Source organism: Microbispora sp. NPDC088329 (genome assembly GCF_040685655.1).
Lineage (GTDB): Bacteria > Actinomycetota > Actinomycetes > Streptosporangiales > Streptosporangiaceae > Microbispora.
The window spans coordinates 1-56,994 of the sequence record NZ_JBFBIP010000006.1 but is presented as its reverse complement, the minus strand read 5'-3'; the positions used below and the strand labels follow the sequence as shown (position 1 = coordinate 56,994).

Here is a 56,994-nt window from a genome sequence, read left to right as displayed (position 1 = left end):
AAAGCCGGGCGGGCAGCAGGGCGGGAAGCAGGGAAAGGTCCATACGACCGGCGAGCACGGCGTCGCGCAACGGCTCGGCCAGACCGGCGTCGGGCACGGTGACCAGGGCGGCGCCGTCCAGCGTCACGACGCCCGTCCACCCCGGCGGGCATGTCCACGACTCCGGTGAGACCACCACGGTCACGCTCCCTGGCCCGGGAAACGTGACAGGGACACGGGTCAGCCCCGCCCACAGCCGGCGGGCCCGATCCGGCGAGTTCCGCGACACCCGCTTATGATCCGCGCCGCACCGCCCCGGCGGAAGCACGATCGGCGCGGCCGAGGTCAGGGCAGGCGCGGCGGCAGCCGCGGAACAAGCACAGGCGCGGCGGCAGCCGCGGAACAAGCACGGGCGCGGCGGCCGCGGAACAAACAGGACCGGCGGCAGCCGCGAATCAAGCAGGGCGCGGCGTTGGCCGCGCATGAGGTCGGCGGGCCCCGAAGCTAAGGAAGAGGGCGGCGGCCGGGGAAGCCGAGGTCGCTGCGGTGATACCAGCCCAGGGCGGTCTCCCCCTCCAGCCAGCACAGCCGTACGGACACGCCGCCGAGCACGGCGGGGAAGTCGACGAGCAGCGGGGCCACGCCCTTGACCTCGATGTCCTCGGCGTCGAACCAGCTCAGGATCTCGTCCATCCGCGCCTCCAGGCCCTTGGCCTCCGGCAGGCCGCCGAGGGGTGAGGCGCCCGCCTGCCGCAGGTCGTGGGTCAGCTCGGCCAGGTCGGCGCGTACGGCGACGAACGCGCGGGCGTGCTCGAGCACCGCCGGCATCAGCGACCTGGCCTCGTCGACCGTGAAGATCCTCGCCACCCTCCGGACGCTACCGCATCGGCCCGCGCGAGGCTCACAGGCGGCGGCGCAGCAGGCAGAACTCGTTGCCCTCCGGGTCGGCCAGCACGTGCCAGTCCTCCTCACCGGTCTGGCCCACGTCGGCCGGCACGGCGCCGAGCTTCAGCAGGCGCTCCAGCTCGGCCTCCTGATCGCGGTCGGTGGGGTTGACGTCGATGTGCAGGCGCAGCTTGTCCCGCTTGGGCTCGGGCACCGACTGGAAGATGAGCGTCGGCTGGAGACCGCCGAAACCGATGCCCGGCGGGCCGATCTCCACCCAGTCGTCCTTGCGCTCGATCACCTCGAAACCCAGCACCTCGCACCAGAAGGCGGCGAGCCGCTCGGGATCGTGGCAGTCGACGACGAGTTCACTGATACGACAGGCCATGACCGCGCCTTTACCCGCCGACGGGGTCGCCATGCAGCGGGCAGTGGGCGACCTCCGGATGGACCGCCAGCCATTCGATCCGCTGCCTGCTCTCGTCGTCCATGGGCGTGTAGACGACGACGCGGGTCTCCGGCGGCGCCGCCAGCGCCATGCTGGTGGACGTCAGGCGGATCAGGCCCACCGACGAGTGCTTGAACAGCTTCATCCGGACGCCCGGCCTGGCCACCTCGTGCATCGCCCACATCCGGGCGAACTCCGGGCTCGCCGCCGACAGCCGGGTGACGAAGCCCGTCCACGCCGGCTCTCCCACGTGCCTGCCGAAGGCCGCCCGCAGCGTCGCGACCATCTGCGGGAGTTCCTCGTCCTTGTTCACCAGCGGGCAGCAGCAGTCCGGCATGGTGAACACCCGCCACAGGACGTTGCGCTCGAGCCGTGGCCGGTCGACCACGGACGCGAAGATCGTGCCGTACGCGGCGTTCCAGGCGAGCAGGTCGTAACGCCCGCTGTAGACGCACGCGGGCAGCGGGCCGAGCTGGCGCAGGATCGTGTGCACCTCGGCGTCGAGACCCTCTTCGTCGCCCGCCGGATCGGCGATCTCCGGCAGGTCCGCCAGCCGGTAGAGGTGCTCCCGCTCGGCCGCGTCCAGCCGGAGCGTGCGGGCGATGGCGTCGAGCACCTGCACCGAGGCGTTGATGGGGCGGCCCTGTTCCAGCCAGGTGTACCAGGTCACGCCCACGCCCGCGAGCTGGGCGACCTCCTCCCGCCGCAGGCCCGGCGTACGGCGGCGCAGGCCGGGCGGCAGCCCGACGTCCTCGGGCCTGATCCGCTCGCGTCTGCTGCGCAGGAAGGCCGCGAGCTCCTCACGCCTGGTCTGCCTGGTGCGAATCCCCGTCGTCACCTTTCCATCTTGGCGAGCGCGCGAGCGCGTTGCCAGGTGGTGTCGGTACCAGTATCGGCAGGCTCTCGTTACCGGTATCGCGACAGCCGCATCGTAGCCGCCATGACCACTGTCACCACCCGCGCGCCGGCCGCGCGGCGAACCTCGCCGGCCCTGCTGCTCACCGTCATCCTGGCGGGGCAGTTCATGGCCATCCTCGACGCCACCATCGTCAACGTCGCCGCGCCCACGATGCGCACCGACCTCGGCGCCACCGGTTCGGGGCTGCAACTCGTCATCTCCGGCTACACCGTGGCGTACGCGATGCTGCTGATCACCGGGGCACGCCTTGGAGGGCTGCTCGGCTACCGGCGGCTGTTCCTCACCGGGCTCGCGGTGTTCACGGCCGCGTCGCTGATGTGCGGGCTCGCGCCGTCGATCGGCGTGCTGATCGCCTTCCGGCTGCTGCAGGGCGCGGGAGCCGCCCTGATGGTGCCCCAAGTGCTCAGCCTGATCCAGGTCACCTTCGACGGGGCCTCGCGGGGGCGGGCGCTCGGCGTCTACGCCACGGTCATCTCGGCGGGCGCGGTCGTCGGGCAGGTGCTCGGCGGGCTGCTCGTGACCGCCGACCTGTTCGGCACGGCCTGGCGGCCGGTGTTCCTGGTCAACGTGCCGATCGGGCTCGCGCTGCTGGCCGTCGGCGCCCGGACGCTGCCCGCCGTGCACGTGCGGCGTGAGCAGGGGCTCGACGTGCCCGGCCTGGTCACCCTGTCGCTGGCCGTCTGCCTGCTGGTCGTGCCGCTCGTGCTCGGGCACGAGGAGGACTGGCCGCTGTGGGGGTGGATCGCGATGGGAGCGTCGGTTCTCGCGTTCTGCGCGTTCCTGCTGGTGGAACGGCGGGCCGCGCATCCGCTCGTCCCCGGCCGCCTGCTGCGCGCCCCCGGAGTGGCCGTCGCCGGGTCCGGCATCTTCCTCGTCATGGCGGCGTACGGCGGCTGGCTGTTCGCCATGGCCCTCCACCTGCAGGGCGGCCTCGGCGACAGCGCGTTGCGGGCGGGCTGCCTGTTCATCCCCGCGGCCGCGGCCTTCGGGCTCACCAGCCTCAACTGGAAGCGGCTGCCCGCGCGGCTGCACCGGCCGACGATCGTCGCGTCCGCCGTCGTCACCGCCGCCGGTGAGCTGGCCCTGGCGGCGGCGCTGGCCGGCGGCGGCCACGGCGAGCCGCTGCTGGAGATCAGCTTCGCGGCCATCGGAGCCGGCATGGCGGGCACGTTCAGCCCGCTCATGGCGGTGGCGCTGGCCCGGGTCGCGCCCGCCGACGCGGCGGACGCCAGCGGCCTGCTGGCGATGATGCTCCAGCTCGGCCAGGTCGTCGGGGTGGCCGTCTTCGGCACGCTGTTCCTCAGCCTCACCCCGTCCGCGCACGCCGCCACGGTGACGTCGCTGTCGCTGGCCGCGGTCTCGCTGGCCGCCGGCGGGTGCGCACTGCCACTCCTGCGCACCCGCCGGGTCAGCCGTTGAGCGTTCGGTGGGCGCTCAGATGAGGCCGAGGGCGAGCATGGCGTCCGCCACCCGCCTGAAGCCGTCGATGTTGGCGCCGGCCACATAGTCGCCCGGCATGCCGTACGCGTCGGCCGTCTCCAGGCAGCGGGCGTGGATGTCGCTCATGATCTCCTGGAGCTTCCGCTCCGAGAACTCGAACGACCACGAGTCGCGGCTGGCGTTCTGCTGCATCTCCAGGGCGCTGGTGGCCACGCCACCCGCGTTCGCGGCCTTGCCGGGGCCGAAGGCCACCCCGGCCTCCCGGAACACCCGGATGCCCTCGGGCATGGTCGGCATGTTGGCGCCCTCGCCGACCGCGATGCAGCCGCCACGCACGAGCGCCTCGGCGTCCTTGCCGGTGATCTCGTTCTGCGTGGCCGACGGGAGCGCCACCTCGCAGGGCACCTCCCACACGCTTCGCCCGGCCACGTACTTCGCCTCGGCGCCGCGGCGGTCGGCGTAGTCGCTGAGGCGGCGCCGCTCGACCTCCTTGACCTGCTTGAGGAGGTCGAGGTCGATGCCCTTCTCGTCCACCACGTAGCCCGAGGAGTCGGAGCAGGCCACGACGACGCCGCCCATCTCGCGTACCTTCTCGATGGCGTAGATGGCCACGTTGCCGGAGCCGGAGACGACCACACGCTTGCCGTCGAACGACGTGCCCCGCGCCTTGAGCATCTCCTCGACGAAGAACGCGCAGCCGTAGCCGGTGGCCTCGGTGCGCACCTGGGCGCCGCCGTAGGTGAGGCCCTTGCCGGTGATGACGCCGGACTCGTACCGGTTGGTGATGCGCTTGTACTGGCCGAACAGGTAGCCGATCTCCCGGCCCCCGACGCCGATGTCCCCCGCGGGCACGTCGGTGTGCTCGCCGATGTGCCGGTACAGCTCGGTCATGAAGCTCTGGCAGAAGCGCATGATCTCCCGGTCGGAACGGCCCTTCGGGTCGAAGTCCGCGCCGCCCTTGCCCGCGCCGATCGGCAGGCCGGTCAGGCTGTTCTTGAAGATCTGCTCCACGGCCAGGAACTTGATGATGCCGAGGTAGACCGAGGGGTGGAAGCGCAGCCCGCCCTTGTACGGCCCGAGCGCGCTGTTGAACTCGACTCGGAAGCCGCGGTTGATGTGCACCTCGCCCCGGTCGTCCTCCCAGGGCACACGGAAGATGATCTGCCGTTCCGGCTCGAAGATCCGCTCGATGATCTTCTGCTCCGCGTACTCGGGGTGCTTGCCCAGGACCGGGCCGATGCTCTCCAGCACCTCGCGTACGGCCTGGTGGAACTCGGTCTCGCCCGCGTTGCGGCGCAGGACGTTGTCGTAGACCGCCTCGAGCCTCTCGTGCAGCATCAACTCTCCTTGCTGTCCGTTTTCTCCCTATCTCACAGTAGAGGCATCCTGGTTGTGAGCAACGCGGTCTCAAGATCCGGGACGAACGAGGGCCCGCCAAACGTCGATCACGAGCACGGGGCGCATGCCGACCGACCGGTACAGGCCGAGCGCCGGAGTCGTGTTGTTGCTGTCCACGTGCAGGATCGTGCCCACCCGCCCGCGCCGCTCGTCGGCCTCGAAGGCCCGTGTGAGCAGCAGCCGGCCGAGGCCGCGCCCCCGGAAGGCGGGCCGCACCGCCAGCGTGCGGACGTAGCCGCAGTTCTCGTCCGGCACGAAATGGTCGGTGCCCAGCAGCATGGCCGCGGGCTCGCCGTGGACGCGGGCCAGCAGCAGTTGCGTCCAGTCGTTCGCGCTGGACGCCTCCATCTCCTCGGCCCACTCCTCGAACGTCTTCGGCACGAATCCGAAGTGCTCGGCGAAACCCTCCTGCTGGACGGCGTGCGCCGCGCGCAGCACCTCCTTCCCGTCGGGCGAGCCCGCCTCGACCGTGACCCCGGGCAGGAAGACCGGCCGTACGCCGGCGTGGTCGGCCCGCATGCGGTGGAAGCTGGTGGCGGGAGCGAAGCCGCGCTCCTTGGCGGCCTCACGCATCGCGGTGTCCTGCTCGTAGACGCTGACGTCGACGATGGCGTGGTCGTGCCCGGCCTCGCGTGCGAGCTCGCCGGCCCGGCCGAGCACGAGGTCCCACAGCAGGGCGGCCGCGCCGGGCTCCCGCGCCTGCACGTCGGCGTCCACGTTGTCGCTGACGCCCTTGCGCCTGGCATGGCCCCAGCCCAGAAGCCGCCCGCCCGCGTGGACCACCCAGCTGTCGTGCTCCAGGTCCAGCTCGCCGAGGGTGTCGGCGATGTCGGCGAGCGTCCAGTCGGGTTTGCCGGTCACTTCGATGTCGTGCTCGGTGACCAGTTCGTGGATGGCCACCGCGTCGGCGGGAGTCGGCCGCCGGAGGTCGTAGTCGTTCATGTCACTGTTTGTAGGCATCGGGACTTGTGGGCGGCTTGCCAAGGAGTTGGCGGCGTCTGTGCGAGCCGGCCAGGCCGATCCGGAGTGGTCACGCCGCGAGCGGCCGACGGCGGCGGGTTCGGACAGGACCCGGGTTCGCAGGTGCGCTCGGGCCGGTCGCCGCCGTCGGCGACCGCTGACCGGCGGCCCACGCGCCTGGCGCCGGGTTGTGAAAGTTTCCCGCGCACGGGCGCGGGCGGCGGCGTACGCGCAGGTCGGCGAGCGCGTGCCCGCCCGGCGATTGCCGCGGGGGCGGCTCGCGCTTTCGATGGTGACGAGCCGGTAGCCCCCCGTCCCGCCCCGGGAGCGCGTGATGCCCAAGCGACTGTCCGCAGCACTTTCGACCATCGTCTGCGCCGTGATCGCCGCCACGGCGCTCGTCGTCACCCGGCCCGCCGCCGCGGGCGCGGTGACGGGCGGGTTCGACTTCGCCCATGTGCAGGTCGTCGCGTCGGGGTTGCAGGTGCCCTGGGGCATGGCGTTCCTCCCCGACGGCAGCGCCCTCGTCTCCGAACGCGACACCGCGGCCATCGTGCGGGTGCGTCCCGGCTCTTCGCCCGTACAGGTGGCCAAGGTCCCGAACGTCTATCCCTCGGGTGAGGGAGGCCTGCTCGGCATCGCGCTCTCCCCCACGTTCGCGCAGGACCAGTGGGTCTACGCGTACATCGGCTCCGCCTCCGACAACCGGGTGGTCCGGTTCCGGCTCAGCGCTCCGCAGACCCAGCAGGTCATCCTCGCCGGCATCCCCCGGGGCCAGCTCCGCAACGGCGGGCGCATCGCGTTCGGCCCCGACGGCATGCTGTACGTGTCCACGGGCGACACCGGCTACCCCGGGTACGCCCAGAGCACGAACCTCGCCGGCAAGATCCTGCGCATCACGAGCAACGGCACGGTCCCTTCGGACAACCCGTTCTCCGGCTCGCCGGTCTACAGCTACGGCCACAGCAACGTTCAGGGGCTCGCCTGGGACGAGGCCGGCCGGCTGTACGCCACGGAGTTCGGCCAGAACACCACGGACGAGATCAACTACATCCGGCCCGGCGGCAACTACGGCTGGCCCGTCTGCGAGGGCATGTGCAACAGCCAGAGCGCCACGAACCCCCTGGTGACCTGGGACGACGACGAGGCGTCGCCCAGCGGCCTGGCGTACGCCAACAGCACGCTCTTCGCCGCGGCCCTCGGCGGTAAGCGTCTGTGGACGGTGCCGGTCAGCGGCGGCAACAGGGCTGGCGCTCCGGTGGCCGAGCTGCAGGGGATGTTGGGCCGGCTGCGCACCGTGGCGGTCGGCCCTGACGGCTGGCTCTGGGTGGCGACGAGCAACCGCGACGGCAGAGGGGCCGCCAAGCCCCAGGACGACATGGTCGTCCGGATCCCGCCCGCCGGCACGTGGCCGTCATCAGGCTCGTCGCCCTCGCCGTCGGCCGGTCCCTCGCTCTCGCCGTCGCCCTCGTCGCCGGGCGGCTCCTCGCCGTGCCCCTCCCCTGCGTCCAGCCCGTCGCCGTCGCCGTCGCCCAGCCCGTCACCGTCTCCCAGCCCGTCGGCGTCCGCCGACCCCTCCTCCTCACCCAGTCCTTCACCATCACCCAGTCCCTCGCCGTCCCCCAGCCCGTCGGCGTCCCCCAGCCCCTCGCCCTCCCCCAGCGCCTCGCCGTGCCCCTCGCCAACGCCCAGTCCGTCACCGTCACCCAGCCCCTCACCATCACCCAGTCCCTCGCCGTCCCCCAGCCCGTCGGCGTCTCCCAGCCCCTCGCCGTCCCCCAGCCCGTCCTTCGTGGTCACCCGCTCCTGTGAAGCGACGATCAAGCTCCACCTCACATGGGCGGTACCCGCTTGGGGCGATCTGACGGTGCGCAACACGGGAACGGTGCCCATCAACTCGTGGACCGTGACCTTCAAGGTCCCCAACGGCCTGCAATACGTACAGTGGAACGGCAACAACCCGCCGGGATCCACAGTGACCATCACGCAGAACGTCGTGATGCCGCCGGGCAGTTCGGTGACGCTGAAATTCGCGATCGGCTGGAACGGCGGTCCCGTCGAGGACCCGTCGCCCGTCACCTGCACAGCCCGATGACGCCTCGGTCACGGCATCAGGCCCTTCCGGCTCGACGAGGAGGGACTGATGCCGTGACACCTACGGTGCGCTCCGTCGCCGGGTATCGGCCGAGGGGGACGCGCTGAAACCGCAGGCGTCGCGGGCGGCCGGTCCTGATCGCGCGGCCGGTACGACGGGGAAACCGAGTAGGAGAAGGTGAACCGACGCTCCCACCTCAACGTGACTCGCGCGGACATGGTGCTCCCGGGCCTCGGCCTGGCGACTCCATGGGGAATCATCACCATAAATGCATAAATGTCCAAAAAGTGAGCTTTAGTCAATGGATGCGTTGACTCGTGGTTGATTAAAGCTGAAACACATGGTTCGAGAGTGACTGTCTGTTCTTAGTCGTGGACATGGTGCTACGGTATGTGCCTGTTCACGCTCTGCTGTGAAGCGGCACCGCATGGCCGTCCCGTCTCACAGGGAGAACAGCAGGTTCGACGCGGCCTTGTCATGCTGTGCCGCCACCCCGAGGACGCCGATGTCAGTAGATGTACCCCACCGGGCACGGAGAAGGTTTTCACCGAGAGAACTGGTGGTCCTCGCCTTTCTCGGCACCATGATCATAGCGGCCTGCGCGTGGTTGTGGACGATGTCCGCCGCCCCTTATGAGGCCAGAGAGCTGATGGCGCTCGTCGGCGGGGTCTCGGCCGTACTCCTGTCCGGCGCCGTCGCGGCCGTCGTCCACTATTCCGGCACCGGTCGCCGGCTGCGTGAGCAGGCCGAGTGGGCCGCCGCGCGGTTCACCTGGCTGGAGCGGGAAACGCTGCGAATGGCCGAGGAGTCGCTGCCCTCGCTGGGACGTCAGGTGCGGGACGGCGCCTCGGTCGCCGACGCGCTCTCCCGGATACCGCAGCCTCCGGACGGCCCGCTGCGGCACCTGCTCACAGCGGCCGGGCACGAGCTCGAACTGCTCGAACGCGAGCGCGCCGTCGCCCAGGTGTCCCGCGATGCGACCGAGGGCGAGATCTCCCGGCTGATCGACGACACGCTGCCGGAGCTGTTCCGGCGAATCCAGACGGACCGGATGTCGGTGAGCGCCGCACTGGCCGAGATACGCCAGCCGGCGCAGGAGCCGCTACGCGACCTGCTGCGCGAGACGGCGCGGCAGCTCTCCGAGAGCGAGCGCAGGGGCACCGCCGTGATGGCGGCGTGCGCCGGGGCCGCGGCCCGGGTGCAGGCGCAGGCCACCAGCCTGCTCGCCCGGCTGCGCGAACTGGAGGAGCAGTACGGCGAGCATGAGGAGGTATTCGCCGACCTGCTGGACCTGGACCACCGCGTCTCCCAGATGAGCCGGCTGGCGGACAACATCGCGCTGCTGAGCGGCGGCCGTTCCGGGCGGCGGTGGACCCGGCCGATCGTCATGGAGAGCGTCCTGCGCGGCGCGATGGGCCGCATCAGCGCCTACCGGCGCGTCCGGCTGCACTCCACCAGCACCGCCGCCGTCGCGGGGTACGCGGCCGAAGGCGTGATGCACGCGCTGGCCGAATTGATGGACAACGCCGCCACGTTCTCGGCGCACGGCACCGAGGTCCACGTGTACGTGGACGAGGAGGACGCCGGCGTCGTGATCACTGTCGAGGACAGTGGCCTGGGGATGCGCCCGCGCGAGCGGCAGCACGCCACCAGGCTCGTGTCCGAGCCGCTGGACCTGCGGACGCTGTCCGGTACCCGGCTGGGCCTGGCGGTCGTGGGACGCCTGGTCGACAAGTACGGCCTGACGGTCAGCTTCCGGTCGTCCGCCCGGGGTGGCACGGGGGTCGTGATGCTGATCCCGCGCCTGCTGATCACGCAGCCCCTGCCGGCCACCGTGCCGCCCGACGCCGAGACGTCGGTCCGCCGGCCCGTGCAGGCACCGGCCGTACCCGCGCAGGAGGGGCCGGCCGAGGAGCCCGAAGATCTGCTGCCCAGGCGGCGTCGGGGGCAGACGCTGGCCGAGGCGACCAGGGCGCGGCAGGCATCGCCGGCCAAGCCCGCGCGCGAGGGATCCGACTCGGCTGCGAGGTTCGCCGCGTTCCGCCAGGCCGGCGGCCGTGGGCGTACTTCCTCTTCGGCCCCTCCCCCGGCCCCGGGCGACTCTTGACACGCGTCCGCCGACCACCGGACATCTTTGGATCCACAGATGAGGAGGCAGGGGGCGTCCCTCCCGCGCCGAAGGGGCACCCCGTCGTTTCTATGAGCACAACCGACGCTTCGCACACCACCGATCGTGACTTCGACTGGCTACTGGAGAACCTCAAGGAGAAGACCCCGGGGATCAGGCATGTGCTGGTGCTGACCAGGGACGGCCTGAAGATGAGCTTCACCGCCGACCTCGGCCTGGACGCCGCCGACCAGCTCGCCGCTCTGGCCGCCGGGATCCAGAGCCTCTCGCTGAGCGCCTCCGCCGAGTTCGGGGACGGCATCGGCGCGGGGCAGGCGATGGTGGAGTTCGCCGGCGGACTGCTGCTCATCGTGCCGGCCGGGGACGGCGCCCATCTGGCCGTGGTGGCCGAGGAGGACGGCGAGGTGGGGCTTATCGCGCACAACATGAACGAACTGGTGGAGCAGATCGGGGTGTACCTCACCGCGGCACCGCGGCAGACGGAGAACAGCGACGTCCGCGGATGACACGGCGAGCCATCGACCAAGAAGACCCTGACCGGCTCTACACGGTCACCGGCGGGCGTACCAGCGCCGATGAGAAGACCTTCGACTCCGTCTCCCTCATCGTCAGCGAGTGCGCCCCCACCCCCGGTATGCAGTCCGAGCACATCAAGATCCTGCAGATGGCCCAGCGGCCGACGGCGGTGGTGGAGATCTCGGCGGAACTGCGGCTGCCGGTCAGCGTGGTGAAGATCCTGCTGTGCGACCTGCTGGACACCGGTCGCATCACCGTCCGTCATCCGTCGATCGCCGCACACGCCGGACGACCGGATCCCGAAATCCTGAGGCAGGTGCTCGTTGCGCTCCACAACCTCTGACCAGACGGCGGCCACCACGCGAACGCCGCTACGCACGACCGCCGCGGACGCGCTGAAAATCGTGATCGTCGGCGGGTTCGGGGCGGGAAAGACGACCATGGTCGGCTCGGTGAGCGAGATCCGCCCCCTGAGCACCGAGGAGCTCATGACCCAGGCGAGCGTGGGCATCGACGACGCCAGCCGGGTACGGACCAAGACGACCACCACGGTGGCCTTCGACTTCGGCCGGATCACGCTGAACGAGAGCAAGGTGCTCTACCTGTTCGGCGCGCCCGGTCAGCAGCGGTTCTGGTTCGTGTGGGACCAGTTGTTCGCCGGCAGCCTGGGCGCGGTCGTCCTGGTGGACGCCCGCCGCCTGGAGGATTCCTGGTACTCCATCGACCGGCTGGAGCACCATCGGACCCCGTTCGTCGTCGCGGTCAACCGCTTCACCGACGGGCCCACCCTGGATTCGGTGCGCGAGGCGCTTGCACTGTCGCCGGAGGTCCCGCTCATCGACTGCGACGCGAGAGAGCGGTCCTCGTCCAAGCACGTGCTGATCACGCTCATCGAGCACCTCACCCGCACCTACGACCAGTTGCCCGCCCGAGAGAGCATGCTGTGACGAACTCCCCTCCCCTGCCCGACTCCACAGACCCGTTCGCCGCCTCGCCCGCATCGCAGCATCCCGAGCGGAGACGGGAGCCGCTGGAGGGATACGCCGACCACGCCGATGCCGTGCGACTGCACGCGTCGCTGATCGGCGACGACCCGGCCGCGCTGTTCCAGGAGATGCGCCGCGAGCACGGCCCCGTCGTCCCCGTTCTCCTCGACGGCATGCCCGTCTGGTACGTGATCGGTTATCGCGAGCTGCACCATGTCACCAGCCAGCCGCGGTTGTTCAGCCGCGACCCCAGGCGCTGGAACCTGCAGGACCACCTCCCCCCCGACTGGCCGACGCGGCCGTACGTGACATGGCAACCGTCCGTGATGTTCACCGAGGGGGCCGAGCACCAGCGGCGAATCGGCGCCATCAGCGACGCGCTGGACAGCGTCGACCGCACCGAGCTCGCCGTGATCTGCGAGCAGATCGCCGACCGCGCGATCGACGAGTTCTCCGGGAACGGCCAGACCGACCTGATCTCCCGGTACGCCGACCGGATTCCGGCTCAGGTCATCACCCGGCTGTTCGGGCTGGCGGAGACCGACCTGCCGGAGCTGGTCGAGGACGTCAACCACGTGCTGAGCGGGGGCGAGGAGTCCCCCTCGGCGGTTCTCCGGATTCTGGACAAACTCAGCCGGCTCATCGCCGACAAGCGCGCCCTGCCGGGCCACGACCTCACCTCACGCATGCTGGCACATCATGCGCGGATCACCGACGAGGAGATCGTCCAGGACCTGATCATGACGATGATCTCCTCCCATGACAACTGCCGCAACTGGATCGGCAGCACCCTGCGGCTGATGCTGATGGACGACCACTTCTCGATGAGCCTGCAAGGCGGCCGCAGCAGCGTCGGCGAGGCGCTGAACGATGTGCTGTGGAAGGACCCGCCCACGCCGAACATGCCCAATCGCTGGGCCGTGCAGGACTGCGAGCTGGCCGGGCGGCGCATCCGCCGGGGCGACATGCTGGTGCTCGGTGTCGCCGCGGCCAACGCCGATCCGCAGGTGCAACCGGCCGCCCATGCCGGCTCCGGCGCCAACCGGGCGCACCTGGCCTTCGGCCACGGCGAGTACGGTTGTCCCTTCCCCGCGCCCGAGCTCGGCGGGATCATCGCCAAGACGGCCGTGGAGGTCCTCCTCGACCGGCTGCCCGACGTCTACCTCGCCGTGAAACCTGACGCGCTGCGTTGGCGCCCTTCGCTGTGGGTTCGCAGCCTGGAGGCCCTGCCCGTACGGTTCAGCCCGACCGTGCCGACCGGCCAGGGCCGTCGTTGATCTTCTGATGCCGTTCGGGACGGGAGGTGAATAGGGTGCTGCCATGGATTACAGACGACTTGGCACCACCGGTATGAAGGTCAGCAGGATATGCCTCGGCATGATGAGCTACGGCGAACCGGCCAAGTGGGGCGGCTGGGTCCTGGACGAGGAGCACGCCGAACCCATCGTGCGCAAGGCGGCCGAGGGCGGGGTCGACTTCTTCGACACCGCCGACGTCTATTCGGGAGGCGTCAGCGAGGAGGTCACCGGGCGGCTGCTGCGCAAGATCTTCCCCCGGCGCGACGACTACGTGCTGGCCACGAAGGTCTACTTCCCGATGGGCGAGGGCAGGAACGACTACGGCCTGTCCCGCAAGCACGTCATGTCGGCCATCGACGCCTCCCTGACCCGTCTCGGCACCGACTACGTCGACCTCTACCAGATCCACCGGTGGGACGCCGAGACGCCTATCGAGGAGACCATGGAGGCCCTCCACGACATCGTCCGGGCCGGCAAGGCCCGCTACATCGGCGCCTCCAGCATGTGGGCGTGGCAGTTCGCCAAGGCCCAGCACACCGCGGACAAGCACGGCTGGACCCGGTTCGTCTCCATGCAGGACCACTACAACCTGCTCCACCGTGAGGAGGAGCGGGAGATGATCCCGCAGTGCCTCGACCAGGGCGTGGGGCTCATCCCCTGGAGCCCCCTCGCGCGCGGCCTGCTCGCCCGCGCCGGCAAGCCGGCCGACACGACGCGGCAGGTCGGCGACGGCGCCCGGCAGGAGCAGCTGTACGGCGGACCGGCCGAGGAGGCGATCCTGGAGCGGGTGGCCCGCACCGCCGCCGAGCGCGGCGTCTCCCCCGCGACCGTCGCCCTCGCGTGGCTGCTGGCCAAGCCCGCGGTCGTGGCTCCCATCGTCGGCGCCACCAAGGAACACCACGTGGACGACGCGCTCGCCGCCGTGGACCTCGCGCTCACCGACAAGGAGATCGCCTACCTGGAGGAGCCGTACCAGACCCGGCCGCAGCAGTTCTGAACCGCTGCCCGCGCGGGCTCTGGTAGGGCTCGCGCGGGCGCGGCGTCAGAGGTCGGTCGTACGGCGCCGCCGGGCGCGGCGCGGGTAGGCCTTGGCCGTCTCGGCCAGCCGCGCCGCGTGCTCGGCCTGCTTGCGCCAGTGCCCGTAGGCGTCGCCGCGCTGGGCGAGCCGGTCCAGCTCGCGCATCGTGTCCAGCGGAATGAACGCGGGCTCGGCGTCCCGCCACGGCGTGCCGGGCAGCGGCATGAACGTGTGGGTGTGGATGCGCGCGCCGAGATCGGCGAGGTCGGCGGCGAGCCGCAGGGACGCGTCCTGGTCCTCGGCCGACTCGCCCGGCAGCCCGAAGATGAAGTCGACGTTGGGGCGGAAGCCGTGTTCCACGGCGATCCGCACGGCGTCGCGGACCGGTTCGCTGCCGTGGCCGCGACCGGCCGCGGCCAGCACCCGGTCGGAGCCCGACTGCGCTCCGATGATGATGTTGTCGTTCGCCACGTATCGCTTGAGCAGCCGCATCGCCTCCGGCGACACGTGCTCGGGACGGATCTCCGAGGGGAAGCTGCCGAAGAACACCCGCCCGTTCGCGGGCAGCTCCTCCTTCACACCCGCCAGCAGTTCCTCCACGGCGTCCAGCACGGGCTCGGGCCCCTGCGTGCCGTACGAGAGGGAGGTGGGGGTGATGAAGCGGACGTCGCGCAGGCCGTGGGCGGCCATCCGGCGGACGTGCTCGCGCACGCTCGCGACGCTGCGGTGCCGGAACCTGCCACCGAACATGAAGGGCGTCTGGCAGAAGCGGCACGTGTAGGCGCAGCCCCGTGTGATCTCGATGGGCCCGAAGTGGCGGCGCCGGTCGGGAAAGGACGGGAAGGCGTCGAGCGGCAGTTGCGGCGCGGGCGGCGTGCGCAGCGCCGCCCCGTCGTCGTCGCGCACCGCCAGCCCCGGCACGGTGGTGAGCGGCCGGTCCGCGCGCAGCGCCTCGACCAGGGCGACGATCGTCGGCTCCCCCTCGCCGATCGCGGCGAGGTCCCAGCCGGCGTCGACGACCTGCTGCGGCTCGGCGGTGGCGTGCACCCCACCGGCGATGTGCAGGACGCGGGCGTCGTCGGCGAGGGCCCGTACGGCGGCCAGTTCGGCGGCCATCGCCTCGGCGTCCGGCGAGTAGAACGACCACAGGACCAGGACGCGGTCCGCGGAACTCGCCGCGATGTGCGCCGCGGTCTCCTCGGGGGTGGTCCCGAGCCGCACGTCGCACTCCGCCTTCGCGGTCTCCAGCGCGCCGAGCAGCGCGTTCACGCCGTACGTCACGGCCTTGCGATAACGGACCACCACGGACACATCCAGCCTCACCCTGGCAGGGTAGTGCCGGCGGCCACCTCCCCCGCACCGGCGCATGGTGACGGGGATCTCCGCCACCGCGCGTCCCGGGCGCGGCTTCCGGCCCTTTCCCCTGCGTCGGCCGGTATCGGCGCCATCGGCAGCGGGCCGGGCGGCGCAGGCATGGGCGTCACCCGCTTCTTCTGCACGACTCACGGCGATTCGTGCACGCGCCTTGCCCGCCGAGACACAACTTGTGCAAGCTAAGTTAGCATTGCTAAGTTACTATGCGGGGAAGGTGCGAGGGCGAGTGACGACGATTCTGGAGTGGAGCAGCGAAGATCTGGCTGCCCGAGACCGGTTCCCCTCCTGGTGCGACACCATGTCACGGGCGCATGTGCACGCCTGGCTGGCCACAGATCACCCCGCCCGCTTCGCCGCGTCGGCGCGGGTCTTCGACCTCGGCGGGTTGCAGCTCTCGGTGGTGAGCCACAGCATGCTGCGGGCGAGCCGGCCCGCGAAGCTCATCCGGCAGTCGGATCCGGAGGTTTTTCAATTGCATCTCCTCCGCGGCGGCACCGGCGGCATAAGTCAGGCGGGGCGGGACGCGACGGTCCAGGCCGGACAGTTTCTCCTCGTCGATTCCTCCCGCCCGTGCCACGGGTGGCGGGGAGCCGACGACGGTCCGGCCACGTCGCTGATCGTCCAGTTTCCCCGGGCGGCGCTCGGCCTGCGGTCCGACATGGTCGGCCGGCTCGCCGCCGCGCCGTTCACCGTCCGGCACGGCATCACCCGCGTCCTCGCCGGACATCTCGGGCACCTGGCGGAGAACGACGAAGGTCTCACAACCCGCGACGCGCAGGCGGTGGCCGCTGTCACCCTCGACCTGATCTCGGCCACCTGCGCCGACCGGGTCGAGGCCACCGCCCTGCTGTCACCCGAATCGCGGCGTCAGGCCCTGCTGTCGTCGATCCACGACTTCATCCGGCAGCGGCTCCGCGACCCCGGCCTGACCCCGGCGACGATCGCCGCGGCACACCAGATCTCCGTCCGGCACCTGTACAAGCTCTTCGAGGAGCAGGGCGTCACCGTGGCGGCCTGGATCCGCCGTTGCCGATTGGAACAGTGCCACCGCGATCTCGCCGATCCCCGGCAGCGTTCCCGTTCCATCCACGCCATCGCCACCCGCTGGGGCTTCACCGATGCGACGACCTTCGGCCGCGCCTTCCGCACCGCCTACAGGATGTCACCACGCGATCACCGCGATATGGCGGCGGGCGGCGGCCCGCTCGAACGGGCCTCCGCGCAGCTCTCCCGGCCGGGACAGGAGGGGAGCTCCGCCCTCCGCGCGGGATGACACCACGGTCCTCGGCGGGCGCACGTTGCCGAAAGGTGAGCCGGGGCGGCAGGCTGGCCGGATGCTGATCCGACGGGAGAACCCCGACGATGTCGAAGCCGTCCGCGCGGTCGTCGCCGCCGCCTTCGCCCCCTACCATGCGGCCCGCGACCCCGGCCGGCCGGACGGGCCCCCGGTCGAGGTCGGGTTGCTCGACGAGCTGCGCGCCGACCCCGGCTGGCTGCCGGAGCTGTCGCTCGTCGCACCGGCGCCGGACGGCGGGATCGCGGGCCACGTCGTCTGCACGAGGGCCCACGTGGGGAGCGTGCCCGTGCTCGGGCTCGGCCCCCTGGCCGTGCACCCCGCACATCAGCGGCGGGGCGTGGGCTCGGCGCTCGTGCACGCCGTGCTCGGGGCCGCCGAGGCGCTCGGCGAGCCGCTGGTCGCGCTGCTCGGCGACCCGGCGTACTACTCGCGCTTCGGCTTCGAGCACTCGGAGACGCACGGCGTGACAGCACCGGAGCCGAAGTGGGGGACGTTCTTCCAGGTCCGGGTCTTCGAGCGACCGGTCCCGCCGCCTGAGGGGCTTTTCGCCTACGCGAAACCCTTCTCCGGGGTTGACGGCGGGTGATCGATATGACATCCAGCCTCTCGTGAAGAAGATTCTGGCGTGTCTCGTGCTCGTCGTCACGGTGACCGGCTGCCAGGGCGCCGCCGAGTCCGCGGTGCCGCCGCCCGTCCGTTCCGCGGCCGCGATCGTCTCTCAGGAGGCCGTGGACGGGCGGACGGACCACCTCGAGATCGACTCCCCGGCCGCGGGCGGGCGGCGCTCCGTGTGGGTGGTGAAGCCCGCCGGCTGGAAACCGGGTTCCACCGGCTGGCGCGCGCTGTACCTACTGCACGGCTGCTGTGCCGGCGGCGCCCGGGACTGGCTCAGAACAGGTGAGGTGGCCCGGCTGACCGCCCGCCTCGGCGCCGTCGTCATCGTCCCCGAGGGCGGTTCGATGGGCTGGTACGCCGACTGGCGCGACGGCCCCGGCTGGGAGACGTTCCACATGACCGAGGTGCCCCGCCTGGTCGAGCCGCGGTACGGCGTCGGCACGCGCCGCGCGGTGGCCGGTTTCTCCATGGGCGGTCACGGCGCGTTCGTCTACGCCGCCCGCCATCCGGGGATGTTCGAGGCCGCGGCGTCGTTCTCGGGGGTGCTCGACACTCGCGACGACGTCCCCGGCTATAGGACGTTCATGGCGGACAACGGCGTGGACACCGAGGACCTGTGGGGCGACCCGAGCGCCTGGCCCGAGCACAATCCCGCCGATCTCATCGGGCGGCTGAAGGGCGTGCGCCTCTACGCGTCCTCCGGCGACGGCGAGCCCGGTCCGCTGGACCCGCGGCACGGGTCGGCCACGGAACGGGGTGACGGACCGGCCGATCCCACCGAGGCCGCGATCATGCGGCAGAACCGGAACTTCGCCAGGGCCGCGGAGAAGGCCGGGGTGAAGGTGACAACCGACTTCTACGGAAACGGCACCCACACCTGGCCGTACTGGATCCGTTCGTTCGAACGCGCGCTGCCGCTTCTTCTACCCTGAGACGCATGGGACGGGCCAATGACGAGGCGGCCGCAGCGCTGCAGGAGTACGCCGAGCTCTTCGCACTGAACGGCGGGGACGCCTTCCGCGTGCGCAGCTACCAGAGGGCGGCCAAGTCGATCGCGGGGTTCCCCGAGGATCTCACCGGGGAGACGCTGCGGTCCATCCCCGGCGTGGGCGAGGCGATCGCCAAGAAGATCGAGGAGTTCCTGGAGCGCGGCAGCTTCCGCCAGCTCGACGACCTGCGCGGCCGGGTGCCCGAGGGCGTGCGCACGCTGACCCGGATTCCCTCGCTCGGCCCCAAGAAGGCGCTGTTCCTCTTCCAGGAGCTCGGCATCGACTCCCCCGCCGCTCTGGCCGAGGCGATCCGGGCCGGCCGCCTCAACGGCGTGCGCGGCTTCGGCGCCAAGACCGAGGAGAACCTGCTCAGGGGCATCGAGCACATGGAGCGGTCGGGCGACCGGGTCCATCTCGGCGTCGCGGCCGATCTGGCCGAGCGGGTCATCGCCTCGCTGCCCGCCGAGCGGATCGCCTTCGCCGGGTCGCTGCGCCGGATGAGCGAGACGATCGGCGACATCGACATCCTCGCCGTCGGAGACCCCGGCCTCATGGACCTGTTCGCGCGGCAGCCGTACGTCACCGAGGTCGTCGCGAAGGGCGAGCGGAAGACGTCGGTCAGGACCGACCGGGGCCTGCAGGTGGATCTGCGGCTGATCCCCGCCGAGTCGTGGGGCGCGGCGATGGTCTACTTCACCGGCAGCAAGGAGCACAACGTCCGCATCCGGGAGATGGCGGTCAAGAAGGGCTGGAAGCTGTCGGAGTACGGCCTGTTCGACGGCGACCGCCTCATCGCCTCGGAGACCGAGGAGGAGATCTACCAGGCGCTCGGCATGCAGTGGGTGCACCCGGCGCTGCGCAAGGACGGCGGCGAGGTCGAGGCCGCGCTGCGCGGCGAGCTGCCGCGCCTGGTCGAGCTGCACGACCTGCGGGGCGACCTGCACACGCACACCGACCTGACCGACGGGATCGCCTCGCTAAAGGACATGGTCGCCGCGGCGGCGGCCCGCGGATACTCCTACTACGCCGTGACCGACCACGCGCCCGACCTGGTCATGCAGCGGATGACCCTCGAAAAGGCCCTCGCCCAGCGCGCCCGCATCGCCGAGCTGCAGAAGAGCTATCCGGACATGCGCATCCTGCACGGCAGCGAGCTCAACATCGCCCCGGACGGTTCGGTCGACTGGCCGGCCGAGGTGCTGACCGGGTTCGATGTCTGCGTCGCGTCGGTGCACTCGCACTTCACCCAGTCGCGGGAGGAGATGACCCGCCGCTTCATCGCGGCGTGCGAGAACCCGCACGTCCACGTCATCGGTCACCCCACGACCCGGAAGATCGGCAAGCGGCCGCCGGTGGACGCGGACTGGGAGGCGGTGTTCCGCGCCGCCGCCAGGACCGGCACGATCATGGAGATCGACTCCTACCCCGACCGCGCCGACCTGCCCTCCGACCTCGTGCGGCTCGCGCGCCACCACGGCGTGAAGTTCTCGATCGACAGCGACTCCCACGCCATCCCGCACCTGGCCCATCAGAGGTTCGGCGTGGGCATCGCGCAGCGGGCCTGGCTCACCCCCGACGACGTCGTGAACACCTGGCCTCTCGACCGCCTGTTGCGGCACCTGCGCGGCGCCTGACCGGCGCCCGGGTCTTCCCGGGCAGCGGCGACGTCCCGGGCGGCAGGAGCCTTCGGGGAATTGTTGACGCAAAAACCTGGTTTACCTACTGTATTACTAGGTATTACGCGTCGGGGATGACCGGGCGAGCGGACCGTCGAGCCGGGAGACGTCCCGCGGGCGGACCCGCGACCCCGGAACGGCCACGAACGCGAGCCGCCGGGCACTCCGCCTGGACCTCACCGCAACCAGGAGCCCTCGTTGACCAAGCAGATCCACCTCGCCGCGCATTTCCCCGGGGTGAACAACACGACCGTCTGGTCCGACCCGAGATCGGGCAGCCAGATCGACTTCGACTCCTTCCGCCACCTGGCCCAGACGGCCGAACGGGGAAAGTTCGACTTCTTCTTCCTGGCGGAAGGGCTGCGGCTGCGCGAGGCCAAGGGGCGGATCCACGACCTGGACGTCGTGGGCCGCCCGGAGTCGCTCACGGTCCTTTCCGCGCTGGCCGCCGTCACGACCCACCTGGGTCTCGCCGCGACGGTGAACTCGACATTCAACGAACCGTACGAGGTGGCCAGAAGGCTGGCCACGCTCGACCACCTGAGCGGCGGCCGGGCCGCGTGGAACGTGGTGACCAGCTTCGACGCCTTCACCGGCGAGAACTTCCGCCGGGGCGGCTTCCTCGCCGAGGCCGACCGCTACACCAGGGCGAAGGAGTTCCTGCGGACCGCCAGGGAGTTGTGGGACTCCTGGGCGCCCGACGCGGTGGCCGCGGACCCGGAGTCGGGGCGGTTCCTCCGGCCCGGCGGCGTCACCCCCTTCCGGCACCGGGACCGGCACTTCGACATCTTCGGCCTGTTCAACGTGCCGCGCGGCCCGCAGGGCCATCCGGTGATCATCCAGGCCGGCGACTCGGACGAGGGCCGGGAGTTCGCCGCCTCCTCCGCGGATGTGATCTTCAGCCGGCACAGCAAGCTGGAGGACGGCCGCGCCTTCTACCGGGACGTCAAACGCAGGCTCGCCGCCTACGGACGGCGGCCCGAGGACCTGAAGATCCTCCCCGCGGTGACGTACGTGATCGGCGACACCGAGGCCGAGGCCCGGGAACGGGCCGTCGAGATCCGGCGCGCGCAGGTCGGCCCGCAGACCGCGATCTACTTCCTGGAAGCCGTGTGGGGTCGCGACCTGTCGGGATACGACCCGGACGGCCCGCTGCCCGACGTCGAGCCGAACCTGGACGAGGGCGTCACCAGGGGACACGCGGCGTTCCGCCGCGACCGCGGCGAGGTGGTGGCCAAGTGGCGCGCCCTCGCCGAGGAGAAGAACCTGTCGATCCGCGAGCTCGCCATCGAGGTCTCCGCACCGCAGACCTTCATCGGCACGCCGCGCACGGTGGCCGACGAGATCGATCACTTCGTGCAGACCGACGCCGCCGACGGCTTCATCTTCGTGCCGCATCTGACTCCCGGCGGGCTGGACGACCTGGTCGACAAGGTCGTCCCCCTGCTGCAGGAGAAGGGCGTCTTCCGGGCCGACTACACCGGGCCCACCCTCCGCGACCATCTCGGCCTCGCCCCCCGCACTCCGAACCACACCGAGGAGATCTGATGACGCTGCATCTCGCCGTCGCCCTGGACGGAGCGGGATGGCACCCGGCCGCCTGGAGAGCCGAGGGCGCGCAGCCGGGCCGGCTGTTCACGCCCGGCTACTGGGCGGACCTCGTGCGGGAGGCCGAGCGCGGCCTGCTCGACTTCGTCACCTTCGAAGACGCGCTGGGCCTCCAGTCCACCCGGCTCAACGAGCCCGACGAGCGCCTCGACCAGGTGCGCGGCCGCCTCGACGCGGTGCTGATCGCGTCCAGCGTCGCGCCGCTGACGTCGCGGATCGGCCTCGTGCCGACCACCAGCACCACCCACACCGAGCCGTTCCACGTCGCGATCGGCATCGCCTCGCTCGATCACGTCAGCCGCGGCAGGGCCGGGTGGCGGCCGCAGATCTCGGGCCGCCCCGACCACGCGGTCCACTTCGGCCGCCGGGTCTTCCCGCCGCTGGACCTGTCGGAACGGCCGGATCCCGCTTCGGCCAGGCACGTGGAGCGCCTGTTCGCGGAGGCCGCGGACGTGGTCGAGGTGGTCCGCCGCCTGTGGGACAGCTGGGAGGACGACGCCGAGATTCGCGACGTCGCGACGGGCCGGTTCATCGACCGCGACAAACTGCACTACATCGACTTCCGCGGCGACCTCTTCAGTGTGAAGGGACCGTCGATCACACCGCGATCCCCTCAGGGGCAGCCGCTGGTCACCTCCCTGGCGCACGACACGCTGCCCTACGAGTTCGCGGCCCGCGGCTCCGACGTCGTGTACGTGACACCGCGCGACCGGGACGACGCCACGGCCGTCGTCGAGCGGGTCCGGGCGGCGGAGTCCGCCGCCGGCCGCACCGGGCCCCCGTTGAAGATCTTCGCGGACCTGGTGGTCTTCCTCGACCCCGGCGGCGCGGCCGACCGGAAGGCGCGGCTGGACGACCTCGACGGGAGCGAGTTCTCTTCGGACGCCCACATTTTCACCGGCACGCCCGAAGCGCTCGCAGGCCTCCTGCTGAGCTGGCGCGAGGCGGGGGTGGAGGGGTTCCGTCTCCGGCCCGGCGTGCTCCCCCACGACCTGGCGGCCGTCACCCGCGGGCTGGTCCCCGTGCTGCGGGCGGCGGGGGCGTTCCGGACGGCGTACGACACCGGGGACCTGCGCGGGCGGCTCGGCCTGTCCCGCCCCGCCAGCCGCTACGCGAGCGCGTCCTGAGCGCCTCCGGGGAGACCGGCCACATGTGCTGAAACAGGCGCACGGCGGACGCCGGCGCCTGCAGCGCGAAACGGCCGGGCAGCACAGGACGGGCCGGCGCCGCATCCGCGGTGCCGGCCCGCCCTACCGTGTGAAGGCGGCGACACCGCCGACGGTCTCGGTGGTCATCCCGCCCGGCCGGACAGCGCCTCACGGCCGTGCGCTTCGTCCCAGTCGGCCTCGCGCGGCTCGACAGCGACACGCACCGGCCCGCCGCCGGGGTACGCGGGCCCGGCGGTGGGCCGGAACGCGGCGAAGTCGGTGTTCTCGCGGGCCGACCTGGGAGAGGTCGCGGGCGTACGGCCAGAGGTTGGGATAAGCGGTCAGCGGCCGTTCGCCGATCCCGGCGCGCGGGTTGTGCAGCAGGTCGTATCTGGCCGGCACCACCCACAGCTGCACGTCGGACTCGGTGAGGCGATCGCCGAACAGGTACCGCCGGCCGGCCAGGCGCGCGTCGAACCGGTCCAGCGCGGCGAGCACCCGGCGCCGCAGCACCTCGTAGTCCTCCTGTGCCGAGGCCCTGGCCACCAGGTGCACGCCCTGGCTGAGATCGCGGGCGATCTCCTCGTCCAGGGTCTCGATGTCGTCGCGCAGGTCCTCGGGAAACAGGTCGGCGGTGGCCCACTCGGCGAACTGGGTGCCGAGGTCGACGGGGATGTCGGGGAAGTAGTTGCTGACAATGCGGTTCGTCCGCCGGTCCCACAGCACCGGGACGGAGATGTGGCCGGGATAACCGGGCTCGGTGGCCTCGTAGGCCTCGGCGAGGAGCGTGAAGCCGTTGACCGGGTCGGGCCCGCGCCGCTCGCGGAACGCCCAGCCGCGCACGTCCCGCTCGTCGTCGACATGGGACAGCGAGACGACGTCCCGCAGTCCGGCCAGGTCACGCACGATCGCGGCGCGCTGTGCCCAGGGGCACGTGTACGACACATAGAGGTGTTGACGCGCTCCCCGGCCTGAAGGCCGGGGATTCAGCCCGTGCCGCGCGTTCACGTGACACCTCTGGGGCTTCCTGCTTCCTCGCGCTGTGCCAGGTCAGGGCCTGGTCTTACCCGCGCTCCACAGGCGTTTGGTCTCTCCGCCCGTCCGGCGGCGAGGATGTTCTTGGCGGCGTTGACGTCCCGGTCGTGGACCGCCCCGCAGGGGCAGGTCCACTCCCGGACGTCCAGTCTCCGGCCTGCACGCTCACTTGGTTTTCGTGACCACGTTCCGGCATCGGGTGTTCACCGGGGCACACCTGGAGCGCATGGAGCAGATCATGCGGGACGTCTGCGCGGACTTCGAATGCGAACTGGCCGAGTTCAACGGCGAGGCCGGCCACGTGCACCTGCTGGTGAACTTCCCGCCCAAGGTCGCCCTGTCCCGCCTCGTCAACTCGTTGAAAGGGGTGTCCTCCCGGCGGATGCGCGATCCGCCTGACGGCGAATCGGCTTTGCCTGCCCCGCTACGCGGGAGAGTCCGCTTCACCCCCGGCCTGAAGGCCGGACCACTGCGGACCAATCCGGTAGCGGCCGGGCTCGGCCGGGTGGCCGCTGGAGCCGTCGGCGGTGATCCGGCCCCGGAACGGGTAGAGCGGCCCCGGACGGTCGGTCCGGCCCGGCCCGTACGGGCCGTGGGCGGCCACGTCGGAGGGACTGGCGTACGCGGGTGCCCGGGTGGTCATGAGGTCTCCTTTCGTACGGAAGCAGTCACGAGGCCACCGACTCGAGCCGCTCGCCGGCGGCGTACGCCGAGGCGGGACGGGCGAGGCCGTAGTTCTCGCGCAGCGTCCGGCCCTCGTACTCGGTCCGGAACAGTCCTCTGGCCCGCAGTTCGGGTACGACCTGGTCGACGAAGTCCTCCAGACCTCCCGGCAGGACCGGCGGCATGATGTTGAATCCGTCCGCCGCGCCGTTCTCGAACCACTCCTGGATCTCATCGGCGATCTGTTCCGGCGTACCGACCACGACCCGGTGGCCGCGTCCGCCGGCCAGGCGGACGAGAAGCTGCCGCACGGTCAGGTTCTCCCTGCGGGCGAGGTCGAGGACCAGCCGCCGGCGGCTCTGCGCCCCCTCCGTGTCCGCGGACACCTCCGGCAGGGGCCGGTCCAGCGCGTCCGGGGACAGGTCGATGCCCACGAGATGGGACAGCTGCGCCAGGCCGTAGTCGGGGATGATGAGGTCGTTCAGCTCCTTCTCCAGCCGCAGCGCCTCGCGCTCGGTCGACCCGATGATCGGGGAGAGGCCGGGCAGGATCAGCAGCTCGCCGGGGCCTCTGCCGTGCCGCGCGACGCGGCGCTTCAGATCGGCGTAGAACTCCTGGCCGTCGGCGAGGGTCTGCTGGGCGGTGAAGACGGCCTCCGCGTGACGCGCGGCGAACTCCTTGCCGTCTTCGGAGGACCCGGCCTGGACCAGCAGTGGACGGCCCTGCGGGGGGCGGGAGGTGTTGAGCGGCCCGCTCACCTGGAAGTACCGGCCCGCGTGCTCGATCGGGTGGATCTTCTCGGTGTCGGCGTACACGCCCGCGCGGCGGTCGCCGACGACGGCGTCGTCCTCCCAGCTGTCCCACAGCTTGGTGACCACCTCGAGGAACTCGTCCGCCCGTGCGTAACGATCGGCGTGAGCCGGCCGCTCGACGCCGAAGTTGTGCGCCTCGGCCTCCCCCGCGGAGGTCACGATGTTCCACCCGGCCCGGCCCCCGCTGATGTGGTCCAGGGAGGCGAACCAGCGGGCGACGTGGAACGGCGCGTTGTACGTGGTGGAGACCGTGGCGATCAGGCCGACGTGGTCGGTGACCGCCGCCAGCGCCGACAGCAGGGTGAGGGGTTCGAGCCCGCCGAGCGCGTTGTGCCGGACGTCGCCCCGCAGGGCCAGCCCGTCGGCGAGGAAGACCGAGTCGAGCCTGCCCCGCTCGGCGATCCGGGCGAGCCGCTGGTAGTGCCGGACGTCGGTGAGGTGGGCGGGTTCGGCGCGTGGGTGGCGCCAGGCCGCCTCGTGGTGTCCCACGCCCATGAGGAAGGCGTTCAGACGCAGCTTCCGGGTCATCAGACGGTCCTCCAGGTCGAGAAACGACGCTCCACGCGGAGCAGGAGCAGGTTGAACAGCAGACCGAGCGCGGAGATCGTGATGATCCCGGCGTACATGTCGGGGATGCGGAAGTTGAACTGGGAGTCCTGGACCAGGTAGCCGAGCCCGGCCTTGGCTCCGACCATCTCGGCGAAGAGCAGGACGAGGATGGAGTGGGCCCCCGCCATCCGGATGCCGGTGAAGATCGTGGGTACGGCGGCCGGCAGGATCACCTTCTGGAACAGGCGCAGCGGCCCGAGCCCCATGGAACGGGCCGACTTGACCAGCAGCGGCTCGACGGTCCGCACGCCGCTGATGGTGTTGAGCAGGATCGGCCACGAGCAGGCGTAGAAGACAAAGACGATCTTCGACGGCTCGCCCAGGCCGAGGATCAGGATGAACACGGGCAGCAGCGCCACAGCGGAGGTGTTGCGGAACAGTTCGAGCACCGGGTTGAGGAAGTCGGCGACCGGCCGGTACCAGCCGATGGCCAGCCCGAGGGGGATGGTCACCGCGATGGCCAGGCCGAACCCTCCGAGCGAGCGGATCAGTGACGCCTCGAAGTGCTGGGCGAGCTGCCCGCCGAGGAGCAGGTCCCACCAGGCGAGCAGGACCTGTGACAGCGGCGGCACGAACACGGGATCGACCAGGCCGGCTCTGGGCAGCACCTCCCAGGCTCCGGCAAGCAGCACCAGAGCGAGCGTCCGCCGCAGAAGCAGCGCCGTCCACGGCGCGGCCCGGGCGAGAAGGCGCGCACGCCGGCGTGCCCCGCCGTACACGGCCTGGGCACCTTTGGCCTGGGCACCCTGGGCCTGGGCACCCTGGGCCTCGGCATCCCCGGCGTCGGCGCCTCCGGCATCGGTCGTCGCGGGGACCCGGGGGGTGGTGAGCGCGTCAGCCACAGGCCCGCTCCTGTTCGTGCTCCTGCTCGCGGGCGGCGGCGACCTCGTCGCGCAGCAGGGTCCAGACGTGGTGGCGGTATTCGCCGAAAGCCGGGTCGGCGCGCAGGTCCCCCTCACGGGAGTCGAACCGGACGTCGAGCACGTGCTTGACGCGGCCGGGCCGGGAGGTCATCACCGCCACCCGCTGCCCCAGATAGACGGCCTCGTCGATGCCGTGGGTGATGAACACCACGGTCTTGCCGGTCTTCTGCCAGATGTGCAGCAGTTCCTCCTGCAGCGACTCCCGGGTCTGGGCGTCGAGCGCGGCGAACGGCTCGTCCATGAGCAGCACCTCCGGGTCGCACGCCAGGCTGCGCGCGATCGCCACGCGCTGGCGCATGCCTCCGGACAGCTCGTGCGGGTACCGATGTTCGAACCCGGCCAGCCCGACCAAATCCAGGTGGTGCCGGGCGCGTTCCGTGCGCTCCCGCCTCGGCACGCCTTTGGCCTCCAGCCCGAATTCGACGTTCGCCAGGGCCGTACGCCAGGGGAACAGCGCGTACTGCTGGAAGACCACCCCCCGGTCCGTGCCGGGCCCGTCGATGGGCCGGCCGTCGATGAGGATCTGCCCGGTGGTCGGCGTGGCGAGGCCGGCGACCAGGTCGAGCAGGGTGGACTTGCCGCATCCGCTGGGGCCGACCAAAGCGAGGAACTCCCCCGCGCGCACGTCGAGGTCGACCTCCTGGAGGGCGGCGAACGTCCGACCGGATTCCCGGACCGGGAAGACTTTGCCGACGCCGCGCAGGCCGATCTTCACGGGTGCGGCGGACGCCTCGGCGAGGTTGTGCTCGGCGACGTTCACGGTCATGCGGCGCCTCCCGTACCGAAGGGGTTGAACGCGTTGGTGTAGAGGTCGGAGAGCCGCACCTGGCCGGGCTTGATCTCGCCTTCGCGCTGCAGCCAGTCGATCCAGGTCTGGAACTCCCGGGGGGCGATCAGACCACCCTTGCCGTGCACCCCGCTGCTCTTCCAGAACCCGACGGTCGTGGCGTCCTCGTTGCGGTGGCGCCTGGCGATGATCTGCTTGTATCTGGCGATCACCTCGTCGCGGGAATGGGTCCGCGTCCAGTCGATCGCCTTGGCGAAGGCCTCGACGAACCTGCGGGTCGTGGCCGGGTTGCGCTCGATGAACCGCCTGGTGAGCACGACGCTGCCGGCGGTGAAGGAGCCGAACAGGTCGACGTCCTTGAACAGCGGGTGGATGCCGCCGCGCTCCAGCGCCTTGTCGCGCAGCACGCCCGACAGTGCGGCCACGTCGATCTGCCCCTGGCGCAGCGCCTGTTCCGTGTTGACCGGCGGCACGACGACGAGCTGGACCTTCTCGATCTCCTGCGGGGTCAGGCCGCCGCGGCGCAGATACTCCTTGAGCGCGGCCTCCAGATGGGCTCCCAGGGTGTTCACGCCGATCTTCTTGCCGATCAGGTCGCGCGGCCCCTTGATGGTGGACCCGTCGGCGACGTAGTAGCCGATATAGCTGTCGGCGTCGCTGCCGTAGTAGCCGATCACCGCCTTGATCGGAGCCCCCGCTCCGACCAGCTTGATGATCGCGCCGTTGAAGGCGCCGCCGAAGTCGGTCTGGCCGGTGGCGACCGACTGGATGTCCTGGGGCCCGGAGATGGTGTTGCCGACCCACTTGAGTGTGATGTTCCCGAGATAGCCCAGATCCTGGGCCAGCTCGGGGAAGGTGACCGCGCCGACGCTGCCCTGGTAGCGCAGCTCGGTGACCTCCGGCCCCGCCCCCGCCGATCCGGAGGCGGAGCCGCAGCCGGCGGCGAGGGCGACGGCCAGTGCGACGGACAGAAGAGCACGGGTGGTTCTGGTCACGACCGATCCTTGTGGAGGACGGGTTCGCACGCGCGAAGAGGCCGGGCGAACCGGGGGATGTGAGCGCGGGCGTCGTCGGCCGCACGCGGGAACGCGGGAGAGGTTCCGGGCCGGGTGGGGGCGCGGGTCGCGCGTCCCCCGGCCGGCAGGGCCGGGGGATCCGCGCGGCGGGTCTCCGCTCAGGCGGCCACCGGCGAGAAGGCGCCGGCGTCGCCCTTGATCACGACGCTGGTGTCGCCGTCGATGCCCACCGGGATGTCGCCGGCCACCGTGATGCGGTGGAGCCGGCGCGGCCGGTCGTCGTAGTCCGCCACGGCGTAGTGCTGCGTGGCCCGGTTGTCCCAGATGGCGATGTCGCCGTCGCGCCAGGTCCACCGCACGGTGTTCTCGAGGCAGGTGATGTGCCGCTGCAGCAGGGCGAACAGGTCCTGGAAATCGGCGCTGCTCAGGCCGGTGAACGACCGGACGAAGTGGCCGAGCAGCAGGGACGGCTCGCCGGTCTCGGGGTGGATGCGGACGACGGGGTGCTCGGTTTCGAACTCGACGCTGCGGAACTCCTCGCGGTACTCCTCCTCCTTGACGTCGACCCCGCCGATCAGCGGGCGCTGCTGGGCGTAGTCGTAGAGGTTGGAGTGCACCGCGCGCAGCCGGCCGACCAGCGCCTGCAGGCCGGGGTGCAGCCGCCGGTACGCCTCCACCGTGTTGGCCCACACCGTGGTCCCGCCGTAGGGCGGCAGCGTGATGGCGCGCAGCACGCTGATGGCCGGGATCCGGTCGACGAAGGTCACGTCGGTGTGCCAGCTGTTGGCCTTGCCCCGCTCGGAGTCGATCGGGAGGACGGCCTGGCCGTCACCGGTCACCGTCGGGTGCGGCTTGGTGACGGTGCCGAGCAGCGTGGTGAAGGCGAGCTGGTCGGCGTCGGTGGCGTGCTGCTGGTCGCGCAGGAAGACCACGCGGTGGCGGAGCAACGCGGCGCGCAACTCCGCGACCGCCGCGGGGCCGACCTCGCCGCCCACCCGGATGCCCCCGACGACGGCGCCGATCACCCCGCCGACCTGTGTGACCTCGATGTGCTGGTAGGAGTCGCCGATGCCGCCGAGCGTCTCGGAGTCGTGAAGCCGGGTCATGGACCGACACCTTTCGAGGGGAGCGATTTGTGCGGGATCACCCCCAGAGTGCAGTCCAGACAAAGAAGAAGTCAACTATTCCTGTAGGTTGAATAGGAAATTACCTCAGCAGTGGGAGGAGCGTGTCGCCCTGGCGCTTGATCTCCGGCAGGTAGGGAGTGTCGGAGAGCACGAAGTGGGTGATGCCGAGGGCCTCGTACTTGCGCAGCGACTTCGCCACGTCCTCGGCCGAGCCGACCAGCCAGGTGGTCCCGGCGCCACCTCCGCCGAACCTGCCGGGGGTGGTGTAGAGGTTGTCGTCGAGCACCTCGCCCCGCGCGGCCAGCTCCAGCAGCCGCTGCTGGCCGACGGCGGCGTGCCGGTTCGGGTCGCGGGTGATGACGCCCTGCGCCATCTCCGCCACCTTGGCCTCGGCGTCGGCCCAGGCCTGTTCGGTGGTGGCGCGCACCAGCGTGGTGACGCGCAGCCCGAACTCCAGCGGAGGAAGCTCGCGCCCGAGCCGCTCGCCGAGCCGCCTGAGTCTCTCGATCCGCTCGGCGACGCCGTCGAGCGGCTCGCCCCAGAAGAGCTGCACGTCGGCCTCGGTCGCGGCCACCCTCTCCGCGGCCCCGGAGGCGCCGCCGAAGTACAGCCTGGGGTGCCTGCGCTCCCCCCGGACGACCGGTCGCGGCACCACAGTGGAGCCGGTGACACCGAAGTGATCACCGTGGTAGGTGACGTTCTCCTCGGTCCACAGGCGGCGCACGATCCGCATGAACTCCCTGGTGCGGGCGTAGCGGTGGGCCTGGTCGCCCTCACTGTCGCCGTACGCCGCCAGGTCGTCCTTGCCCGACACGATGTTGACCAGCACTCGCCCTCCGGTGAGACGGTCCAGGGTCGCGGCGGCGGAGGCGAAGTTGGCCGGACGCCAGTAGCCGGGCCGGATCGCGATCAGCGGCTGGAACGTCGTCGTACGCGCGGCCAGCGCGGCGGCGACCGTGAAGGTGTCGGGACGCCCCCAGCCGGTGCCGATGAGCGCCCCGCCCCAGCCGTGCTCCTCCAGAGCTCTGGCGTGGTCGGTGAGGGTCTCCAGGCTGTTGTGGTTCTCGACGACGTCGTCGCCGCGGTGCCCGGGCTGGTTCTGGTTGGGGATGTACCACAGGAACTCGAGGCTCATCGGCGGGTCTTCCTGTTCGTTGCTGTCGACGACGCGGGCAAACATGACCTGTGACTCAGATCACCCTTAACCCTAGTGTTCATGTAGGTAAAGTGTAGTTTGTGATCGGGTTGGTTCGGCACTCCAGGCGCGAGATCGACTTCGCCTTCTTCGCCGGCGCGCTGTGTCAGCGCTGACGGGCTCTGTCGCCGTTCTCGGGTAGGTGCCCGCGTCGGCGGCCAGGCCGCAATGTCGGCATGGCTCCGCGCCATGCCCACCCGCGCATCCCGTGGTGGTGCGCGCCCCTCTTCCCTCTCCCCACGCCGCCTGTCGCGTGCCCTCCGAGCACGCCGCGTGCCCTACCAGCACAAGGAACGTTCATGTCCGACCTTCGCAGTGCAATCGAAAGCGCCACCCCGAGGCGCAGGAGGTGGCCCTGGGTCGCCGGCGCCGTCGCCGTCCTCCTGGTCGCCGGGAGCGGATTCGCCCTCACCCGCGGTGACGGCGCCCCCGGCCGGGCCGCGACCGCGGGCACGCCCGTCCGCGGCGGCACGCTGCAGTTCGCCCTCATCGACTACCAGCGCAGCCCGGACCCGCAGTGGGGGACCAACTACGCCGAGTCGCTCATCGGGAACAACATCACCGACAAGCTGACCTGGCAGGACCCGGAGACCGGCGAGATCACCCCGTGGCTGGCGCAGTCGTGGGAGTACGACAAGGACCTCACCGAGTTCACCTTCCACCTGCGCGAGGACGTCACCTTCAGCGACGGCACCCCGTTCGACTCCGCGGTGGTCAAGGCCAACTTCGACCAGTACGTGCACGGCGACGAGAAGCTGGGCGTCAACCCCAACGGCGCCGTCCTGCTGCCCGGCTACATCGAGACGCGCACCCCCGACCCGCACACCGCCGTCGTCCGCTTCGAGAAACCGCTCGCGAGCTTCCTGCAGGCCTCGTCGTTCACCGCCAACGCCCAGCCCGGGTTCCTGTCGCTGTCGACGCTGAAGCTGAGCGCGGAGGAGCGGACGGACCCGAAGAAGGTGATCGGCACCGGTCCCTTCGTGTACGAGTCGTGGCAGCCGCAGGTCAGGACCGTCCTGGTCAGGCGCAAGGGCTACAACTGGGCGCCGCCGGCGCTCAAGCACAAGGGCGAGGCATACCTCGACAGGATCGTCTTCAACACGATCCCGGAAGCCAGCGTCCGGACGGGCTCGCTGACGTCCGGCGCCGTCGACGCCACCCTCGACGTGGGCACCACCGACGAGAAGCCGCTGGCCGACCAGGGCTTCAAAATCATCCACAGAGGCGTCTCCGGCACCGCCATCTTCTTCAACTTCAACTCGCAGCTCTTCCCGACCGACGACATCGCGGTACGCAGAGCGATCCAGCTCGGCTGGGACCGCGACGCGATCAGGAAGACGGTGCTCACCGCCTCCTACTCCGTGGCGACCTCGGTGCTCGCCCCGTCGGTCCCCGGGTACGCGGACTACAGCGGCTCGGTGCTGCGGTACGACCCCGAGAAAGCCGGGCGCCTCCTCGACGAGGCCGGCTGGAAGCGGGGCCCGGACGGCATCCGGGTCAAGGACGGCAGGAAGCTCGTGGTCAAGCTGCTCGGCATCAGCAACCTGGTGGTCAACAAGCCGGCGTACGAGTCGATCCAGCAGGACCTGAAGAAGATCGGCGTCGACCTGGAACTCACCGTCGTCCCGATCCCGGACTACACGGCCCAGCTGGCCAAGGCGAAGACCGACTGGAACATCACCGCCGCCAACCGCTCGCGCAACGACCCCGCGGTCCTCAACCTCCAGTACGGCCCGCGTCTCGGCAACGGCTCCTTCGTCACGAAGGACTCCCCCGGCATCGACGTGGACGACGTCACGCGGACCCTGGGCAAGCTGGAGCTCACCCTCGACCCGGTCACGCGCGCGCAGTACGCCAAGGCGGCCCAGGACCTCCTGCTCGACAAGTACGCGCTGGTGAACCCGGTCTACAACCCCTCGCAGGTGATCGCCCACGCGGACTACGTCCACGGGATCGTCTTCGACGCCCAGTCCCGCAACCACTTCGTGGACACGTGGAAGAGCAACGGCAGGTGACGGGCCCCGCCACCGAGGAAGGAGCGTCGTGCTGCGCTACCTGGCGCTGAAGATCGGCCGGGCTCTGTTCGTGGTCTGGGCCGCGTTCACCCTGACCTTCGTCCTGCTGTTCGTGCTGCCGGCCGACCCGGTGGATCTGCTCTTCGACCCCGCCGAGGTCAACGCAGTGCCGCCGGAGGTCCGCGAGCAGGTGGCGGCGAACTACGGCTTCGACAGGCCGGTGCTCCTGCAGTATCTGGCCCGGCTGGGACACGCGCTGACCGGCGACTTCGGCGCCTCGGTGCAGTCGGGCCGGCCGGTCGTCGCCACGATCCTCGACGTGCTGCCGAGCACCCTCGTCCTCGCGGCCGGCGCCCTCGCGCTGGCGCTGCTCATCGCCTTCGTGATCGCGCTCGCCGCGACCGCGACCCGCCGCGCGTGGGTGCGGAACCTGGCCGAGGCGCTGCCGTCGGGCGCGGTCTCGGTGCCGGTCTTCCTCTCCGGAATCCTGATGCTGCAGATCTTCTCGTTCCGGCTCGGCTGGTTCCCGGCCTTCGGTGACAGGGGCGCGCGAAGCCTCGTCCTGCCGCTCGTCACCCTGGCCGTCCCGGTGTCGGGCCCGATCGCGCAGCTCCTCGTCCGCAGCTTCGCGGCCGAGTTCCGCTCCGGCTACGTGACGACGAGCTGGGCGAAGGGGGCGACCCGCGGCGGCATCATCGTCCGCGACGTCTTCCGCAACGCCGGGCTGCCCGCGCTCACCATCGCCGGCATCACGTTCGGCAACCTGATCGCCGGCTCGGTCGTCACCGAGACCGTCTTCGCCCGCCAGGGCGTCGGCCGGATGATGCAGGCGGCGATCAACACGCTGGACGTCCCGCTCGTGCAGGGGGTCGTCGTGCTCGTCGCCGCCGGTTTCGCGCTGATCAACCTGATCGTCGACCTGATCTACCCGCTGCTGGACCCGCGGCTGCGGGCCACGCTCGCCGTCGGCTGAGCCGGGCGTGAGGAGGAAGTGATGACCGTCGAACTCGACGCGTTCGCGGCGGGCCACCGGCCCGGCCTCGCCCGCCCGCTCGTCAGGCGCCTCGGGGAGCTCACCCGGCGGCCGATCCTCGTGGCGTCGTGGATCGTCGTGCTGGTCGTGATCGGCTGGGCGATCGCCCCCGGCCTGTTCACCTCGTACGGCCCCTATGACGGCGACACCGCCGCGAGCTTCGTGCCGCCGAGCGCGGAGCACTGGTTCGGCACCGACCGGCTGGGCCGCGACCTGTTCGCCAGAAGCGTGTACGGCGCGCAGACGACCCTGACCGCGACCCTGCTGGCCGTCCTCATCGCCTTCGGCGTCGGCACGCTGGTCGGGCTGGTCGCCGGCTTCTCCGGAGGAGTCGTGGACACCGCGATCATGCGGGTGGCCGACGTGTTCCTGGCGATCCCCAGCCTGCTGCTCGCGATGGTGGTGGTCTCCGTCCTGGGCTACTCCACACAGAACATCGCCCTGGCGGTCGGCATCTCCTCCATCGCGTCGTTCGCCCGGGTGATGAGAGCCCAGGTGCTCGCGGTCGTGACCCAGGACTACGTCAGAGCGGCGTACGGCCTCGGTGTCGGCCGGTTGGGCGTGATGCTCCGGCACGTCGTGCCTAACGCGCTCAGCTCGGTGATCGCGCTGGCGGCGCTGGAGATCGGAACGGCCGTGCTCGCCGTCGCCTCGCTCGGCTTCCTCGGCTACGGAGCGCCGCCGCCGCAGCCGGAGTGGGGCCTGCTGGTGGCCGAGGGCCGCGACTACGTGGCGGTCCACCCCTGGGCCTCGATCATGCCCGGCGTGGCGCTCGCGATCGTCGTCATCGCCACCCACCGCATCAGCACCTCCTACCGGAAGGACCACGGCCGATGACGGACGCACACGAGGAGAGGCGGGACCCGCTGCTGCGGATCACCGGCCTCGTCGTCGACTACCGGGCGGGACGCCGCCAGTGGACGCCCGCCGTCCGCGGCGCGGACCTGCACGTCGGGCCGGGCGAGTTCGTCTCGCTCGTCGGAGAGTCCGGCTCGGGCAAGACCACCCTGGTCCAGGGAGCGCTCGGCCTGCTGCCGGAGTCCGCGCGGATCCGGGCCGGCTCGATCGCCTACTCCGGCGTCGACGTCACGGGCTGGAACGACCGGCGGATGGCGTTGGTGCGGGGCAACTACGTGGGCTTCATCCCCCAGGACCCGAACACGTCGCTGAACCCGTCCAAGAGGGTCGGGCGGCAGGTGATCGAGGCGGTCCGCTTCAACGAGCCCGGAACGCGCGACGCCGCACGGCACAGGGACGCAGCGCTGGAAAGCCTGCGCACCGCCGGGCTCAAGGACGCCGAGCGGGTGTTCCACCAGTACCCCCACGAGCTCAGCGGCGGCATGAAGCAGCGTGCGCTCATCGCGATCGCCCTGGCGGGCAAACCGAAGATCATCGTGGCCGACGAGCCCACCAGCGCGCTCGACGTCACCGTCCAGAAGGTCATCCTCGACCATCTGGTGCGGCTGCGCGAGGAGCTCGGCATCGGCGTTCTCCTGGTCACCCACGACCTCGGCGTCGCGCTCGACCGCTCGGACCGGATCCTCGTCATGCGCGACGGCGAGATCGTGGAGGAGGGCCCGGTCCGCCGGGTGCTGGAGAACCCGGCCGGTGACTACACCCGCGGGCTGCTCGACGCGGCGCCCGCCCGGCACGCCGGCCGGCTGGAGCCCGCCTCCGGCGCGCGCCCGGTCTCCGCCGCCGCGCCGGAGGTGCTGCGGGCGCGCGAGCTCACCAAGACCTACCGGCTGCGCGGCCGGGGTCCCACGCGTGAAGTGCGGGCGCTGGACGGCGCCGATCTGGTCGTACGCGAGGGCACCACGCACGCGATCGTCGGCGAGTCCGGCGCGGGCAAGTCGACGCTGGCGAGCATCCTGGCCCGTTTCACCGTCCCCGACCACGGCACGGTGCACCTCGGCGACCGGGAGCTGACCGGCCTGTCCCGCAGGCGGCTGCGGGAGGTCCGCAGGGACCTGCAGTTCGTGTTCCAGAACCCGTTCACCTCGCTCGACCCGCGGTTCACGGTGGGCGAGATCGTGGCCGAGCCGCTGCGCGCCTTCGGTCTGACGCCCGGCAGGCGGGAACGGACGGCCCGCGTGATCGAACTGCTGAAGGCGGTCGCCCTGGACGAGAGCCACCTGCGCCGGCTGCCGAGCCAGCTGTCCGGAGGCCAGCGGCAGCGCGTCGCGATCGCGCGGGCGCTGGCGCTCAACCCCCGGATCCTGGTGCTCGACGAGGCGGTGAGCGCGCTGGACGTGTCGGTCCAGGCCCAGATCCTGCGGCTGCTGGTCGACCTGCAGGCCGAGTACGGCCTCAGCTACGTGTTCGTGACCCACGACCTCGGCGTCGTACGCCTGATCGCCGACGACGTCACGGTGATGAAGGACGGCGCCGTGGTCGAGACCGGCCCGGTCGAGCAGGTGTTCCGCTCGCCGCGGCACGAGTACACCCGGGAACTGCTGGAGGCGATCCCGGGAACCCGGTTCGCCGTCGCCGGCGCGCGCTAAGGAGATCCACCCGTGACACACCTGCACATCAACGTCAACATCCTCAACGCGGGCGTCTTCGGCGGCTCGTGGCGGTTTCCGGGCACCGACGGCACCGCGAGTTACGCGATCGAGCACTACGTCTCGATCGCGAAGAAGGCCGAGGCGGCCAAGCTCGACGCGGTCTTCCTGGCGGACGGCCCGTCGCTCGACCCCCAGATCAGGCACCGTACGGCCAACAATCTGGAACCCACGACCGTGCTGGCGCGGATCGCCGCGCACACCGAGCGGATCGGCCTGATCGGGACGCTGTCGTCGTCCTACAACGACCCGGCCGAGCTGGCGCGCCGCCTCGGCGACCTCGACCACGTCAGCGGCGGCCGCTTCGGCTGGAACGTGGTCACCACCGCGGGGGCCGTGGCGGCGCGCAACTTCGGCCGGGCCGGGGAACCCGGCCACGCACTGCGCTACCGCCGCGCCGCCGAGTTCACCGAGCGGGTCGTCGCCGCCTGGGCGGGCCGGACGGCCCTCGTCTCCCCGCAGGGCCGGCCGGTCGTGGTGCAGGCGGGCGGCTCCGGCGACGGCCGCAGGCTCGCCGCGCGGGTCGGCGAGGTGATCTTCTCCGCCGACCAGGACCTCGACCACGCCCGCGCGTTCCGCGCCGGGATCCGCGACGGCGCGGCCGCGTTCGGGCGGCGTCCCGAGGACGTCGTGGTCCTGCCCGGGCTGTCCACCGTCGTGGGCGGCACCGAGGCCGAGGCCAGGGCGCGGCGTGAGCTGCTTGACGAGATCCTCCCCGGCGAGTACGCCCGCAACCGGCTCGCGGCCCAGCTGGGCATTTCGCTCGACGGGCTGTCCGACGACGAGCCGATCCCGGCCGAGCTGCTGGTCGATCCCGACGAGGCCGGCGGCTCGCAGACCTTCTACCGGGTCGTCAAGACGATCACCGACAGGGAGCGGCCGACGCTCGGCCGGCTGCTGAAGAAGCTCTCCGGGGGCGGTGGTCACCGGATCGTCGTGGGGACGCCGGAGCAGATCGCCGACGACATCGAGCGGTGGTTCCGCGCCGGCGCGGCCGACGGGTTCAACGTGATGCCCGACGTGCTCCCGTCGGGCTTCGACGACTTCGCCGACCACGTGGTTCCCGAGCTGCGGCGTCGCGGCCTGTTCCGCACCGACTACGAGGGGACGACCCTTCGCGGCCACCTCGGGCTCGGTCTTCCCGCCGCCGGGCCGTACGAGCGCCGTCCCCTGGAGGCGGCCCTGTGAGCGGCCCGCGGCGACCCCGTCCCACAACCGAAAGTGATCTTCTCATGAGTACAGTCATCCAGCTCGCTCTCGCGGTCGGGGAACCGGCCGCCGGGCCGGCCGAAGGGCCGGCGCCGGTGTCGCTCGCCGACGCCGTCGCCGTCGCCGCGGCGGCGGAGGAGGCCGCAGTCGCGGCGATCCGGCTGCTCGACGGCGTGGCCGCGGGGCACGTCCTCGATCCGACCGTGGTGGGCGCCTACCTCGCCGGCCGCCACGACCGCGTCGGCTACGTCGCCGAGGTCCCGACGACGCACAACGCGCCGTACAACGCGGCACGCCGCGTGCTCTCCCTCGACCGGGCGACGGGCGGCCGGGCCGGCGTCGCGCTGCGGGCGGGCGACGGCGACGAGGTGAGCCAGGCCACGGCCCCGGACCCCGGCGCCGCCGATCCCGTCCGGCGCTGGGCGGAGTACGCCCAGGTGCTGACCCGGCTGTGGGAGTCGTTCCCGCGCGCGGCGCTGATCGGCGACCAGGAGGCCGGCGTCGTCGTGGACGACGCGCTCATCAGGGCGATCGACCACGAGGGCGCCTTCTACCGGGTCGCCGGCCCGCTGGACGGGCCTTCGTCGGCGCAGGGACGCCCGGTCGTCGTCGCCGACCTCGCCGACTTCGGGGGCCCCCTCGGCGTGACGGCGGTCGCGCGGTCCGCGGACGTCGTCGTGGTGGACCGGGAGCGGGCCGCCGGCGCGGACGCCGCGCTGACGGAGGCGCTGCGACGAGCCGGCCGGTCCCGGAAGGAGGTCGCGCTGCTCGGCCGGGTCGAGGTGGCCCCGGACGACGTGGCGAGCTCCCCGGCCGCCGCGGCTCTCCGTGACGGGCTCCGCGCCTGGGCGGGCGAGCACCGTCTGGACGGGTTCGAGCTGGCGCCCACGGGCGGCGCCGACGCGGTGATCGCCGCGCTCCGGGCGTTGCCGCCGCGGCTGACGGACGCCGCCGGACCGCCGTCCCCCGCCGCGCGCCCGCTCACCCTGAGGGCCGCGCTGGGCCTGCCCGAACTTTCGGCGGTGGCGGCGTGACCCCCCGGCAGGCCGGAACCGGCAGGATCGAGACACCACAGCCCGGCACGGCCGGCACCATCGCGGGGACGGTCGGGGGGACCGTCGCGGAGGTCTCCCCCGGCCATGCCGGCGACCACCCCGCCACCGGCGCCCGTGACGGCGACCACCGTGACGGTTACACCGTGGACGGCATCCGCGCCGCCGTCTCTCCCATCCTGCGGCGGCTGCGCGCGGGCGCCCGCGAGCGCGAGCTCACCCGCGCGTACGCGTTCGACGACGTCCGGGCGCTCGCCCGCGAGCGGATCACACTGATCGGCGTCGGCGTGGAGGACGGCGGCGCCGGCGGCACGGTGCGGGACGTGGCCGACCTGGTCGTCGCCATCGCGCGGGCCGATTCCAATGTGGCCCAGGCGCTGCGCAGCAGCTTTCTCACCGCCAACCATGTGGCGAGCCGGCGCGACCTGCCCAACCGGGCGGTGACCCTGCGGCGCCTGCGCGACGGCGACCTGTTCGCGGGCACCGCCAACGAGCGCAGCGGCGGAGCCAGCGGGTCGGTCGGCACCACCATCCGGCGTGACGGCGACGGATACGTCGTCAACGGCGAGAAGTACTACTCCACGGGCGGGCTGTACGCCTCGTGGTTCTCCGGACTCGCCAAGGACGAGGACGGGACCGTGCTGAACTTCACGGTGCCGGTGGACCGCGACGGCGTGGAGCGGCTCGACGACTTCGACGCGGTGGGCCAGCGGCTGACCGCGAGCGGCACCACCCGGCTGGTGAACGTGCGGGTCCGCGAGGACGAGGTCACGGTCCGCGACGTCGCCCTGCTCGACAACCCCTGGCTGGGCGCGTTCGCCCAGCTCTACCTGGCGGCGGTCGAGGCGGGAATCGCCGCCGCGGCGCTCGACGACGCGGTCTGGTTCGTCCGGGAGAAGGCCCGGCCGATCAAGCACAGCACGGCGGCCAGAAGCGTCGACGACCCCTACGTCCGCCAGACCGTGGGCGAGATCGCGGCCCGGGCCCAGGCCGCCCGGTCGGCGGTGCTGTTCGCCGCCGAAGCGGTGCAGAGCGTGCGCGGCCTGAGCGGCTCACGGGCCCGCGCGGCCGGCGCGGAGGCCTCGGTCACCGTGGCGCAGACCGGTGTGATCGCCATCGAGTCCGCACTGCGCGCCGCCGAGCTGCTCTTCGACGTCGCGGGCGGCTCGATCACCAACCGCGACCTCGGCTTCGACCGGCACTGGCGCAACGCCCGCACGGTCGCCAACCACAACCCGCGCCAGTGGAAGGCGGCCGTCGCGGGCGCCTACCACCTCACCGGGGAGGACCCGCCGACGAGCGGGCTCTTCTGACCTCGGGCTCTTCACGACACGGGGCTCTCGAACACAGGGCCCTTCGAACACGAGAGGAAACCATGACCAGCAAGGTCAACCGGACGCTCGGCCGCACCGGCGTCCTGGTCAGCCCGCTCACGCTCGGCACGATGAACTTCGGCCGGTGGCAGGAGGAGGACGAGAGCATCCGGATCATCCGGGCCGCCCTCGACGCCGGCGTCACGGCCGTCGACACCGCCGACGTCTACAGCCAGGGCGTGTCGGAGGAGATCGTCGGCAGGGCGATCAAGGGCCGTCGCGACGACGTCTTCCTGGCCACCAAGTTCCACGGGCAGATCGGCGACGACCCCCGGCACGCCGGCAACTCGCGCCGCTGGATCGTCCGCGCCGTGGAGGACAGCCTGCGCCGGCTCGGCACCGACCGCATCGACCTCTACCAGGCGCATCGGCCCGACCCGCACACCGACCTGCTGGAGACGCTGCGGACGCTCGACGACCTGATCCGCCAGGGCAAGATCCTCTACTACGGCACCTCGGTCTTCCCCGCGCACCAGCTCGTCGAGGCGCAGTGGCTGGCCGACAGGCACGGGCTCGTCGCCCCGCACACCGAGCAACTGCCGTACTCCCTGCTCGTCCGCAGCGCCGAACGGGAGGTCTTCCCCGTCACGCGGAAGTACGGCGTCGGCGTTCTCGCCTACGGTCCGCTGGCCGCCGGCTGGCTGTCCGGCAGGTACCGCGTCGGCGGCGAGCAGCCGGAGTCGGCGCGCGCCGAGCTCATCCCCGGCCGGTTCGACATCACCCTCGAACGCAACCAGCGCAAGCTCGCCGCCGCCGACGCGCTGGCCCGGCTCGCGGAGGACAACGGGCTCACACTGGTCGAGCTGGCCCTGGCGTTCGCGCTCAACCACCCGGCGGTCAGCAGTGTGATCATCGGCCCGCGCACGGCCGGGCATCTGGACGCCTACCTGAAGGCGGCCACCGTCGAGCTGAGCGAGGACGTCCTCGACCGCATCGACGAGATCGTCGACCCGGGCACCCACTTCATCGAGCGCGACACCGGCCGCGACACCCCGTCCCTGCAGCCGGCCGCGCTGCGCCGCGCCCACACCGACAACGCCTGACGAAGAGGACACCCATGAGCTACGGCGCCTACGACACGACCTACGCGGCGGCCGAGGACCGCTACGAGAAGCTGGAATACCGGCGTGCCGGCGACTCCGGTCTCGACCTGCCGGCCATCTCCTTCGGCCTGTGGCAGAACTTCGGCACCGACCACCCGTACGAGACGCAGCGCGAGATCGTCCTGCACGCCTTCGACCTGGGCATCACCCACTTCGACAACGCCGACAGGTACGGCCCGCCGCACCGCGCCGCGCAGAAGTTCTTCGGTACGGTGCTCAGGCGGGACCTCGCGCCGTACCGCGACGAGCTGATCCTGTCGACCAAGGCGGGCAACCCGATCGGCCCCAGCCCCTACCTCAAGGGCGGCTCGCGCAAGTCGCTGCTCACCTCCCTGGAGCACAGCCTGCGCGACCTGGGCACCGACTACGTCGACATCTTCTACAGCCACAGCCCCGACCCGGCCACGCCGCTGGAGGAGACCGTCGGCGCCCTCGTCAGCGCCGTACGGCAGGGCAAGGCGCTCTACGCCGGAATCTCCAACTACCCGCCCGAGCGCGCCCACGAGGCGGCCGGACTGCTGCGCCAGGCGGGGACGCCGCTGCTGGTCCACCAGCCCCGCTACTCGATCTTCGACCGCCGGCCCGAGACCGGCGGCCTGCTCAAACTGGCCGCGGAGGACGGGTTCGGCCTGGTCGTCTACTCGCCGCTGGCACAGGGGCTGCTCACGGACAAGTACCTCGCCGGCATCCCGGCGGGCGCGCGGGCGGGCAACAGCACGTTCCTGTCACCGGACGTGATCGACGACACCTACCGGCGGCGGGCCGGCGAGCTCAACCGGATCGCCCAGGGGCGCGGCCAGTCGCTCGCGCAGCTGGCGCTGCAGTGGGTGCTGCGGCAGCCGCAGGTGACCTCGGCGATCATCGGGGCCAGCTCGACGGCGCAGCTGGACCACAACGTCAAGGCGCTCGGCTTTCCGCCGCTGACGGAGGAGGAGCTGGCGCTGATCGACGAGCACGGCGTGCACGGAACCGGACTGAGGCTCTGACATGACCGACCTCACCACGACGATCGGGGCCGGCGTCGAGGACGGCCGGCCCTTCCGCCTGGGCTTCCTGCTGCACCTCGACGGAGACCTGCCGCCGGGCAGGGCCTACCGGGAGGCGGTCGACCTGTTCGTGGCCGCCGAGGAGCTGGGCTACGACTCGGGATGGGTGATCCAGCGGCACTTCCGGCAGGGCAAGGAGCACGTCTCCGCGCCCCTGGTCGTGCTCGCCGCGATCGCCGAGCACACCACGCGGATCCGGCTGGGCACCGGCGTACTGGTGCTTCCGCTGGAGGACCCGCTCAAGACCGCGGAGGACGCGGCGACCCTCGACGAGCTCAGCGGCGGCCGTCTCGAACTGGGGGTGGGGTCCGGCCCCTTCCCCGGGGCCTGGGAGGCGTTCGGAAAGGACCTGGCCGACCGGCACCGGCTCTTCGACGCCTCCGTCGCGCGGCTGCACGAGGTGCTGGAGGGGGCGGCGCTGAACAGCCTGGGCGAGGTGCTGCACCCGCCCGCGGCCGGCCTTCGGCGGCGGTTGTGGCAGGCCACCACCGGTGACCCGGAGCTGGCGCACGCGGCGGCGGCCGCCGCGGGCCGCGCCGGTGACGGGCTGCAGCTGTCCCGCGCCACCGCCTGGCGTGGCGGCACCGTGCGCGAGGCGCAGCGGCAGCAGGCCGAGTGGATCGCGGCCTACCGTGCCGCCCACGAGGAGGCCCACGCGGCGGGCCGGAGAGCCGCACGGCCCGGACCCGGCCGTGAGCCCGAACCGCGGGTGCAGGTCTCCCGGGCCGTCTATCCCCACCCCGACAGGGCGGAGGCCGTGCGTCTGGTCACGCCCGGCGTGCGCCGCTGGCAGAGCTGGCTGTCCTCCCGGCGCGAGGTGGCCGACCTCGGCGTCGAGGAGTTCCTGGAGGCCGACCACGCCCTGCTCGGGCCGCCGGAGGCGCTCGCCGCCGAGCTGGCCGCCGACCCGGCGCTGCGGCAGGTCACCGATCTGCTGGTGAGCTTCGTCCCCGGCGTGCCCGTGTTCGACGAACACGTCCGGCTGCTCACCGCCGGGGCCCGGGAGCTGGCGCCCCTGCTCGGCTGGCGTCCCGCCCGGCAACCCGTCGCGGTGCCGAGTGGGACGCCGTGACCGGGCGCGCGGCCGTCGACACCGTCACCACCGGCACGCCCCGCGCGGCGGCCGATCTCGGCCTGGCCGAGCACCCCGGCAGAGCGGCGCGTTATCCGCACGAGTTCCTGGAGGTGGTGACCCGGCTGTGGGACGGCTGGGAGCCGGACGCGATCGTCGCGGACAAGGAGAGCGGCCGGTACGCCGGCCCCTCCCGCATCCACCGGACCGGCCACGAGGGCGAGTTCTTCTCGGTGGCCGGGCCCCTCCCGGTCGGCGCCGGGCCTCAGGGCCGGCCGGTCATCGTCCAGGCGGGCGGTCGCCGAGCAGGTTGACGTCGAGGTGCAGCTCCCTGGCGCTCATGACGGCGTCCTTTCCCCGGCGTGGTCCACGTCCTCGGCCCGGGCCCGGTCCGCGACCCGGGCCGTGTCCCCGGCGGGTGCCACGGGCCGTGCCCGCTGGCCCGGAACGGCGGCCAGCAGGGCCCGCGTGTAGTCGTGGCGCGGCTCGGCGAACAGCGGCCCGGTCTCGCCCGCCTCGGCCACCGTGCCGTCCTTCATCACCACCACGTGGTCGGCGATCTGCCGGACGACGGCCAGGTCGTGCGAGATGAACAGGTACGACACGTTCAGCTCGGCCTGGAGGGCGGCCAGCAGCTCCAGCACCTGGGCCTGCACCGACACGTCGAGCCCGGAGACCGGCTCGTCGCAGACCACGAGGGCCGGTTCGAGCGCGAGCGCCCTGGCGATGGCCACCCGCTGCCGCTGCCCGCCCGACAGACGGGCCGGACGGCGGTCGTGCAGGGCGGGCGGCAACGCGACCCTGGCCAGCAGTTCCCGTGCCCGCTCCCTGCGGGAGCGCCGCCCGCCCACGCCGAAGATCCGCAGCGGCTCCGCCACGATCTCGGCGGCGGTGAAGCGCGGGTCGAGCGAGGCGTACGGATTCTGGTGGACGAGCGCCATCCTGCGCCGGAACGGCCGCAGCTCCCGGCGGCCGAGCGCGGTGAGGTCCTCGCCCTCGAACAGCACCCGTCCCGCGGTGGGCTCGGCCAGGCGGGTGACCAGCCGGGCCGTGGTCGACTTGCCCGACCCCGACTCGCCCACCAGGGCGACCGTACGGCCGGCCGGGACGGTGAAGCTCACCCGGTCGACGGCGCGGACGGTGCGCGGCCCGGCCGAGGCGCGCGGCAGCGGGAAGTCCTTGACCAGACTCTCGGCGACGAGCAGATCGGGCGGTGGCGTGCGCGGCTCCCTGTCCCGTGTGACGAGGCGGCGCGGGCGCAGGCCGGGCGCCGCCGCGACCAGGGCGCGGGTGTAGTCGTGCCGCGGCGACTCCAGGATCTCGCGGGCGGCGCCGGTCTCCACCACCCGGCCCTGTGACATCACCACGACCCGGGAGGCGCGTTCGGCGGCCACGCCGAGATCGTGGGTGATCAGCAGCACCGCGGTGCCGAGCTCCCGGGTGAGCGTGTCGAGGTGGTCGAGGATCTGCCGCTGCACCGTCGCGTCGAGCGCGCTGGTCGGCTCGTCGGCGATCAGCAGTTTCGGCCGGGCGGCCAGCGCGATCGCGATGAGCACCCGCTGCCGCATGCCGCCCGACAGCTCGTGGGGGTACTGGCGGGCGCGCACGGCCGGGTCCGGCAGGCCCGCCTGGGCCAGCAGCTCGACGGCGGCGAGGCGGGCGGCGCCGCGGCCGGCCAGCCCGTGCACGACGAGCACCTCCGCGACCTGCGTGCCGACCCGCTGCACCGGGTTCAGCGACACCATCGGGTCCTGCGGCACCAGCGCGATGTCCCGCCCGCGCAGCGCACGCATGCCTCTCGGCCCGAGCGCGGTGAGCTCCTGCCCGTCGAACCGCAGCGTGCCGCCGTCGATCCGGCCGCCCGGCGGCAGCAGCCCCACGACGGCGTGCGCGAAGGTCGACTTCCCCGACCCCGACTCCCCCACCACGGCGACCACCTCGCCGCGTCCGACGGTCAGGTCGATCCCCCGCAGGGCGGGCCGGCCGCCGTACGAGACCCGGACGCCCGCGGCGTCGAGCAGCCAGGTCACCGCCGCCCCGGTCACCCCCATCCCGGACACCTCCATCCCGGTCACCCCTCCTCCGGTCAACGCAGCCCCGCCCATTCGCCCTCGGCCCTGGCGATGCGGTTGACGGCGAGCGCCACGGCCGCGACCGTCAGGCCGGGCATGGTCGTCAGCCACCACGCGCTCGACAGGTAGTCGCGGCCCTGGGCCACGAGCGCGCCCCACTCGGGCGCGGGCGGAGCCGCGCCGTACCCGAGGAAGCCGAGCGCCGCGACCGCGAGCACGGCCGTGCCCGTGCTGAGCGTCGCCACGGCCAGCAGGGGCCCGTACGCGTTGGGCAGGACGTGGCGCAGCAGCACCGAGTGCCGGCGGGCGCCGAACGCCTCGGCCGCCTCGACGTAGGCCGATGTGCGCACCCGCAGCACCTCCGCGCGCATGATGCGGGCGAAGCCCGCGACGTTGGCGAGACCGACCGCGAGCGCCACGTTGACGGTGCCGGACCCGAGCGCGGTCACCAGCGTGAGGGACAGCAGCAGCGACGGCACGGCGAGCAGCACCTCGATCACGCGCGCGATCACGTCGTCGAGCCACCGCACCGCGAGGCCCGCGACCAGCCCGAGCAGACCGCCCAGCACGACCCCGGCCGCCACCGCGACGACGGTGACCTTCAGGGACGGCCCGGCGCCGTACACGACCCGGGTGAAAAGGTCGCGCCCCAGCTGGTCGGTGCCGAACGGGTGCCCGGGACCGGGCGGCAGCAGGCTACGCGCGGGCGCCGCGGCGAGCGGGTCGCCCGAGGTGAACAGTCCGGGGAGGAACGCGGCCGTCAGGGCCAGCAGGACGACCACGACCGACACGAGCAGCCCCGGGCGGGAAAGCAGCAGGCGGGCGGCCCCGAGCGCCCGCCTGCCCGGCCCGGCCGTCAGCGGCGCCTCGGCCGCCAGACCCGTCACCAGGCCCGTCACGAGGCCCGCCCGCCGAGGACGATGCGCGGGTCGAGCAGCGGGTACGCGAGATCGACGAGCAGGTTGACCAGCACGATGACGACGGCGCTCACGACCACGACGCCCTGCACGACGGGGATGTCCTCCGCGCCGACCGCCGTCGCGGTGATCCTGCCGAGGCCGTCGCGGGAGAAGACGGTCTCCACGACCACGGCGTTGGTCATCAGCTCCCCGATCACCAGGCCGAGCAGCGTCAGTGCGGGGATCACGGCGTTGGGCGCGACGTGCCGCAGGTGAACGCGCAGCCGCCCGGCCCCCTTGGCGTGCGCGGTCTCCACGTACGGGTCGCGCAGGACGTTGTCGAGCCCGCGGGCGAGCACCTGGGCGAGCGCCGCGGCGGCGGGCACGGCGAGCGTGACGGCGGGCAGCACCTGGGCGGCCGGGCCGGCGTCGCCGGCGGAGGGCAGCAGCCGCAGCCGGAACGACACGACCTGGAGCAGCACGAGCCCGACCCAGAACGTCGGCAGGGCGACGCCGAGGGACGGCAGCGACAGCAGCAGCCGCCGCAGCCGGGGCGTCCGCGTGTAGGTGGCGAGCAGGGCGAGCCCGGCACCGGCCGGGACCGCCAGCGCGACGGCGAGGCCGGTCAGCGTGAGCGTGGCGGGCAGGCCGGTGCGGATCAGCCCGAGCACCGGGACGCCGCTCGTCACCGACCGGCCGAAGTCGCCGTGCAGCGCGGCCGCCAGGCGGTCGAGGTACTGGACCGCCAGGGGCCGGTCGAAGCCGTACTCGTGCCGGAGCGCGGCGATCTGCGCGGGGTCCACGGCGTCGCCCGACGCCCCGCCCCCGGTCATGATCTCGATCGGGTCGCCGGGCAGCAGGTAGAGCACGATGAAGGAGAGCGTGAACGCCGCCCACAGCACCAGCGCCGCCTGTGCCAGCCGCCGCGCGAGGTAACGCGCCATGTCGCGGCGGGTCATGTCAGGAGACCCACGCGTCGTGGAACTGCAGGCGGGCGGCGGAGTCGAAGCGCACTCCGTGGGCGCGTGCGCCCACGCCGACGATGACGCTGCCCTCGAACAGCGGGATGGCGTAGGCGTCGCGCACGAGCAGGGTCTGCGCCGCGGCCACCTGCGCGGCCCGTTTGCCGGTGTCGCTCTCGGCGGCCTGGCCGTCGAGGGCGGTCTGCAGCGGCCCGCCCGGCAGCCGTACGGCGTTGAGACCCCGGGCCGTGTAGTAGCGCCGGAGGATGTCGGGGTCGGCGCTGGGCGCGTCGCCGAGGATGAGGTCGTAGTCGCCGTCCTTGAACGCCTGCAGGGCCTGGGAGACCGGTGTCTGCTTCAGCACGACGTCGACGCCGACGACCTTGAGCTGCTGCTGAACCAGTTCGAGGGCCGACTGGGTCGCCGCGTAGGTGGAGAACCAGCGCAGGACGAGGCTGAGCCTCCTGCCGTCCTTGACCCGCACGCCGTCCGCGCCCGTCTTCCAGCCGGCGCCGTCGAGCAGGCGCCCGGCCCCGGCCGGGTCGGCGGCGAGGTCCGCGCCGAGGTCGGTGTATCCCGGGGTGGAGCCGGCGAGGACGCTGGTGGCGGGCCGGTAGACCGACCCGTACAGGGTGGTGACGATCTGCCGCCGGTCGACGGCCTTCTGGATCGCCCGCCGCACGGCGGGGTCGGCCGTCAGCGGCCGGGAGACGTTCACGTTGAGGCTGTAGACCAGGCCCGCCGGGGAGCGCGTCTCCAGCGCGAGCCCCTCCTGGCGCAGCTGCGGGGCGGCCTGCGGCTGGAGCAGCGAGACGACGTCGGCCTGGCCGGAGCGCAGCCGGCCGACCCGTACGCTCTCCTCCGGGACGACCTGGAACACGACCTGGTCGAGGTAGGCGGCGCCCTTGTGGGGCGCGAGGGCGGAGCCCCAGGCGTAGCCGTCCCTGCGCCGCTCCACCACCTCCTGGTTGGGCGTGTAGTGGTCGAGCACGAACGGGCCGGAGCCGACGACCCCCGAGGCGCACCGGTCGGCCGCCGGCTTGGCCAGCGTCGCCTTCCCCACGATGCCGAGGCTCGTGGTGGAGGTGCCGTACAGGAACGGGGCGTTGGGGTGGTCGAACTCGACCCGCACGGTCCTGGCGTCCACGGCCACGCTGCGCCGGTAGCCCGACAGGTAGGTCGACGCCTGCACGGCCCGCGCGCCGAGCTTCACCAGATGGTCGAAGTTGTCCTTCACCGCCTGCGCGTCCAGCGGGGTGCCGTCGCTGAAGGTGACGCCGTCCTTGAGAGTGAAGGTGAAGCGGCGGGCGCCGGACTCGGCCTTCCAGGACTCGGCGAGCCAGGGCACGATCTCGCCGGTGGCCGGGTCCTGGTCGGTCAACGAGTCGACCAGCTGCCGGGTCACCGTGATCGTGGTGCTGCTCCCCGCCTGCTGGGGATCGAGACAGTCGGGCGCGGACGACAGCGCCGCCGTCAGCCGGCCGCCGGGCTTCGGCTGTCCGGACCCGCCGGCCTTCGCCGGATTCCCGGCGGACGCGCCGGACCCGCAGGCCGCGACGAGGAGGACGGCGCAGACCGCGCCGCAGGTCGTCACCTTCAGGGGCATCGGGCGGCTCCAATTTCCTTCTTTATCTACTACTTGACTAGGTTTTTAGGCGACAAGAAAGCGGGGAATGTCCCCGCTTTCTCGTTACGATAACGGGGACACTCCCCGCTAATCAACCGATTGGGGCGTACATGACCGGACCCATCCGCGTCGGCGTCGTCGGGGCCTCACCCTCGCGCGGCTGGGCCGCCACGGCCCACCTGCCCGCCCTCGCCCGCCTCCCCGGGTTCACACTGGCCGCCGTCGCCACCTCCAACCCCGCGAGCGCCCGTGAGGCCGCCCGGGTCTACGACGCCCGGCACGCGCTGACGGCCGCGGAGCTCGTCGCGCACCCGGACGTCGACCTGGTGGTGGTCGCCGTCAAGGTGCCCGGCCACGCGGAGCTGATCAGGGCCGCGCTCGGCGCGGGCAAACACGTTCTGTCGGAGTGGCCGCTCGGCACCGGCCTCGGCGAGGCGACCGAACTGGCCGCCCTCGCGAAGCGGGCCGGGGTGGTCCACGCCGTCGGCCTGCAGGGTCTGCACTCCCCCGGCGCCCGGCACGTGCGCGAACTGCTCGACGGCGGCCGCATCGGCGAGGTGTGGGCCGTCAGCGTCGTCTTCTCCGCCGCCGGCGGGCTCGGCAGCGGCCGGATCCCCCGGTCCGCGGTCTGGGCCGCCGACCCCGCCGCCGGGGTGAGCCTGCTCAGCGTCTCGGCCGCCCACATCCTGTCCGTGCTGGCGACCGCCGTCGGCGAGCCGTCCGAGCTGTCCGCGATCGCGGCCTGCGCGGGCGGCACCGCGGTGGTGGAGGAGACCGGCGAGACCATCCCCGTGGGCATGGTGAACCAGGTCGTGCTGCACGGGTTCCTCGGGCCGCACGGGTTCCTCGGACAGCACGGGCGCCTCGACGGCGGCGTCGTCGCCTCGGTCGCCGTGCAGGGCGGCACCCCGCCCGCGGCGGCCGGCTTCCTGATGAGGATCGCCGGAAGCGAGGGGGCGATGACCGTGACGCCGGTCCAGCGCGGCGGCTCGATGCAGATCGCCGACTGGGCGGTCCGCGTGGCCCGGCACGACGGGGCGGAGGAGGAGGTTCCGGTGCCGTCACGCCTCCGCGCGGCGCCCCCGGACGTGCCCGCAGGGCCGCCGGCCAACGTCGCGGCCCTGTATCTCGAGGTCGGGCGGGCGATCGCGGAGGGCCGCGACGCCCATCCGAGTTTCGAGACGGCGGTGCGCTACCACCGTCTCGTCCGCCTCATCGAGGAGGCGTCGCGTTCCGGCCTGCGGTTGCCCGCAGACCGTCCATGAGCACGATGAGGAGCCGGTCGGCCCGGGTGGCGTCGCGGGGACCGCGCTCGGTCGCCCAGGCGATGCCGGTCGCCTGGGTCAGCAGGTCGACCGCGTCGACGTCGCACCGCACCTCTCCCGCGCTCTGGGCCCGCTCAAGGAGCCGGGCCGCTACACCGAGGAGCGTGGCGCACGAGCCGTACAACGGGGAGCCCGGTTCGCCCCGCAGCGTGGCCAGCACCGACGCGGGCAGCCCCTGGTAGGTCCTCGTGTACGCGACGAACTCCCCCAGCCAGGCGGCCAGGGCGTCCGCCGGCCTCTCGCGGGAGACCAGGGCCGGCTCCCCCTCCACCAGCTGGCCGATCCGCTCGCCCAGCACCTCCTCCAGCAGCGCCTCACGAGTGGGGAAGTGGCGGTAGAGCGTGGCGTTCGCCACCCCGGCGCGCTTGGCGATGCCGTCCAGCGGTGCGTCCGCGCCGTGCTCGGCGAACGCCTCGATGGCGGCGTCGAGCAGCACCTGCCGGTTGCGCCGGGCGTCGGCCCGCATCCGCCGGGCGCTCCCGGCACCGGGTTTCACATCGGCCCGGGAGCGACCGGATCCGGCATGCGGCACGTCGGCCCGGGAGCCGCCGGAGCCGGGCGGCGGCTCCTCGATGAGGGAGCGGCCGGAGCCGGGCGGCGTCACGTCGGTCGGGAGGCGGTCCCCCGCCGTTCCGGGGAGCATCCCCCGATTAAAGCACCCGCCCGCCCGCCTCCCGGATGGCGCCGCACCTCACCTCTAACCGCGTGCGGGCCCGCCGACGCCGGTCATCCCGGCGGATTCTCAGCGCCGGTGAATTCTCAGCGCCGGTGAATGCACTTCCCGGGGATCAGCGGCCCTCCGCCCCGGCCGGGACGGGAACCGGCAGGCCGTAGTGCTCGCGCAGCGTCGCGCCGCGGTACTCCGTGCGGAACAGGCCGCCCCGCTGGAGGATCGGCACGACGTGGTCGACGAACGCGGGCAGCCCGTCGGCCAGCACGTCCGGCATGAGGTTGAACCCGTCCACCGCCCCGGACTCGAACCAGCGCCGGATGAGACCGGCCACCTGCTCGGGGGTGCCGACGACCTCGACGTTGCCCGTGCCGACGCCCCGGCCGAGCAACTGCCGGACGGTGAGACCGGTCCGGGCGAGGCGGCGGGCCACGTCCTCGGCCCGGCCCGAGTCCGGGGAGTCCGGCGTGTCCGGCGGCAGGCTCGCCATCAGCTCCGGCGGCACCGGCCGGTCGAGTTCGAGCGCGTCCGGCGGGATGCCCAGCGTCAGCGCGAGATAGGACACCGGCCCCGACAGGTCGGTGAGCGCGTCGAGCCGCTCCCGCCGCTCGTACGCCTCGCGCTCGGTGCCGCCAAGCGTGATCCGCAGCCCGGGAAGGATCCGGATCGCGGCCGGATCGCGGCCGTACTCGGCGGTGAGCTCCCGCAGCTCCCGGGCCGCCTCGCGGGCGTTCGCCAGGTCGCCTGGGGCGGAGAACACGGCGTCGGCCGTCCGGGCGGCCAGGTGCCTGCCCTCCGCCGCGCCGCCCGCCTGGAAGATCACGGGGTAACCCTGCGGGGAGGGCGGCAGCGTCAGCGGGCCGTGCACGGTGAAGTGCTCGCCCCGATGGGCGATCGGCTCGACGCGGGACAGATCGGCGAACCGGCCCTCGGCCACGTCGGCCACCACCGCCCCGGGACCCCAGCTGCGCCACAGTGCCCGTACGACGTCGACGAACTCGTTGCCCCTGGCGTACCGCTCCTCACGGGTGGGCTCGGCGGCGCCGAAGTTGCGCGCGGAGTTGGAGTTGTAGGTCGTCACCGCGTTCCAGGCCGCCCGGCCGCCGCTGATCACGTCGAGGGCGAGGAACCGGCGCGCGACGTTGTAGGGCTCGTTGTAGCTGGTGGACGCCGTGCCGATCAGCCCGATCCGCTCGGTGGCCCGGGCGATCGCGGTGAGGATCAGCGTCGGTTCGAGGCCGTTGTACGGCGGCCCGGCGGCGAGGTTCTGCACCACGCCCGGGGAGTCGGCGAGGAAGACGGCGTCCAGCAGGCCGCGCTCGGCCACGCGGGCCGCGGTGACGTACTCGTCCACCTGGATGAACGACAGCGGCGACGCCGCCGGCCAGCGCCAGGCGCCCGGGTGCGACCCGAGCCCGCCGAGCAGGTTGACGTTGAGATGCAGTTCGCGGGTCATCGTTTCCTTTCACACAAATTCGTGCGCATCTGTCACTCTTCACCGGGCCGCTCACCAGCCCGCTCACCAGGTCACGGGCAGCGCGTCCAGGCCGAACACGGCCGAGGACGACCGGAACGGCACCTCCGCGTACGGCACGGCCGGCCGCAGGCCGGGGAGGCGGCGCAGCAGCGCGGGATAGGCGATCCGCATCTCGATCCGGGCGAGCGGCGCACCGAGACAGTGGTGGATGCCGTGCCCGAAGGCGAGGTGCCCCGGCGCCTTCCTGGTGACGTCGAAGCGGTCCAGGCCGGGCCCGAGGCGCTCGTCACGGTTGGCCGTGGGCAGCGAGCACACCACCAGGTCCCCCGCCTTGATCTCGCGGCCGCCGAGGACCACGTCGACCTGGGCGATCCTGGGCAGGCCCGCGTGCACCACGGACAGGTAGCGCAGCAGCTCCTCGACGCCGCCGTCGACGTGATCGTCGTCGCGCATGAGCGCGGCCTGGTCCGGGCGCAGCAGGAGCAGCAGCACGCCGAGGGAGAGCATGTTGGCCGTGGTCTCGTGCCCGGCGAGCAGCAGCAGGTCGCACACCCCGGTCAGCTCCCGGTCGGAGAGGGTGTCGCCGTGCTCGCGCACGAGCATGCCGATCAGCCCCTCGCCCGGCGCGGACCGCTCCCGCTCCACCAGGCCGGCCATGTACGCCCGCGACTCCTCGACCGCCGCGATCCGCTCCTCCACGCCGAGGGACATGTCGAGCCGCCGGGCGCTGCGCCGCTGGAAGCCGGCCCGGTCCCCGTACGGCACTCCCAGCAGCTCGCAGATGACCAGGGACGGGATGGGCAGCGAGAACGCCTCGACGAGGTCGGCCGGAGGGCCCGACCGCTCCATCGCGTCCAGGTGGCCCGCCACGATCTCCTCGATGCGCGGCCGGAGCCGCCGCAGCCGCTTGACCGTGAACTCGGGGCTGAGCATGCGGCGCAGCACGGTGTGCTCGGGCGGGTCGTACGCGCCGAGCAGGCCCGAACCGGCCGAGGAGACCGAGCCGGACCGGTCCTCGCGGGTGGTGAGCGGGTGGCCGTTGGCGAAGCGGGCGGAGTCGCCCATCACGGCCCGCACGTCCTCGTAGCGGGTGACGAGCCAGGCGGTCTCCCCCCACGGCAGCGTGATCGGGGCCACCGGTTCGCGGCTGCGCCGCCGGGTGAGCCGGGCGTCGGGACCGAAGCAGTCCCTGCGCACCAGCAGGGGCACGAGCGTGTCCTGGGTCACTGGGCACCATCCTCATTCGCGGGGCCCGCGCCGGGTCGTGTGCTGAGGGACCCGGCGGGAGCCGGTTCATCGCGCGGCCAGTTCCTTGGGCAGGTTGAACGTCGTCGTCTCGACCGCGACCCGCCGCTCCACCACCTCGACCGGGCCGAGACCGCGCAGGTTGCGGATGACGCCGTCCACGAGCGCCGGCGGGGCGGAGGCGCCGGCCGTCAGGCCGATCCTGGCCGCCTCGGCGAGGTCGGCGAGCCGGACGTCGCCGACGTCCTCCACGAACCGGGTCGGCGTGCCCGCCCGCTCCGACAGCTCCGCCAGCCGCAGGGAGTTGGAGGAGTTGGGCGAGCCGATCACGAACAGCAGGTCCGACTCGGCGGCGACCGCGCGCACGGCCTCCTGCCGGTTGGTCGTCGCGTAGCAGATGTCGTCGCTTCCCGGCCCCTTGATCCCGGGGAACCGCTCCCGCAGCGCGGCGACGACCTCGGCGGCCTCGTCCACCGCGAGCGTCGTCTGCATGACGTAGGCCGTCCCGCCCTCGTACGCCGGGAGGCGGGCCACGTCGTCCACCGTCCGCACGAGCGTCGTCCGGCCGGGCGCCTCCCCCAGGGTCCCCTCGCTCTCCTCGTGGCCCGCGTGCCCGATGAGCACGATGTCGTCCCCCCGGGCGGCGAACCTGCGCACCTCCGCGTGCACCTTGGTCACCAGCGGGCAGGTCGCGTCGATCACCCGCAGCCCGCGCCGCCGCGCCTGCGCGCGCACCGCCGGGGACACCCCGTGCGCCGAGAAGACCACGAGGGCGCCCTCCGGCACCTCGTCGAGGTCGTCGACGAACACCGCGCCCCGCTCCGCCAGGTCCCGTACGACGTGGGTGTTGTGCACGATCTGCTTGCGCACGTACACCGGGTGCGGATACCGGGCCAGCGCGGCCTCCACGATCTGCACGGCCCGCTCGACGCCGGCGCAGAACGACTGCGGCTGGGCGAGCAGCACCGTCCGGGGGCGCCGCGCGGCCCGCCACCGGCCGAGCACCTCGGCGACGGCGGCCTCCGCGTGCGGGGAGACGGCCCGCACCCCGCCGGGGAGGGCTCGGGGCGCCGTGCCGACCACCAGACCGGCGCGGCGCAGTTCGGCCGCGATCAGGTCCGCGGACTCGAGCGAGTCGGCCACGAGGGCGTCGGCAGGCGTCATGAAAGGCACCTTTCTTGGTCGGGATGGTTCGTACGGTAGGCACCGATTCGTCCTGAGAACAGGGAGGCGTCCCGTGCGGCAGGACAGCGGCCCGGCCCGGCGTCGCCGCGACGGCCCCGCCCGCGGACGGCGTCGTCCCGTGCGGCAGGACAGCGATCTGGCCCGGCATCGCGGCGAGCGTCTTTCATACACGCCATGACCCTTCTGGAACTGATACGGGAGCCCCGCGACCTGCGCGGCCTGACCCTGGACCAGATGCGGACCCTCGCCGCGGAGATCCGTGCGCTGCTCGTCGACCGGGTGTCCAGGACGGGCGGGCATCTCGGCCCCAACCTCGGAGTCGTCGAGCTGACCCTGGCCGTCCACCGGGTGTTCGACTCCCCCCGTGACCGGATCCTGTTCGACACGGGCCACCAGGCGTACGTCCACAAGATGCTCACCGGCCGGGCCGCGGGGTTCGACCGGCTGCGCCGCCGCGGCGGGCTGTCCGGCTACCCCTCCCGGGAGGAGTCCCCGCACGACCTGATCGAGAACTCGCACGCCTCGACCGCGCTGAGCTACGCCGACGGCCTCGCCAAGGCGTACGACCTGCGGGGCGACCACGACCGCACGGTGGTGGCCGTGGTGGGCGACGGGGCGCTGACCGGCGGCCTGTCGTGGGAGGCGCTCAACGCCGTCGCCGCCTCACGCCGCCGCCTCGTCGTCGTCCTCAACGACAACGGCCGGTCGTACGCGCCGACCGTGGGCGGCCTGGCCTGCCACCTGGCCGCCGCGCGGGCGGAGCGACGGGCGCCGCGGGTGTTCGAGCACCTCGGCCTGCGCGTCGTCGGCCCCGTCGACGGCCACGACCTCGGCGCACTGGAGCGGGCGTTGCGCGAGGCCGGGGAGGCCGGCGGGCCGGTGGTGGTCCACTGCGTGACCCGCAAGGGGGCCGGGTATCCGCCCGCCGAGCGTGACGAGGCCGACCGTTTCCACGGCATCGGCGCGATCGACCCGGCGACGGGACGGCCGAAGCCGCGTTCCCGCTCCTGGACGTCGCTGTTCGCCGAGGAGATGGTGCGGGTGGGCGCCGACCGGCCCGACGTGGTGGCGATCAGCGCGGCCATGATGGAGCCGGTGGGCCTCGGCCGGTTCGCCGCCGCCTACCCCGGGCGGGCGTTCGACGTGGGGATCGCCGAGCAGCACGCGGTGGCCTCCGCCGTCGGCATGAGCATGGCGGGGCTCCACCCGGTGGTGGCGGTCTACGCGACCTTCCTCAACCGGGCGTTCGACCAGGTCCTGCTGGACGCGGCGCTGCACCGGGCCCCGATGACTCTGGTGCTCGACCGGGCGGGGGTGACGGGCGAGGACGGCCCGAGCCACAACGGGGTCTGGGACCTGTCGATCCTCCAGGTCGTGCCCGGCCTGCGGGTGGCCGCGCCGCGCGACGGCGCCACCCTGCGCGCCGAGTTGCGCGAGGCGCTCGCGGTGCCGGACGGGCCGACCGTGGTGCGGTTCCCCAAGGGGGCGCTGCCCCCGGACCTGCCGGCCATCGGACGGGTGGGCGGCGCCGACCTGCTGCGGCGCGGCCACCGGGAGGACGTCCTGATCGTGTCGGTCGGCGCGATGGCCCCGGTCTGCCTGAGCGCGGCCGAGCGGCTGGCCGAGGCCGGGCTGGGGGTGACCGTGGCCGACCCGCGCTGGGTGAAGCCGGTCGACCCGGCGCTGGTGGATTTGGCGGCCCGGCACCGGCTGGTCGTGACCGCCGAGGACAACAGCAGGGCGGCGGGCGCCGGGTCGGCGTTCGCGCAGGCGCTGCGGGACGCCGGGGCCGACGTGCCGGTACGCGAGATCGGCGTGCCGCCGAGGTTCCTCGACCACGGGTCGCGGCCGGAGGTGCTCGACGAGGCGGGCCTGCGCCCCGGCGCGCTGGTGGACGCCGTCCTTGGCGCCCTCGGCCGGACTCCGGAGGCCCCGGCGGGGCTGGTGACGCTGGCGAAGGGCAGGTGAGGACATGACCGCCGTATCCCTGGGAATTCCCGTCGTGCGCCCCCGGCCGATCGCCGACCGGCGGGTGTCACGTCAGATCATGGTCGGCTCGGTTCCCGTCGGCGGGGACGCGCCGGTCTCGGTGCAGTCCATGACGACCACGCTGACCGCCGA

49 protein-coding genes and 3 pseudogenes are annotated in these 56,994 nt (G+C 72.4%); 29 read left to right on the top strand and 23 right to left on the bottom strand.

The window, feature by feature from the left end:
- Window positions 1-483 precede the first annotated feature (483 nt).
- From AB0O28_RS14170 to AB0O28_RS14160, 3 genes are read right to left on the bottom strand one after another with little or no spacing between them, the layout of a single operon-like run.
- Entirely contained in the window at window positions 484-846 is a 363-nt protein-coding gene (locus tag AB0O28_RS14170; protein ID WP_363639942.1) for a DUF2203 domain-containing protein, read from the bottom strand.
- 34 nt (window positions 847-880) lie between these two features.
- Window positions 881-1,252, bottom strand: coding sequence for a VOC family protein (locus AB0O28_RS14165; protein WP_363639940.1), 372 nt, complete (start codon window positions 1,250-1,252; stop codon window positions 881-883).
- Between the two features lie 10 nt (window positions 1,253-1,262).
- A complete protein-coding gene (locus AB0O28_RS14160) occupies window positions 1,263-2,150 on the bottom strand; it encodes a helix-turn-helix transcriptional regulator (RefSeq protein ID WP_363639938.1) in 888 nt (295 codons plus the stop codon).
- A gap of 102 nt (window positions 2,151-2,252) precedes the next feature.
- On the opposite strand from AB0O28_RS14160, the gene AB0O28_RS14155 reads away from it, so the two are divergent.
- Complete coding sequence (locus tag AB0O28_RS14155) at window positions 2,253-3,650, top strand: MFS transporter (RefSeq protein ID WP_363639936.1); 1,398 nt, start codon at window positions 2,253-2,255, stop codon at window positions 3,648-3,650.
- A gap of 15 nt (window positions 3,651-3,665) precedes the next feature.
- Here AB0O28_RS14155 and gdhA read toward each other — a convergent pair whose 3' ends face one another.
- Together gdhA and AB0O28_RS14145 are read right to left on the bottom strand one after the other, a co-directional pair.
- A complete protein-coding gene (gene gdhA, locus AB0O28_RS14150) occupies window positions 3,666-5,009 on the bottom strand; it encodes an NADP-specific glutamate dehydrogenase (RefSeq protein ID WP_363639934.1) in 1,344 nt (447 codons plus the stop codon).
- A 69-nt stretch (window positions 5,010-5,078) separates the two neighbouring features.
- Complete coding sequence (locus AB0O28_RS14145; protein WP_363639932.1) at window positions 5,079-6,011, bottom strand: GNAT family N-acetyltransferase; 933 nt, start codon at window positions 6,009-6,011, stop codon at window positions 5,079-5,081.
- Window positions 6,012-6,363: 352 nt separating this feature from the next.
- Here AB0O28_RS14145 and AB0O28_RS14140 point away from each other — a divergent pair, with 352 nt between their 5' ends.
- From AB0O28_RS14140 to AB0O28_RS14110, 7 genes are all read left to right on the top strand, one after another.
- On the top strand, window positions 6,364-8,124 hold the full coding sequence (locus tag AB0O28_RS14140; RefSeq protein WP_363639930.1) for a PQQ-dependent sugar dehydrogenase: 1,761 nt from the start codon (window positions 6,364-6,366) through the stop codon (window positions 8,122-8,124).
- 583 nt (window positions 8,125-8,707) lie between these two features.
- Window positions 8,708-10,231 (top strand): ATP-binding protein, encoded by a 1,524-nt coding sequence (locus tag AB0O28_RS14135; protein ID WP_363639928.1) that lies wholly within the window; start codon window positions 8,708-8,710, stop codon window positions 10,229-10,231.
- Window positions 10,232-10,323: 92 nt separating this feature from the next.
- On the top strand, window positions 10,324-10,758 hold the full coding sequence (locus AB0O28_RS14130; protein WP_363639926.1) for a roadblock/LC7 domain-containing protein: 435 nt from the start codon (window positions 10,324-10,326) through the stop codon (window positions 10,756-10,758).
- Entirely contained in the window at window positions 10,755-11,111 is a 357-nt protein-coding gene (locus AB0O28_RS14125; protein WP_363639924.1) for a DUF742 domain-containing protein, read from the top strand. Before AB0O28_RS14130 ends, AB0O28_RS14125 begins: the two co-directional genes overlap by 4 nt.
- Entirely contained in the window at window positions 11,092-11,715 is a 624-nt protein-coding gene (locus tag AB0O28_RS14120; protein WP_363639922.1) for an ATP/GTP-binding protein, read from the top strand. The genes AB0O28_RS14125 and AB0O28_RS14120 overlap by 20 nt, the downstream gene beginning before the upstream one ends.
- Window positions 11,712-13,031 carry a cytochrome P450 gene (locus tag AB0O28_RS14115; protein ID WP_363639920.1) on the top strand — a complete coding sequence of 440 codons (1,320 nt, stop codon included), beginning with the start codon at window positions 11,712-11,714 and terminating at the stop codon, window positions 13,029-13,031. The genes AB0O28_RS14120 and AB0O28_RS14115 overlap by 4 nt, the downstream gene beginning before the upstream one ends.
- Before the next feature lie 43 nt (window positions 13,032-13,074).
- Entirely contained in the window at window positions 13,075-14,049 is a 975-nt protein-coding gene (locus AB0O28_RS14110) for an aldo/keto reductase (protein ID WP_363639918.1), read from the top strand.
- A 45-nt stretch (window positions 14,050-14,094) separates the two neighbouring features.
- On the opposite strand, the gene AB0O28_RS14105 is transcribed toward AB0O28_RS14110, so the two are convergent.
- Complete coding sequence (locus AB0O28_RS14105; RefSeq protein WP_363639916.1) at window positions 14,095-15,393, bottom strand: TIGR04013 family B12-binding domain/radical SAM domain-containing protein; 1,299 nt, start codon at window positions 15,391-15,393, stop codon at window positions 14,095-14,097.
- Window positions 15,394-15,670: 277 nt separating this feature from the next.
- Between AB0O28_RS14105 and AB0O28_RS14100 the strand changes: the two genes are divergently transcribed.
- The 6 genes from AB0O28_RS14100 to AB0O28_RS14075 all read left to right on the top strand — a co-directional run bounded on the left by AB0O28_RS14100 (window position 15,671) and on the right by AB0O28_RS14075 (window position 22,756).
- The gene (locus tag AB0O28_RS14100; RefSeq protein ID WP_363639914.1) at window positions 15,671-16,717 is read left to right on the top strand and encodes a helix-turn-helix domain-containing protein; all 1,047 of its coding nucleotides are present in this window, start codon (window positions 15,671-15,673) and stop codon (window positions 16,715-16,717) included.
- Window positions 16,718-16,778: 61 nt separating this feature from the next.
- On the top strand, window positions 16,779-17,327 hold the full coding sequence (locus AB0O28_RS14095; RefSeq protein ID WP_363639913.1) for an N-acetyltransferase: 549 nt from the start codon (window positions 16,779-16,781) through the stop codon (window positions 17,325-17,327).
- Between the two features lie 22 nt (window positions 17,328-17,349).
- Window positions 17,350-18,288 carry an alpha/beta hydrolase family protein gene (locus tag AB0O28_RS14090; RefSeq protein ID WP_363639911.1) on the top strand — a complete coding sequence of 313 codons (939 nt, stop codon included), beginning with the start codon at window positions 17,350-17,352 and terminating at the stop codon, window positions 18,286-18,288.
- A gap of 5 nt (window positions 18,289-18,293) precedes the next feature.
- Window positions 18,294-19,979 (top strand): DNA polymerase/3'-5' exonuclease PolX, encoded by a 1,686-nt coding sequence (polX, locus tag AB0O28_RS14085; RefSeq protein WP_363639909.1) that lies wholly within the window; start codon window positions 18,294-18,296, stop codon window positions 19,977-19,979.
- Window positions 19,980-20,219: 240 nt separating this feature from the next.
- Window positions 20,220-21,569 (top strand): NtaA/DmoA family FMN-dependent monooxygenase, encoded by a 1,350-nt coding sequence (locus AB0O28_RS14080; protein WP_363639907.1) that lies wholly within the window; start codon window positions 20,220-20,222, stop codon window positions 21,567-21,569.
- Entirely contained in the window at window positions 21,569-22,756 is a 1,188-nt protein-coding gene (locus AB0O28_RS14075) for an LLM class flavin-dependent oxidoreductase (RefSeq protein WP_363639905.1), read from the top strand. The genes AB0O28_RS14080 and AB0O28_RS14075 overlap by 1 nt, the downstream gene beginning before the upstream one ends.
- 189 nt (window positions 22,757-22,945) lie before the next feature.
- Here the strand turns inward: AB0O28_RS14075 and AB0O28_RS14070 are convergent, their stop codons facing one another.
- Together AB0O28_RS14070 and AB0O28_RS14065 are read right to left on the bottom strand one after the other, a co-directional pair.
- The gene (locus AB0O28_RS14070; protein WP_363639903.1) at window positions 22,946-23,722 is read right to left on the bottom strand and encodes a glutathione S-transferase C-terminal domain-containing protein; all 777 of its coding nucleotides are present in this window, start codon (window positions 23,720-23,722) and stop codon (window positions 22,946-22,948) included.
- A 59-nt stretch (window positions 23,723-23,781) separates the two neighbouring features.
- A pseudogene (locus AB0O28_RS14065) lies at window positions 23,782-23,961 on the bottom strand (zinc ribbon domain-containing protein); the annotation flags it as partial.
- An 8-nt stretch (window positions 23,962-23,969) separates the two neighbouring features.
- Here AB0O28_RS14065 and tnpA point away from each other — a divergent pair.
- A pseudogene (gene tnpA / locus AB0O28_RS14060) lies at window positions 23,970-24,200 on the top strand (IS200/IS605 family transposase); the annotation flags it as partial.
- Window positions 24,201-24,236: 36 nt separating this feature from the next.
- Here the strand turns inward: tnpA and AB0O28_RS14055 are convergent.
- The 7 genes from AB0O28_RS14055 to AB0O28_RS14025 form a co-directional block, all read right to left on the bottom strand.
- Entirely contained in the window at window positions 24,237-24,455 is a 219-nt protein-coding gene (locus AB0O28_RS14055; RefSeq protein ID WP_363639901.1) for a hypothetical protein, read from the bottom strand.
- A 25-nt stretch (window positions 24,456-24,480) separates the two neighbouring features.
- Entirely contained in the window at window positions 24,481-25,815 is a 1,335-nt protein-coding gene (locus AB0O28_RS14050) for an LLM class flavin-dependent oxidoreductase (RefSeq protein ID WP_363639899.1), read from the bottom strand.
- Complete coding sequence (locus AB0O28_RS14045; protein WP_363639897.1) at window positions 25,815-26,738, bottom strand: ABC transporter permease; 924 nt, start codon at window positions 26,736-26,738, stop codon at window positions 25,815-25,817. The genes AB0O28_RS14050 and AB0O28_RS14045 overlap by 1 nt, the downstream gene beginning before the upstream one ends.
- Window positions 26,731-27,585 carry an ABC transporter ATP-binding protein gene (locus tag AB0O28_RS14040; RefSeq protein ID WP_363639895.1) on the bottom strand — a complete coding sequence of 285 codons (855 nt, stop codon included), beginning with the start codon at window positions 27,583-27,585 and terminating at the stop codon, window positions 26,731-26,733. The genes AB0O28_RS14045 and AB0O28_RS14040 overlap by 8 nt, the downstream gene beginning before the upstream one ends.
- Window positions 27,582-28,601, bottom strand: coding sequence for an ABC transporter substrate-binding protein (locus AB0O28_RS14035; protein WP_363639893.1), 1,020 nt, complete (start codon window positions 28,599-28,601; stop codon window positions 27,582-27,584). Before AB0O28_RS14035 ends, AB0O28_RS14040 begins: the two co-directional genes overlap by 4 nt.
- 179 nt (window positions 28,602-28,780) lie before the next feature.
- Window positions 28,781-29,728: a TauD/TfdA family dioxygenase gene (locus tag AB0O28_RS14030; RefSeq protein WP_363639891.1), complete on the bottom strand. Its 948-nt coding sequence runs from the start codon at window positions 29,726-29,728 to the stop codon at window positions 28,781-28,783.
- 100 nt (window positions 29,729-29,828) lie between these two features.
- A complete protein-coding gene (locus AB0O28_RS14025) occupies window positions 29,829-30,884 on the bottom strand; it encodes an LLM class flavin-dependent oxidoreductase (protein ID WP_363639889.1) in 1,056 nt (351 codons plus the stop codon).
- A gap of 359 nt (window positions 30,885-31,243) precedes the next feature.
- Here AB0O28_RS14025 and AB0O28_RS14020 point away from each other — a divergent pair, with 359 nt between their 5' ends.
- From AB0O28_RS14020 to AB0O28_RS13970, 11 genes are all read left to right on the top strand, one after another.
- A complete protein-coding gene (locus AB0O28_RS14020; protein ID WP_363639887.1) occupies window positions 31,244-32,959 on the top strand; it encodes an ABC transporter substrate-binding protein in 1,716 nt (571 codons plus the stop codon).
- Between the two features lie 28 nt (window positions 32,960-32,987).
- Window positions 32,988-33,932, top strand: coding sequence for an ABC transporter permease (locus AB0O28_RS14015; protein ID WP_363639885.1), 945 nt, complete (start codon window positions 32,988-32,990; stop codon window positions 33,930-33,932).
- Window positions 33,933-33,953: 21 nt separating this feature from the next.
- Window positions 33,954-34,829, top strand: coding sequence for an ABC transporter permease (locus tag AB0O28_RS14010; protein ID WP_363639883.1), 876 nt, complete (start codon window positions 33,954-33,956; stop codon window positions 34,827-34,829).
- On the top strand, window positions 34,826-36,496 hold the full coding sequence (locus AB0O28_RS14005) for an ABC transporter ATP-binding protein (protein WP_363639881.1): 1,671 nt from the start codon (window positions 34,826-34,828) through the stop codon (window positions 36,494-36,496). Before AB0O28_RS14010 ends, AB0O28_RS14005 begins: the two co-directional genes overlap by 4 nt.
- A 12-nt stretch (window positions 36,497-36,508) precedes the next feature.
- Window positions 36,509-37,744: an LLM class flavin-dependent oxidoreductase gene (locus AB0O28_RS14000; RefSeq protein WP_363639879.1), complete on the top strand. Its 1,236-nt coding sequence runs from the start codon at window positions 36,509-36,511 to the stop codon at window positions 37,742-37,744.
- A gap of 44 nt (window positions 37,745-37,788) precedes the next feature.
- A complete protein-coding gene (locus AB0O28_RS13995; protein WP_363639877.1) occupies window positions 37,789-38,799 on the top strand; it encodes an LLM class flavin-dependent oxidoreductase in 1,011 nt (336 codons plus the stop codon).
- Entirely contained in the window at window positions 38,796-40,130 is a 1,335-nt protein-coding gene (locus AB0O28_RS13990; RefSeq protein WP_363639875.1) for an acyl-CoA dehydrogenase family protein, read from the top strand. The genes AB0O28_RS13995 and AB0O28_RS13990 overlap by 4 nt, the downstream gene beginning before the upstream one ends.
- Before the next feature lie 62 nt (window positions 40,131-40,192).
- Complete coding sequence (locus tag AB0O28_RS13985; RefSeq protein ID WP_363639873.1) at window positions 40,193-41,233, top strand: aldo/keto reductase; 1,041 nt, start codon at window positions 40,193-40,195, stop codon at window positions 41,231-41,233.
- A 14-nt stretch (window positions 41,234-41,247) separates the two neighbouring features.
- The gene (locus AB0O28_RS13980) at window positions 41,248-42,279 is read left to right on the top strand and encodes an aldo/keto reductase (protein WP_363639871.1); all 1,032 of its coding nucleotides are present in this window, start codon (window positions 41,248-41,250) and stop codon (window positions 42,277-42,279) included.
- 1 nt (window position 42,280) lies between these two features.
- Window positions 42,281-43,411, top strand: coding sequence for an LLM class flavin-dependent oxidoreductase (locus tag AB0O28_RS13975; RefSeq protein WP_363639869.1), 1,131 nt, complete (start codon window positions 42,281-42,283; stop codon window positions 43,409-43,411).
- Window positions 43,408-43,725, top strand: coding sequence for a hypothetical protein (locus AB0O28_RS13970; RefSeq protein WP_363639867.1), 318 nt, complete (start codon window positions 43,408-43,410; stop codon window positions 43,723-43,725). The genes AB0O28_RS13975 and AB0O28_RS13970 overlap by 4 nt, the downstream gene beginning before the upstream one ends.
- A gap of 24 nt (window positions 43,726-43,749) precedes the next feature.
- On the opposite strand, the gene AB0O28_RS13965 is transcribed toward AB0O28_RS13970, so the two are convergent.
- From AB0O28_RS13965 to AB0O28_RS13950, 4 genes are read right to left on the bottom strand one after another with little or no spacing between them, the layout of a single operon-like run.
- Window positions 43,750-45,477 carry an ABC transporter ATP-binding protein gene (locus AB0O28_RS13965; protein ID WP_363640451.1) on the bottom strand — a complete coding sequence of 576 codons (1,728 nt, stop codon included), beginning with the start codon at window positions 45,475-45,477 and terminating at the stop codon, window positions 43,750-43,752.
- Window positions 45,478-45,497: 20 nt separating this feature from the next.
- Window positions 45,498-46,382, bottom strand: coding sequence for an ABC transporter permease (locus tag AB0O28_RS13960; protein ID WP_363639865.1), 885 nt, complete (start codon window positions 46,380-46,382; stop codon window positions 45,498-45,500).
- Entirely contained in the window at window positions 46,379-47,341 is a 963-nt protein-coding gene (locus tag AB0O28_RS13955; RefSeq protein WP_363639863.1) for an ABC transporter permease, read from the bottom strand. The genes AB0O28_RS13960 and AB0O28_RS13955 overlap by 4 nt, the downstream gene beginning before the upstream one ends.
- A gap of 1 nt (window position 47,342) precedes the next feature.
- A complete protein-coding gene (locus AB0O28_RS13950; protein ID WP_363639861.1) occupies window positions 47,343-48,950 on the bottom strand; it encodes an ABC transporter substrate-binding protein in 1,608 nt (535 codons plus the stop codon).
- A 131-nt stretch (window positions 48,951-49,081) separates the two neighbouring features.
- Here AB0O28_RS13950 and AB0O28_RS13945 point away from each other — a divergent pair, with 131 nt between their 5' ends.
- Window positions 49,082-50,236, top strand: coding sequence for a Gfo/Idh/MocA family oxidoreductase (locus tag AB0O28_RS13945; RefSeq protein WP_363639859.1), 1,155 nt, complete (start codon window positions 49,082-49,084; stop codon window positions 50,234-50,236).
- On the opposite strand, the gene AB0O28_RS13940 is transcribed toward AB0O28_RS13945, so the two are convergent.
- The 4 genes from AB0O28_RS13940 to ispH form a co-directional block, all read right to left on the bottom strand.
- Window positions 50,184-50,939, bottom strand: coding sequence for a TetR/AcrR family transcriptional regulator (locus AB0O28_RS13940; RefSeq protein ID WP_363639857.1), 756 nt, complete (start codon window positions 50,937-50,939; stop codon window positions 50,184-50,186). The genes AB0O28_RS13945 and AB0O28_RS13940 overlap by 53 nt on opposite strands.
- 145 nt (window positions 50,940-51,084) lie before the next feature.
- Window positions 51,085-52,422 carry an NtaA/DmoA family FMN-dependent monooxygenase gene (locus AB0O28_RS13935; RefSeq protein WP_363639855.1) on the bottom strand — a complete coding sequence of 446 codons (1,338 nt, stop codon included), beginning with the start codon at window positions 52,420-52,422 and terminating at the stop codon, window positions 51,085-51,087.
- A gap of 63 nt (window positions 52,423-52,485) precedes the next feature.
- Window positions 52,486-53,670, bottom strand: a complete 1,185-nt coding sequence (locus tag AB0O28_RS13930) for a cytochrome P450 (protein WP_363639853.1) — start codon at window positions 53,668-53,670, stop codon at window positions 52,486-52,488.
- Between the two features lie 66 nt (window positions 53,671-53,736).
- Window positions 53,737-54,852 (bottom strand): 4-hydroxy-3-methylbut-2-enyl diphosphate reductase, encoded by a 1,116-nt coding sequence (gene ispH / locus AB0O28_RS13925; RefSeq protein WP_363639851.1) that lies wholly within the window; start codon window positions 54,850-54,852, stop codon window positions 53,737-53,739.
- Between the two features lie 195 nt (window positions 54,853-55,047).
- On the opposite strand from ispH, the gene AB0O28_RS13920 reads away from it, so the two are divergent.
- Both AB0O28_RS13920 and AB0O28_RS13915 read left to right on the top strand, forming a co-directional pair.
- The gene (locus tag AB0O28_RS13920; protein WP_363639849.1) at window positions 55,048-56,841 is read left to right on the top strand and encodes a 1-deoxy-D-xylulose-5-phosphate synthase; all 1,794 of its coding nucleotides are present in this window, start codon (window positions 55,048-55,050) and stop codon (window positions 56,839-56,841) included.
- 4 nt (window positions 56,842-56,845) lie between these two features.
- Window positions 56,846-56,994 (top strand): annotated as a pseudogene (locus tag AB0O28_RS13915) (4-hydroxy-3-methylbut-2-en-1-yl diphosphate synthase); the annotation flags it as partial.

What these genes read in the sequence shown, in the direction of transcription:
- AB0O28_RS14165 (WP_363639940.1), bottom strand. Translation starts at nt 1,252, where the DNA reads ATGGCCTGTCGTATCAGTGAACTCGTCGTCGACTGCCACGATCCCGAG.
- AB0O28_RS14155 (WP_363639936.1), top strand. Translation starts at nt 2,253, where the DNA reads ATGACCACTGTCACCACCCGCGCGCCGGCCGCGCGGCGAACCTCGCCG.
- gdhA (WP_363639934.1), bottom strand. Translation starts at nt 5,009, where the DNA reads ATGCTGCACGAGAGGCTCGAGGCGGTCTACGACAACGTCCTGCGCCGC.
- AB0O28_RS14145 (WP_363639932.1), bottom strand. Translation starts at nt 6,011, where the DNA reads ATGAACGACTACGACCTCCGGCGGCCGACTCCCGCCGACGCGGTGGCC.
- AB0O28_RS14140 (WP_363639930.1), top strand. Translation starts at nt 6,364, where the DNA reads ATGCCCAAGCGACTGTCCGCAGCACTTTCGACCATCGTCTGCGCCGTG.
- AB0O28_RS14135 (WP_363639928.1), top strand. Translation starts at nt 8,708, where the DNA reads ATGATCATAGCGGCCTGCGCGTGGTTGTGGACGATGTCCGCCGCCCCT.
- AB0O28_RS14130 (WP_363639926.1), top strand. Translation starts at nt 10,324, where the DNA reads ATGAGCACAACCGACGCTTCGCACACCACCGATCGTGACTTCGACTGG.
- AB0O28_RS14125 (WP_363639924.1), top strand. Translation starts at nt 10,755, where the DNA reads ATGACACGGCGAGCCATCGACCAAGAAGACCCTGACCGGCTCTACACG.
- AB0O28_RS14110 (WP_363639918.1), top strand. Translation starts at nt 13,075, where the DNA reads ATGGATTACAGACGACTTGGCACCACCGGTATGAAGGTCAGCAGGATA.
- AB0O28_RS14095 (WP_363639913.1), top strand. Translation starts at nt 16,779, where the DNA reads ATGCTGATCCGACGGGAGAACCCCGACGATGTCGAAGCCGTCCGCGCG.
- polX (WP_363639909.1), top strand. Translation starts at nt 18,294, where the DNA reads ATGGGACGGGCCAATGACGAGGCGGCCGCAGCGCTGCAGGAGTACGCC.
- AB0O28_RS14075 (WP_363639905.1), top strand. Translation starts at nt 21,569, where the DNA reads ATGACGCTGCATCTCGCCGTCGCCCTGGACGGAGCGGGATGGCACCCG.
- AB0O28_RS14055 (WP_363639901.1), bottom strand. Translation starts at nt 24,455, where the DNA reads ATGACCACCCGGGCACCCGCGTACGCCAGTCCCTCCGACGTGGCCGCC.
- AB0O28_RS14050 (WP_363639899.1), bottom strand. Translation starts at nt 25,815, where the DNA reads ATGACCCGGAAGCTGCGTCTGAACGCCTTCCTCATGGGCGTGGGACAC.
- AB0O28_RS14040 (WP_363639895.1), bottom strand. Translation starts at nt 27,585, where the DNA reads ATGACCGTGAACGTCGCCGAGCACAACCTCGCCGAGGCGTCCGCCGCA.
- AB0O28_RS14030 (WP_363639891.1), bottom strand. Translation starts at nt 29,728, where the DNA reads ATGACCCGGCTTCACGACTCCGAGACGCTCGGCGGCATCGGCGACTCC.
- AB0O28_RS14025 (WP_363639889.1), bottom strand. Translation starts at nt 30,884, where the DNA reads ATGAGCCTCGAGTTCCTGTGGTACATCCCCAACCAGAACCAGCCCGGG.
- AB0O28_RS14020 (WP_363639887.1), top strand. Translation starts at nt 31,244, where the DNA reads ATGTCCGACCTTCGCAGTGCAATCGAAAGCGCCACCCCGAGGCGCAGG.
- AB0O28_RS14010 (WP_363639883.1), top strand. Translation starts at nt 33,954, where the DNA reads ATGACCGTCGAACTCGACGCGTTCGCGGCGGGCCACCGGCCCGGCCTC.
- AB0O28_RS14005 (WP_363639881.1), top strand. Translation starts at nt 34,826, where the DNA reads ATGACGGACGCACACGAGGAGAGGCGGGACCCGCTGCTGCGGATCACC.
- AB0O28_RS13995 (WP_363639877.1), top strand. Translation starts at nt 37,789, where the DNA reads ATGAGTACAGTCATCCAGCTCGCTCTCGCGGTCGGGGAACCGGCCGCC.
- AB0O28_RS13985 (WP_363639873.1), top strand. Translation starts at nt 40,193, where the DNA reads ATGACCAGCAAGGTCAACCGGACGCTCGGCCGCACCGGCGTCCTGGTC.
- AB0O28_RS13980 (WP_363639871.1), top strand. Translation starts at nt 41,248, where the DNA reads ATGAGCTACGGCGCCTACGACACGACCTACGCGGCGGCCGAGGACCGC.
- AB0O28_RS13975 (WP_363639869.1), top strand. Translation starts at nt 42,281, where the DNA reads ATGACCGACCTCACCACGACGATCGGGGCCGGCGTCGAGGACGGCCGG.
- AB0O28_RS13965 (WP_363640451.1), bottom strand. Translation starts at nt 45,477, where the DNA reads ATGGAGGTGTCCGGGATGGGGGTGACCGGGGCGGCGGTGACCTGGCTG.
- AB0O28_RS13955 (WP_363639863.1), bottom strand. Translation starts at nt 47,341, where the DNA reads ATGACCCGCCGCGACATGGCGCGTTACCTCGCGCGGCGGCTGGCACAG.
- AB0O28_RS13950 (WP_363639861.1), bottom strand. Translation starts at nt 48,950, where the DNA reads ATGCCCCTGAAGGTGACGACCTGCGGCGCGGTCTGCGCCGTCCTCCTC.
- AB0O28_RS13945 (WP_363639859.1), top strand. Translation starts at nt 49,082, where the DNA reads ATGACCGGACCCATCCGCGTCGGCGTCGTCGGGGCCTCACCCTCGCGC.
- AB0O28_RS13940 (WP_363639857.1), bottom strand. Translation starts at nt 50,939, where the DNA reads ATGCTCCCCGGAACGGCGGGGGACCGCCTCCCGACCGACGTGACGCCG.
- AB0O28_RS13935 (WP_363639855.1), bottom strand. Translation starts at nt 52,422, where the DNA reads ATGACCCGCGAACTGCATCTCAACGTCAACCTGCTCGGCGGGCTCGGG.
- ispH (WP_363639851.1), bottom strand. Translation starts at nt 54,852, where the DNA reads ATGACGCCTGCCGACGCCCTCGTGGCCGACTCGCTCGAGTCCGCGGAC.
- AB0O28_RS13920 (WP_363639849.1), top strand. Translation starts at nt 55,048, where the DNA reads ATGACCCTTCTGGAACTGATACGGGAGCCCCGCGACCTGCGCGGCCTG.